Below are 57,671 nucleotides of genomic sequence, written 5' to 3' on the forward strand. Positions count from 1 at the left end.
CCGTACTCAAGGAGACCGACTTTCCTCCGGAGTGCCTCAAGCTGGAAATCACGGAAAGCGTGGTCATGGAAAACGCCGAGGCGGCCACGCGGATTCTGGCGCGCCTCAAGCGCCTGAACATCAAGATTGCCATCGACGACTTCGGCACCGGCTACTCGTCTCTCTCCTATCTGCACCGCTTTTCCGCGGACATTCTGAAGGTGGACCGCTCCTTTGTCAGCCGGATGCATCTGGGCGGCGAAAACCTGGAAATCATTCGGACCATCGTCACTCTGGCCCAGGCGTTGAAGATGGAAGTGGTCGCGGAAGGCGTGGAAACAGAAGATGAGATGAAAAAATTGGCCGCGTTGCGCTGCGACTACGCCCAGGGGTTTTATTTCGCCAAACCCATGCCGCTGGAGCAATTGCGCGAAGGGACGTTGGACGGCCTCTCTCAGGGGGATCAATCAGCGGCCAAGGACAGGCGGGACGGTCCGCTCGATCGGCGTGAAACCCCAGGACGCCGTGATACGGACGGGTGATCCCGTTTCTATTTCCGGCCATTATTTCGGCTTGCCCCAATGGGCTATGCGGGGTAAGGAAACCCCCTCATCATGATTGACCAGAAAAACATTCGCAACTTCAGCATCATCGCGCACATTGACCACGGAAAATCCACCCTGGCCGACCGCATTCTGCAGATCTCCGGCCTCGTGGACGCCCGCCAGATGAAAGAGCAGTACCTGGACCGGCTGGACCTGGAGCGGGAGCGGGGCATCACCATCAAGGCCCAGAGCGTGCGCATCCCCTATAAGGCCAAGGACGGACGCGAGTACATCCTGAACCTGATCGACACCCCCGGACACGTGGACTTCAGCTACGAAGTCTCCCGCAGCCTGGTGGCCTGCGAAGGCGCCCTGCTGGTGGTGGACGCCTCCCAGGGGGTCGAGGCCCAGAGCTTGGCCAACGCCTACTTGGCCCTGGAAAACAACCTGGAGATCATTCCGGTCCTGAACAAGATCGACCTGCCCAGCGCGGAACCGGAGCGGATAAAGACCGAGATCGAGGAAGTGATCGGCCTGGACTGCCGGGACGCGCTGATGATCAGCGCCAAGACCGGGCAGGGTGTTCCGGAAGTTCTGGAACGGATCATCACCGACCTGCCGCCGCCCAAGGGTGAAGAGAACGCCTCGCTCAAGGCCTTGATCTTCGACTCCTGGTACGACACCTACCTCGGGGTGGTGATTCTGTTTCGGGTCATGGACGGTCGGATTCGCAACGGTCAGTTCATCCTGCTGCATTCCAACAAGGCCAGGTTCGAGGTCACCAAGCTGGGAGTTTTTTCCCCCGAGCCCCTGGCCGTGGACGAACTCGGACCGGGCGAGGTCGGCTTCCTCTGCGCCGGGATCAAGAACCTGACCGACGCCCGGGTCGGTGACACCATCACGGACCCGGACAATCCGACCCTCACGCCCCTGCCCGGGTTCAAGAAAATCACGGCCATGGTCTTTTGCGGGATGTATCCGGTGGAGCCCAATGAATACGGCTCGCTCAAATATTCCCTGGAAAAGTTGCAGCTCAACGACGCGGCCTTCTCCTTTGAGCCGGAAACCTCTCATGCCCTGGGATTCGGCTTCCGCTGCGGCTTTCTTGGGCTGTTGCACATGGAGATCATCCAGGAACGATTGGAGCGGGAGTTCCAGGCCCGGCTGCTGGTCACCGCGCCCTCGGTGATCTACGAGGTCAAGACCTTGGAGGGCGAGACCCTCTCCGTGGACAATCCCAGCAAGCTGCCCCCGCTGAACAAGATCGAATTCATCGCCGAGCCCTACGTGCACATGGAGGTCCACGTTCCCAATGAGTATCTGGGCGCGGTGCTGGCCCTGTGCGAGGAGTGCCGGGGCAAGCAGAAGGATCTCCGCTTTCTGTCCTCCACCAGGGTCATCGTGACCTACGAACTGCCTTTCGCGGAAATCGTGTACGATTTTTTCGACCGGCTCAAGTCCGTAACCCGCGGCTACGCCTCCCTGGATTACGAGTTCATTGATTTCAGGCCCTCGGAACTGGTCAAGCTGGACATCCTGATCAACAACGAAGGCGTGGACGCCCTGTCCATCATCGTACACAAGGACAAGGCCTACGCTCAGGGACGGGAACTGGCCAGCCGCCTACGCCAGGTCATTCCCCGCCAGTTGTTCGAGGTGGTCATTCAGGCCGCCATCGGGCAGCGGGTCATCGCCAAGGAACGCATCGCGCCGATGCGCAAAAACGTCACGGCCAAGTGCTATGGCGGCGACATCACCCGCAAGCGCAAGCTTCTGGAAAAGCAGAAGGAAGGGAAGCGGCGCATGAAACGGATGGGCAACATCGACATTCCCCAGGAAGCCTTCCTGGCCGTGTTGCGCAAGGAATAGGACATTTAAGGAGTCTTCATGAACCCCCGCTGGCAAACCGCGCTCAAGGAATATTCCGAGGCCCTGATCATCGCACTGATCCTGGCTTTGATCATTCGCACGTTCATCATTCAAGCCTTCAAGATCCCCTCCGGCTCCATGCTGGAGACCCTGCAGATCGGAGACCGCCTGTTCGTGACCAAATTCGCCTACGACATCAAAGCACCCTTCACGGACTGGAGCATCCTCTCGACCCAGGACCCTGAACACGGTGACGTGATCGTCTTCCGCTACCCGGAGGATCCGTCCAAGGACTTTATCAAGCGCGTGACCGCGCTACCCGGGGACGAGGTGGAAGTGCGGGATCAGACCCTGTACATCAACGGCGAAGTGGTGGACGAGCCCTATCTGACCCTGCACCCCGGTCCGACACGGGTCCATTTCGGGCCGCGAACCGTGCCCGAGGATCACTACTTTGTCCTGGGCGACAACCGGTTTAATTCCCATGACTCCCGGTTCTGGGGGTTCGTGCCTAGGTCGCAGATCCGAGGCAAGGCGTGGCGGATATACTGGTCCGCCAATCCGCGCTGGTTTTTGAGCGACGTACGCTGGAACCGGGTTGGCCAGCGGATTGAGTAGAGCTGTTTCGCGCATGTCCAAATCCCTGGCTACCACCCTGGGGGAATACGCCAAGGCTATTCTCCTGGCCGTGGTCCTGGCCCTGCTGATCCGGTCCTTCGTGGTCCAGGCCTTCAAGATTCCCTCTGGCTCCATGCTGGATACCCTCCTGGTCGGCGACCATCTCCTGGTCACCAAGTTCGCCTACGACGTGAAGATTCCGCTGACCGGGGCCGTCATTGAGTTGGACGAACCGGAGCGCGGGGATATCGTGGTGTTTTTGTTCGGTCAGGACGTTCCCGTCTTTACCGAGGAGCCGGCCCGGTGGTTGCAATGCTCCCTGCCCGGTCTGGCCGACGAGGCCTGCCCCCAGGACTTCATCAAGCGTGTCGTCGGCCTGCCCGGCGACATCGTGGAAATCCGTCGGAAACGAGTTCTGGTCAATGGGCGCGAGCTGGACGAGCCCTACGTCCAGTTCCGGGACGCCACACTCCGCGACGTCCAACCCAGAGATCGTCTCGGCCCGCTCAAGGTTCCCGAGGGTAAATACTTCGTGCTGGGCGACAACCGTGACGAATCGTTGGATTCCCGGTTCTGGGGGTTCGTGGATCGGGAGCGGATCAAGGGCAAGGCTTGGCGGATCTACTGGTCCTGGGAGGCGGGGAAAGGACCCCGCTGGGAGCGGGTGGGCCGCATATTACAATAAGCCGACGACCTAAACGGGAGGACCATGCTGGCCAAAATCGCCACCACCGCGCTGATGGGCATTGAGGCCTTTCACGTGGAGTTGGAAGTGGATTTCGCCCGCCAGGGCATGCCTTCGTTCACCATGGTCGGCTTGGCCGAGGGCGCGGTACGGGAGAGCAAGGAGCGGGTTTTCGCGGCATTGAAGAACACCGGCTTCAAGCTGCCCCCGGCCCGGATCACCGTGAACCTGGCCCCGGCGGACATGCGCAAGGAAGGCAGCGCCTACGACCTGCCCCTGGCGGTGGGTCTGCTCACCGGGGTGGAAGTGCTGCGCCAGGAACAGGTTCAGGACTTTTTCCTGGCTGGCGAGCTGTCCCTCAACGGCGAACTCAAGCCCGTGTCCGGCATTCTTCCGCTGGCCTTGAAGGCCCGGGCCCAGGGAGCAAGAGGGCTGATCGTCCCCGCGGACAACGCCCAGGAAGCGGCGGTGGTCAAGGAATTGTCCGTGTACGGGGCGGAGAGTCTGGCCCAGGCCGTGCGCTTCCTGCTGGGCGAGGAAGCCATCCCCGAGGCGGTCTGCGATTTGGACGAACTCTGGAAAAATCGCACCAAGTCGATCCTGGACTTCAGCGAGGTCAAGGGCCAGGAGCACGCCAAGCGGGCCATTGAAATCGCCGCCGCGGGAAATCACAACCTCCTCTTCCTCGGCCCTCCGGGGAGCGGCAAGACCATGCTGGCCAAACGGCTGCCTTCGATATTGCCGGCCCTGGAGTTCGAGGAAGCCCTCGAAGTGACTAAGATCTACAGCGTGGCCGGGATGCTTTCCAAGGACCAGCCGCTGGTGGTGATTCGTCCGTTTCGCTCCCCGCACCACACCATTTCCGACGCCGGGTTGATCGGCGGGGGCCACTACCCCAGGCCGGGTGAGGTCTCTCTGGCCCATCGCGGCGTGCTCTTTCTGGATGAACTGCCGGAATTCAAGAAGCATGTCCTGGAAGTGCTGCGGCAACCTTTGGAAGACGGTTTGGTGACCATTTCCCGCGCCGCCATGTCCCTGACCTATCCAGCGGACCTGATGCTCGTGGCGGCCATGAATCCCTGCCCCTGCGGCTACCTCACCGATGAACAGCACCAGTGCACCTGCTCGCCGCAGCAGATCCAGCGCTACCGCTCCCGCCTCTCCGGGCCGCTTCTGGACCGGATCGATCTGCACGTGGAAGTCCCGGCAGTACCCTACAAAGAACTCCGCAGACAACGTGGCTCCCGCGATTCCGCGGCCATGCTCGAAAGCATCGAAAAGGCCAGGGCCTTGCAGTACCAACGCTTTCGCGACTCTCCCCTGCTGACCAACAGCGACCTGGATGGAAAGTGGCTGAATTCGTTCTGCCCGCTGGGCGACGCGGAGCATCATTTTCTGGGGGCCGCAGTGCAGCGATTGAGCCTCAGCGCCAGGGCCTACACCCGCGTCCTGCGCATCGCCCGGACCATCGCGGACCTCGAAGGGACGGAGACGCTGTCGTCCGACCACTTGGCCGAGGCCATCAATTACCGCACCCTGGACCGACAAGCCCAGACGTGGTCCTGATGGGGGCCTGATCCGGATAAAGCCAGGGATTGGCCTGGAGCTTGCGCTATAAATCGGTTCAAAATCTTCCCCATAACCAAGTGCCGCCCATGACCTCAGCCCTGAGCATCACCAATTTGAGCACCATCCAAAGCCTTTTGGGGGATGCCCAGGATTTGCGCGCCAAGTTGATCATCTCGCCGGATCGAGAGCACGGCGGCCGACTCGACGTCACCGGCGTCCTACGCGAAATAGGCGTCAATGATCTGATCATCGAGATATCCGGGCAAAGTGCCAACCCAGCCTGGGTCGGACACAAGGTTATCTGTTACTTCAAAGCTCGTGACCATGTCAGGAAGACGGACATCTTTTACAATTTCACTTCTCCGGTTCTGGATGTCGCCGGCTCCAGTTCCAACTCCATTCTGGTCTTGGAGAAACCCTCCGTACTGGACATCGGCCAACGCCGGTCAAATATTCGTCTGGATCCAGCCACGGGCGACATTCTGAACTTTTCGCTTTGGGAAGAAGGAAAGATGGTCTTTCGGTGCCCCAAGGCCGACCGAGCCAAACTGCGTCCGCCCATCGTCGGAGGGCAGCACTTCGAACAAGGCTTGGTAATCGTTCAAGACGTTTCCGCGGGTGGTCTTAGGATACGGCTGACCGCGAAGCTACTCAAAGACATTTCCAACGAAACCCTTTCGGAAAATAGGGGGGCCGCCGCGGAGGGCAAGTCGGAGAGCCCTGCCGCGTGGGCCAAAGGTGATAGACTGGTCATCTGGCTTGTCTTGAGCGAGCAGGCCGATAGCGGCCATCAGGTCGTTTGGCTGAAAGGGAGAATCACTTACGGACGAAAAGATTATTTGAACAAAGACATGGAAATCGGGGTGGAATTCACCCACCACGGGAAAAATGACCCGAGCGGCAAGATCGTCTGGAACCCGGTGCGTGAGAACGATATTCAGGAATTGGGAGCCTGGGTCTATCAGCGATACCTAGAACGATTTCGTCGAGGAATCGTTTAACGGACCTCTTTGAAGACGGAACCTATCCTTGCGATCTCATGAAAAAAGCCGCGCAAGAATGAGAACTTGCGTGGCTTTTTATGAGCAAAGAGGGGCGTCGTGCTGGGGGAACATTCGGTCGACTCCGGGGAGCGGGAAGGGTAGATTGAAAAGATGGCCTGGAAGCGAGGAAAAATCAGATTCGCAGGCCGGTGTTGCGAATGACTTCCAAAAGCAGGCTTTTGTCGATGGGTTTGACCAGATACGAGCTGGCGCCGCCCTTGTAGTAGGCATCCACGACATTTTTCGGATCACCCAGGGCCGTGAGCATGATCACCCGGGTTTCGTCCTTGGGGCTGATGTTTTGGGAGCGTTCGTATTCTCTGATTTCCATCAAGGCTTGTTGGCCGTCCTTGATGGGCATCATGATGTCCATCAAGACCAGATCGTAAGGCTGTCCTTCCTCGTAGGCCATTTTGAAAGCTTGAACCGCTTCTTCACCATTGACCGCCAAATCGCACTGCGCGTAGGGCTTGACGATCCGCTGAAGCATCAATCTGCTGGTAAAGTCGTCCTCCACGATCAGAAAGCGCATATACCCACCTCGTTGGTTTTCTCGTCAGTCGAGCATGTTGATGGAAAAGAGCCCTACCCCATGTCTTACCCTGCCGCAAGCTGGTAGGCATTTTTCGCATCTCGTCGGGAAAGCGTGGAACAGTTCGGACACAAAAAAACCCCGTCTGTTTCAGACGGGGTTTGATTGTCATGGCTCCCCGGGACGGACTTGAACCGCCAACCTAGTGGTTAACAGCCACCCGCTCTGCCGATTGAGCTACCAGGGAATGCGTTGAAGGAAAGGTGTTTATATCAGGCTCTTCCTCTCGTCAAGTGATGGAGACGGAGAAGGGAAATTTTTCATCTTTGGTGCATTCGGTCAAAACGACAAGAATCGTCGCCGCGAGGTGAAACAAAGGGGAGGCCTGGGCCTCGATCATCCGCCTTTGCAGTTCGCCGACCCAAGACGAAAGCATTTGGCGGGCGAATTCGGAGGGTGATTCGCCAGGTGACCCGCCAAGTGACTCCATGGGCGCGGAACTCGTGGCGCACAAGTCGTCCGTTGATGAGTCGGGCGATGAAGTCGGCGACAAAGCCCGTGGTGGATGATGTTCCGGGATAAGGGCCATCAGGTAGGCCAACTCAATGGCAATGTGATCCGGAGGCATGCCCAGCGACGCATCGACCTTCAGGCCGGCCCGGTCCAGTCGGGACTGCATGGCCACGGCCGGTTCGCCCATCATCAGGCCTTCGCCGGTGTAACACGACTGGCTCAAGGGGACGCCCGCGCCGCCGCGATGGTTCACGAACAGCCGGACGTACTCCGCTTCCAGGTTCTCGGGCGTCATGTCCGGGGCTTGCTTGTCGGCCAGGGCGAGCACGTGGTCGGCACGGTCGAGCAGGACGCCGTCGATCAGCCCTCGGGACTCCAGGAACAGGAGGATTCCGGCCAATTTAGGCAGGCAATCGGTTCGGACCTGGGACCACTGACCCCCGTCGGCTCCCCGGAAGACCCAGGCCACGGCCTCCAGTCCCCACAGCAATGTGCGGCGTGCATCCTCACTCATTTTGAAAATACCTCGTGAAGGTTTCTGGGTTCAGGGGGTCAACGATTGAAAGATGTACGGTACGGTGCTCCTGTCGCTGACCCCCTGAGCCGCTGTGATCACCCCCAACCTAAATCTTTCGATCAGGCAGAATCAGGTTCAAGACAATGCCCGCGATGGCCGCCAGGCCGATGCCCTTGAGCACGAACTCGCCGGTCTGAAAGGCCATGCCGCCCATGCCGAAGACCACGATCACGGAGATGATGATCAGGTTGCGGGGTTCCATCAGGTCTTCCTTGGCCCGGACCAGGGTGTTCAGTCCAACCACCATGATTGCCCCGAAAAGCAGGACCAGGATGCCGCCCATGACCGGGACCGGGATGGTTTGCAGCAACGCGCCGAGCTTGCCCACGAAGGCCAGAACGATGGCGGCGATGGCCGCCCAGGTCATGATCGCCGGGTTGAAGGCCTTGGTCAGGGCCACGCCGCCGGTGACTTCGGAATAGGTGGTGTTGGGCGGTCCGCCCAGGCAGGCGGCCACGGAGGTGGCCAGGCCGTCGCCGAACATGGTCCGGTGAATGCCCGGGTCCTTGACGTAGTTTTTGCCGGTCAGGCTGCTCACGGCCAGGATGTCCCCGAAGTGTTCGATGGCCGGGGCGATGGCGATGGGCACGATGAACAGTACGGCCTGCCAGTTCCATTCAGGAAGAACGAAATTGGGCAGGGCCAGCCAGGGGGCCTCCCGGACCGGCGTGAAATCGACCAGGCCGTACAGGAGACAGAGCACATATCCCACAATGATGCCGAACATGATCGGCACCAGGCGAAAGACGCCCTTGCCCAGCAGGGTGACCACGATGGTGGTGGCCAGGGAGGCCAGGGCAATGAACAATGCCAAGCCTTCGCTGATCAATTGGATGGAACCGTCCCCGGTCTTGCCCAAGGCCATGTTCACGGCCACCGGGGCCAGGATCAGCCCGATGACCATGATCACCGGTGCATAGACGATGGGCGGCAGGACGCGCATCAGGATGCCCGGCCCCTGCCATTTGATGAACAGTCCCAGGACAACGTACACGAGGCCGGCCGCGGCCAAGCCGGACATGGTAGCCGGAATGCCCCAGGTCTGGACGCCGAACATGATGGCCGGGATGAAGGCGAAGGAGGAAGCCAGAAACACAGGAACCTTGCCCTTGGTGATGATCTGAAACAGCAATGTCCCGACGCCGGCCGTGAACAAGGCCACATTGGGGTCCAGTCCGGTGAGCAGCGGAACCAGGACCAGGGCGCCGAAGGCGATGAACAGCATCTGGAGGCCCAGAAGGCTGTCTTTGAGTCGAAAATTGTATTCAGGCGTGGAAATCGTCGATGTCGTTTGTTCCGTCGTCATGATGGCTCCCTCAAGATTATTTGGTGCCGAAGATCTTGTCTCCGGCGTCTCCCAGTCCGGGCAGGATGTAGCCTCGCTCGTCAAGGCGTTCGTCCACGGCCGCCAGATAGATTTCCACGTCCGGATGGGCCGCTTCCACCCGGCGCAGACCTTCTGGCGCGGCCACCAGAAAGACGCCCTTGATCCGACGACAACCGGCTTCCTTGAGCAGATCGATGGTGGCCAGCAGCGTCCCGCCGGTGGCCAGCATCGGGTCCAGGATCAAGGCCATTCGTTGCTCGATGTTCCCCGCGGTTTTGACGTAGTAGCGCACCGGTTCCAGGGTTTCCTCGTTGCGGTAAATACCGATCACACTGACCTTGGCCCCAGGAATCATGTCCAGCACGCCGTCCAGCATGCCCAGGCCGGCCCGGAGAATGGGTACCACGGTGATTTTTTTGCCCTTGATCCGCTCCACTTGAACGGAGCCGCACCATCCCTTGACGGTCTTGGGTTCCGTAACGAGGTCCTTGGTTGCCTCGTAGGTCAACAGTCTGGCCAGTTCCGAGGCCAGTTCCCGAAAATTCTTGGTGCTGACGTCATGCTGACGCATGACGCCAAGTTTGTGCTGTACGAGCGGATGGCGAACCACATGGACGGACACGGGCACCTCCTAAGGAGTTGGTGGGATTCTGGACTGGATGGACGCGAAAATCTCCGACTCTTAATCCGTATTGAAAACCCTGGTCAAGCTGAACGTTGCGGAGCTGCTGGCCAGTGTCGTCGATTTCTTGACGAATCGGCGGACTTGGCATACGCAATCACGTTGCGTTTCGGCTGATCGCGGACCAAATGCGCCCAAACTCGCAACGACTCGTCGCATTCCGTGGATGGCTCCATTCCGGCGTTGGATACCCGCTCTTAATGAGCAGAGCTTCTCTTGTCATGCCGTTAAACGTCATCAGCCCCTTCTTCCGCTGTTCCCGAATCACCCCATCATGGTCCACGACCATGAACAACTGAGGAATGATCTTGACTACCGAGCAGAACCAAAACATGAGCCAGCTCCAAAAGCAGCGACTGGAGAAATTCACCCAGCTTCAGGCGTCCGGAGTGGCCCTGTATCCAAACGATTTTCGAAAGAACACCGAACTGGCGCGGATCAAGGCCGCGTACGGAGACCATGACGAGGCGGCCCTGGAGGCCTTGGAAAAGACCTTCGCCGTGGCCGGACGGGTAATGAGCCAGCGGTCCTTCGGCAAAGCCGCTTTTCTGCACCTTCAGGACGCCACGGACCAGATGCAGGTTTTTGTCCAGCGCGATGCCGTGGGTACGGAAAAATACGCGCTCTTCAAGAAATTCGACATCGGCGACATTGTCGGCGTACGGGGCCGTCTGTTCCGGACCAAGACCGGCGAGCTGACCATCAAGGCCGAAAGCGTGGATCTGGTCAGCAAGGCCTTGCGTCCTTTGCCCGAGAAGTATCACGGTTTGAAAGACGTGGAGGTCCGCTATCGCCAACGCTACGTGGATCTGATGGTCAACCCCCGGACCCGGGAAATTTTTCAACGCCGGACCCAGATCGTCCGCTTTCTGCGTTCCTACCTGGATAACGAGGGCTTCATGGAAGTGGAGACGCCGATGATGCAGCCCATCCCCGGCGGGGCCACGGCCCGACCCTTCACGACCCATCACAAGGCCCTGGACATGAAGCTCTATCTGCGCATCGCTCCTGAGCTGTACCTGAAACGGTTGCTGGTGGGCGGGTTTGAACGGGTCTATGAGATCAATCGTAATTTTCGCAACGAGGGCATTTCCACCCAGCACAACCCGGAATTCACCATGCTGGAGTTCTACTGGGCCTATGCCGACTACCAGGACTTGATGGACCTGACCGAACGGATGTTCGCGGATCTGGCCCGGACCGTCACGGGAAGCGAGGTGGTTCCGTATCAGGGCGAGATGATCAACCTGGGCGGCTCCTGGCAGCGGCTGACCTTTTTCCAGTCCCTGGAGACCCTTGGCGGGCTGCGGCCGGAGCAGTATATGGAGTACGACCAGGCCAGGAGCCTGGTGGTCAAGCTGGGAGAAAAGGCCCATGTGAATGAGAAGCTGGGCAAGCTCCAGGCCAAGCTGTTCGATCTATTGGTGGAGCCCAAGCTGATTCAGCCCCATTTCATCTATCACTATCCCACGGATATTTCTCCTCTCTCCCGGCGCAACGAGGACGACCCCCAGGTCACGGACCGCTTCGAGCTGTTCATCGCCGGCAGGGAGATGGCCAATGCCTTTTCCGAATTGAACGACCCCATGGACCAGCGCGGCCGCTTTGAGGAGCAGGTCAAGGAGAAGGAGGCCGGAGACGAGGAAGCCCACTTTATGGACGACGACTATGTCCGGGCCCTGGAGTACGGCATGCCACCGGCAGCGGGCGAGGGCGTGGGCATCGACCGTTTGGTGATGCTGCTTACGGACAGCCCTTCAATCCGTGAAGTCATCCTGTTTCCGTTGCTGCGTCCGGAGGTCGGCCCGACCCCATGAGATTCGAGCGCTTCATCGCCCTGCGCTACCTTCTGACCCGAGGCAACCATGCCTTCATCTCCGTCATTTCCTGGGTTTCCGTGCTTGGCGTGGCCCTGGGCGTGGCCGCCCTGATCGTGGTTCTGGGGGTGATGAACGGTTTCAGCAACGAACTGCGCGACAAGATCCTCGGGGTGAACGCCCATATAGTGGTCACCAGTTTGGAAGGCGTGATTCGGGACTATGATCATCTGACCGAAAAGGCAGCCGCGGTTTCAGGGGTCGTTGGGGCCATGCCCTTCGTCTATTCGGAAGTGATGTTGAGCACGAGTATGGGCGTCAAGGGCGTTGTGCTTCGCGGGATTGACCCCGCTGCCGCTCATGGCGTGATCACCTTGTCCCGTGACCTGATCATGGGCGATGTCCAGGATTTGGTGGACGACCCCGCCGGACGGGGAATCTTCGTCGGATCTGAACTGGCGGGGAGACTCGGGGTGCGGGTTGGTTCCGAAGTGAATCTGCTTTCCCCCGCGGGGCAGCGCTCCGCGGCCGGCTTTGCCCCCAGCGTGGAAACCTTCGTGGTCCGGGGGGTGTTTCGGACCGGGATGTACGAATATGACTCCTCCCTGGCCTACCTGACCATCCCCGCGGCCCAATCCGTATTGGGGTTTCGCGGCGATTTAGTCACCGGCCTGGAAGTCCGGTTGCGCGACGTGGACGCCGCGCCCCGGGTCGCCCAGGAGCTGGAACGAACCCTGGGCGGTTTTCCCTTGCAGGTCCGAACCTGGATGGAGATGAACCAGAACCTCTTTGCCGCGCTCAAGCTGGAAAAGGCGGCCATGTTCGTGATCCTGGTGATGATCGTCCTGGTCGGCTCCTTCAGCATCATCACCACGCTGGTGATGTTGGTCATGGAGAAGACCCGGGATATCGCCATCCTGGCCTCCATGGGCGCGGGGCCAAAGCGGATCGCCCGGATATTCATCTTCCTGGGCACGATCATCGGGGCCGTGGGCACGAGCCTGGGCTTCGCCATCGGTTTGCTGCTCTGTTTTCTGCTCCAGCGCTATCAGTTCATTCAACTGCCCATGGACGTCTATTATCTGGATCACCTGCCGGTGCTGCTCCAATGGACGGACATGGCCATCATCGCCCTGGCGGCGATGGGAATGTGTTTTTTGGCCACGCTCTATCCGGCCCGCCAGGCGTCCCGGTTGCAACCCGCCGAGGCTCTGCGGTATGAGTGACGCATTGTTGCTTGACGTGCGCGGACTGGGCAAGGAGGTACTCAGCGCGGCGGAGCGGTTGGCCATCCTCAAACGCGTGGACTTCACCCTGCGGACCGGGGAAACCGCGGCCGTGCTCGGTGCTTCGGGATCGGGGAAATCCACCTTGCTGCACATCCTGGGGACCCTTGACCAGGCCACCTCCGGGTCAGTTTATTTTGCCGGTCGGGACACGACCACGTTGACCCGGACTGAAAAGGATCGACTGCGTAACGAGAGCATCGGCTTCGTATTTCAGTTTCATCATCTGTTGCCGGAATTCTCCACCTTGGAGAATGTGGCCATGCCCGGGCTGATCGCTGGACGATCCCATGCATGGTCCCGACGCGAGGCCGAGACCATGCTGGACATGGTCGGCCTAGCGGACCGAGGTCAACACCGGGTGACCACCCTTTCCGGCGGCGAGCGTCAACGGGTGGCTATTGCCCGGGCGTTGCTGCTCAAGCCCAGGCTGGTCCTGGCGGACGAACCCACCGGGAACCTGGACGAAGAAGCCGGAGAAAGCGTGAAGCGCGTGCTTTTGGAACTGAATCAAACCCTGGGAACGAGCTTGGTCGTCGTGACCCATAATCACGATCTGGCTCAAGCCATGCGACATCGATACGAGTTGCGTGGCGGTGAGCTGTTTTCCTTGTAACCTTGGCGCCCCTGCGAGGCATATTATGATCCCCAAATTTCGTCTGTTTTCGCTCAAGTCGACTCGTCTGGGACCGATAGGCGGCGTTCTCCTCGCCATGGTCTTGTTTTCCGTGTTTTGGTTTGTCACGCCATATCAGGCCGCGGCCCAGACCGGTTCCGCCACAAAACTGATCGTCCTGCCCTTTGAAATCAACGCTGCTCCCGACCTCGACCATCTCCATGAAGGACTTCCGGAGCTGTTGCGGGACCAGCTGCGGGCCAACGGTTTCGAGGTTCACCCCGGAGACCAGACCTCGCTACTGTTGCGCGACCAGGAATTGACCGAGTTGGACTTGTCCGCGGCTCGGGACATGGCGCTGCTTTCCGCGTCCGCGCACGCCATCTACGGGAGTTTCAGCCAGATAGGCGAAAACATCAGCCTGGACGTGCGGTTGGTGGAGGCCTTTGGTCTGAAACCGGCCAAGTCGTTTTTCGTGGTCCGGGACGGGTTGATCAATCTGCTGCCCGCGGTGGAAGAGTTGGCCGAGTTGGTCACCCGCGAGTTGCGCCAAGTGGAGACCATCGCCGAGATTCTGGTGGAAGGGAACCAAACCCTGGGATCAGACGTGGTCCTGCTGCGTATTCGCAGCCAGAAGGGGGACATTTATGATCCTCAGGTGGTCAACGAGGATATCCGACGTCTTTTTGAACTGGGCTTTTTCGACGACATCACCATCCAGGTAGAGGACGGGCCCAGCGGCAAGATCCTGACCTTCGAAGTCACCGAGCGTCCTCGAATCCAGGCCATCAGCGTGGTCGGAGCCAAGGAAATCAAGGAAGGAGACATTCTCAAGGCCATCACCACCCGCTCGGGAAGCATCATCAACCCCAGGATATTGTCCGACGACCTGGGCAAGATCAGGGAATTGTACCGGCAAAAGGGGTACTATCTGGCCCAGGTGGACTACAACCTGGAACAGACCGATCCTCGTCAGGCCAGGCTGAACATCACCGTTGATGAAGGCAACCGGCTGTTTATCCGCGATATCGTCATCGAGGGGGCCGAGTCCCTGAGCCAGCGGGAGTTGCGTAAGGAATTGGTGCTTGGCGAGCGGGGGCTTTTTTCCTGGCTGACCGGTACGGGAATCTTGCGGGAGGAATTGTTGGAACGTGACGCTGCGGCTTTGGAAGCCTACTATGCCAATCGCGGTTTTCTGGACGCCCGGGTCGGCCAGCCGGAAGTGGAGTACCTGGAGGAGGGCATCCGGATCACCTTTAAAGTTGAAGAAGGCTCCAGGTACAAAGTCGGAACCATCGGCTTTCGCGGCGACCTGCTGGATCCTGAAGAAGAACTTTTGAAGTTGATTTCCCTGGACGACCTCCAGGCGCGAGGCACGTATTTCGACCGATCCGTCCTGCGCCAAGATCTGCAGAGCTTGGCTGACCACTATACCGAGTACGGATACGCCTTTGCCCAGAGCGACGCCCAGTTGGACATCCAGCGGGATGAACTGCTGGTCAACGTGGTCTACATCCTGGATAAGGGCTCTTTGGTCTACATCCGTCGCGTACTGATCGAGGGCAATACGAAAACACGGGACAACGTCATCCGTCGGGAGATGCGTCTCGGGGACGGGGATTTGTTCAGCGGCGCCAAATTGGCCCGCTCCAATGAACGGCTCGTGCGGCTGGATTTCTTCGAATTGGTGGACATTGAAACGCTGGCCACGCCTGATCCCAGCGAGTTGGATCTGAAGGTCACGGTCAAGGAAAAGCCCACTGGGATGCTCAGCGCCGGGCTTGGCTATTCCAGCCTGGACAAGGTTTTCGTTTCCGGCACGGTCCAAGAGCGCAATCTGTTCGGCAGGGCCTACAACCTGTCCTTTAGAGGCACCTTCAGCGGTCGCAGCACGATCTACGACCTCAGTCTGACCAATCCGGCCTGGCGGGATTCGCTTTTGGGGGTGGGGGCGGACCTCTATTACTGGACCCGGGATTACAAGGATTACGACCGGAAGGCCGTGGGCGGTCGGTTTCGGCTGTCCTACCCGCTCGGAGAGTACACCAGGCTGTTCTGGAACTACCGACTGGAGCGGTACACCATTTCCGACGTCAAGGAGAACGCGGCCCAGCGCATTCGGGACGCCGAAGGCACCAAATGGGCCAGTTCCACGTATGCCGCCGTCAGCAGAGACACTACGGACAGGATCTTCAATCCTTCCCGGGGCACTGTGAACACGCTTTCGGTCCAGTATGCCGGCGGCGCGTTGCAGGGCGACGACCACTTCATTAAATCCTCTTACGATTCACACTTCTACTATCCGCTTTTCTGGGGCACGGTCTTCCACTGGCGAGGTCAGATCGGCTTGCTGTTCGACAACGACGGCAAAGAGGCCCCGGTTTTTGAACGGTTCTATCTTGGCGGAATCGACAGTGTCCGCGGCTATCCGGGGATGGAGATCTCGCCTCGGGACCCGGAAACCAACGACCGAATCGGCGGTACGAAGCAGTTTTTCACCAATTTCGAGTACATGTTTCCTTTGAACCAGGAGATGGGCTTGGTCGGCCTGCTCTTTTTCGACGCGGGTAACGTCTGGGACCATGGCGAGAGCTTCGGGTCCGATCTGTATAAGAGCATCGGTGCCGGCATTCGCTGGTACTCGCCTCTGGGACCATTGCGTCTGGAATACGGTTATGGACTTGATCGCCTTGAAGGCGATCGCCAAAGTGGAATAGAGTTTACTATTGGCCAAATATTCTAGGATCATCACGAAAGGCTGTTTTTCGTCACTTAACCAATCAGACAACAATTCAAGGAGTCAGTATGCGTTTGTGTTTTCGTGCGTTGCTCGTCGCGGCGCTGTTTTTGGCGGTCGGAACGGCCACTCCGGCCTGGGCCCAGGTCAAGGTCGGCATCCTGGACATGCAGGCGATTATCGCGGAGTCGGTTCCCGGCCAGGAAGCCATGAACGAGTTGCGCACCCGGTTTGAATCCATGCGCACCGAATTGGACGCGCAGAACGAGGCTATCGGCAAGCTGCGTGACGAGTTGCAGCGCCAAAGCATGGTCCTCAGCCAGGAAGCCCAGCAGGACAAGGAACTGGAGTACCGCCGGAAGGTGCGTGACTTTCAAGACCAGTTTCAGTCCTTTCAGATGAAGATGAAGGGCGAGGAGGATCGTCTGAGTGAGCCAATTCTGGAGCTGCTGATCAATGTCATCAACACGTACGGCAGACAGAACAACTTTACCATGATCATCGACGGCAACGCCTCCGGTTTGGTGTATGCCGACGAAGCCGTGATCATTACCGACGCAGTGAAAGAAGAGTTGAACAAGGCTTGGCGGGCCAGGTAGCCGCCATGGCCTATACGCTCTCCGAATTGGCCGGTTTACTTGGGCTGTCCATGCAGGGAGCCGACCTAACCATTCACGGGCTGGCGGGCTTGGAAAGCGCGGGAGCCGAGGAGCTGAGCTTTCTTGCCGGATCGAAGCATTTGTCCCAACTCCGAACGACCAAGGCCGGGGCGGTGATCGTCCCGGCCGAGTTTGCGTCCGAGGTCGACTCGGGCCTGATCAGCGCCAATCCATACCTGGACTTCACGCGGGCTTTGCGCCTGTATGCCGTCCCACAAGGCCGACTTTCCGGCCTCAGCGAGGCGGCCTGGATTCATCCGGAGGCCCGTGTGGATTCCTCGACGACCCTCTACCCTCACGTCTTCGTGGGGCAGGGCGCGGAAATCGGAAAGGACTGTCGGCTGTTCAGCGGCGTGTATGTTGGCGAGGACTGTCGGATCGGCCAACGAGTGACCATCTACCCCAACGCCGTGCTCATGTCCGGGACGGTGGTGGGCGATGACGTGATCATTCACTCCGGTGCCGTTTTGGGCAGCGACGGGTTCGGCTACACTCCCGGCCCCCGAGGTCTGGAAAAGGTGCCCCAGATCGGCAACCTGGTGATCGAGAACCACGTGGAGATCGGGGCCAACACCACCATTGACCGGGCCACCTTGGGGACCACCCGAATCGGCGCCGGAACAAAAATCGACAACCTCGTGCAGATTGGACATAACGTGGAGATCGGACCTCATTGCATCCTGGTTTCCCAGGTGGGCATCGCCGGGAGTTCCAAGCTGGGCGAGCGGGTCACCCTCGCCGGCCAGGTTGGTGTGGCCGACCATCTGCATTTGGGCGATGGCTGCCGGGTCGGAGCCAAGTCCGGGGTGAACCGATCCCTTACCGGAGGCCAGGATTATCTCGGTTCTCCGGCGGTGGAAGCCAGGAAGTTCCTACGCGTCGCGGCCACCTGGAATCGCCTCCCGGACATGGCCAAGCGTCTGGCAGTACTGGAAAAAGAACTCGAAACCCTTAAAACGACCCTTTCCAAGGAAGAATCATGAGCAGTACCGACCCTTCGCGTATCGATATTCGGGGGATCATGGACCTGTTGCCCCATCGCTACCCACTGTTGCTGGTGGACCGGGTCCTGGAATACGAACCCAAGGCCTTCATTCGGGCGATCAAGAACGTTACGTTCAACGAGCCCTTTTTCCAGGGACATTTTCCCGGTTATCCCCTGATGCCCGGGGTGCTGATCATCGAGGCCCTGGCCCAGACTGCCGGGTTATTGCTGATGGTGAGCAAACCGAAAGATGAACTGCACAACAAACTTTTTCTGTTCACCGGGCTGGAGCGGGTCAAGTTTCGCCGACAGGTGGTGCCCGGAGACCAACTGGAACTCCACATGAGACACGTTAGAAACAAGATGAACGTCTGGAAAATGGAAGGAACGGCCCAGGTCAACGGACAGGTGGTGGCCGAGGCGATGCTCAGCGGAGCGTTCGTTGATCGGGAGCAGGCGTGATGGGTACCCGGATTCACCCTACCGCCGTCGTCGATCCTGGTGCTGATCTGGGCCAGGACGTCCAAATCGGACCAATGTGCGTCATCGACGCGGACGTGGTCGTCGGCGACCGGACCAAGATCGACGCCCAGGCCCGCATCCACGCCCACACCCGTCTCGGAACGGACAACCACGTGCATTCCTTCGCCTTCATCGGCGGCGATCCCCAGCATGTGAAATACAAAGGCGAACCGACCCTGCTGGAAATCGGCGACCGCAACCTGATCCGGGAATACGTCACCCTGCACCGGGGTACCGTTGGCGGCGAGGGAGTGACCCGCCTGGGCTCGGACTGTCTGCTGATGGCCTATGCCCACGTGGCCCACGACTGCGTGGTTGAGGACAAGGTGATCATGGCCAACGCGGCCACTCTGGGCGGACACGTACATGTCGGAACCAAGGCCGTGCTCGGCGGATTGTGCGCCGTGCATCAGTTCGCCCGGGTCGGAGCCTACGCCTTCATTGGGGGCAAGGCCGGGATCAGTCTGGACATCCCCCCGTACATGATCGCCACGGGCACCCCGGCCAAGCTTTACGGTCCCAACGTCATCGGACTGAAGCGTCAGGGATTCACCTCCGAAGCCGTGGCCGGGATCGAAAAAGCCTACAAGATCATCTGGCGTTCCGGAAAGAAGCGCCAGGACGCCATCGAAGAAGTCCGGCAGACCTGCCCCGATTCCTCCGAAGTCGCTTTCCTGCTCGAATTCCTCCAGGGCACGACCCGGGGCGTTTCCGCGGACAACCAGCTCGCGGTCAACGGCCAGGACATTCCGCTGTATTGAGACGGAATGGTGCAGGCAGGAGGCAGGAGAAAGAATTCAGGAGTCAGAATTCAGTATTCAGAATCCAGATTTTAGACTCCTGACTCCTGAATTCTGACTTCTGAATTCTATATTCAACTGCCTGGAACGGTCTGGGGCAGAAGCAGGCGGCGATGGATTTTCTTGACCAATCGAACACGGCGGACATTCGTTCCGGGACCCTGGCGATTATTGCCGGGGGGGGGCGTCTGCCGCGGTTGGTGCTGGACGGGGCGCGGGCCATGGGACTGCGCGTGGTGGGCGTGGGATTTGCCGGGGAGACCGAGGCGGATTTGGCCCAGGCCATGGACGCGTGGCAATGGCTGCATCTGGGCCAGTTGGGCAAGTTGATCGCCTTTTGCAAGCAGCAGGGCGTCGGACGGATCGTCATGGCCGGCAAGGTGCACAAGGCCCGGGCCGTGAATTTTCGGCCGGACTGGCGGGCGGCCAAACTGCTCTGGAAGATTCGGAATACGCAGGACGACGTGCTGTTGCGGGCCATCACCCAGGAACTGGAAAGCGAAGGCTTGACCGTGGTCGCGGCCCAGGATTTCCTTCCCCACCTGAAAACCCCGGAAGGGGAGCTGACCCGGCGCAGGCCCACGCCGGAAGAACAAGCGGACATTGAATTCGGCTGGCCCTTGGCCCGGCAAATGGGCTCCTTGGACGTGGGGCAGTGCGTGGTGGTTCGTAAGCGAAGCGCCGTGGCCGTGGAGGCCCTGGAAGGCACCGACGCCACGATTCTGCGGGCTGGCGAGTTGGTCGGGCCGGGGTGCGTGGTGATCAAGGTCTTCAAGCCGATCCAGGACCCGCGTCTGGACCTTCCGGCCATTGGTCCGCAAACCATTCGGACCATGATTCAAGCCCAGGCGTCCTGCCTGGCCGTGGAAGCGGGCCGCAGCCTGTTTCTGGACCTTCCGGAAAGCCTCAGCTTGGCCGAGTCGGCCGGAATCAGCATCGTCGGGCTGGCATCATGAGGCGGTCGTCGCGTCGGCGTCCGGCAACTGAGCGACGATTCGCCGGGGCGCGTTAAAGATATTCACCCGTCCCGGACGAGCGTAACCGCCCAAGGTCAGGTCGGCTCGCCTGGCGATGTCCAGACCCAAAGAGGACGGTGCGGATCGGGAGAGGACGATGGGGATGCCGATCCGGGCGCATTTCAAGACCATGTCCGAGGTCAGCCGACCAGTGGTGTAGACAGCGCCGCCCGTGGGAAAACGCCGCAGCAGGATCGCTCCGATGACCTTGTCCACGGCATTGTGCCGACCGACATCCTCGAAACATCCCAGAAAACGCCCCTCGGCCCAGTACCCGCAGGCATGTACGCAGTGGGTGTCCTGCTGCAAGGTGGACGCTCCCAGGGTCCCGCGGATCAGCTCGCCGACCTGAGCCAGGTCCATCCGGCTCTCCGCCGCGGGCGAAAATTCCTCCTCCAGCATTCTCCGACTGATCCGGCCGGTCCCCCCGCAACCCGAAGTGATGATGGTCTCCGGGTCCGCATCCCGGTCATCAGAGCGACCCTCGGTCCCCTCACCTCCTCGATCTTCCGTCCGCGCGTACACCGTGACCCGGCCCTGCTCGCAGAGCACAACCTCCACAATGTCTTCCGGCGTGGACACATACCCCTGCCCGAAAAGAAACCCGGCCCCGAACACGTCCAGGTCCTGGGCCAGCACCATAGCCGTCCCAATGACCCGTTCATTCAGGGCGACCTCCACGGGTTGTTCCACGAGAACCCGCTCCACTGCCGCTTCCTGACCGTCACGGGCGATGATCAGCGTGGAAACGGCGACATCCAAGGGTGAGGCGTGCATGACGAGGCATATCTCCTGTATTCGAAAATACCAACGCCTTTAGCAGGTTCCCAGCAAAAGCGAAAGGACGGAATCAGCTTATTGGCGATTGACGGGGGAAAGGTCAAAAGGATAAGTGGACGGGCAGTGCCCGGGTGGTGGAATTGGTAGACACAAGGGACTTAAAATCCCTCGCTCAGAGATGGGCGTGCCGGTTCGATTCCGGCCCTGGGCACCATTTTTCAGACTCCTCGATCCTTCGCGCAAGGACGCTTTCCGCCTATTGTCTTTTTGCGGCGCGGAACGCCATATTACCGCACATACCCCTGTTCCTCGAGATAGAGCAAGACTTCCTGAGCCGCTTCGTTGGGAGTGAGTTCCGTCGTATCGATGGTCAGTTCCGGGTTCACCGGCGGCTCGTAGGGATCATCCACGCCGGTTACGCCCGTGACAAGTCCAGCCCTGGCCTTGGCATAGAGGCCTTTGCGGTCGCGCAATTCGCAGGTCTTCAGCGGCGCGCTCATATACACCTCGACGTACCCGCCGTACTGACTGATCATGTCCCGGGCGATGCGCCGGGACTGCTCGTAGGGAGCGATGGGGGCGCAAATGGCGATCCCCCTGTTTTTCGTTATTTCAGAGGCCACGAAGCCGATGCGCTGCACGTTCAGGTCGCGGTGCTCTCGGGAGAAGTTCAACTCGCTGGACAGATTGCGGCGGACGATGTCTCCGTCCAGCAGGGTGACCGGGCGGTGGCGCATGGCCATGAACTTGACGAACAAAACCTTGGCCAGAGTTGATTTGCCCGAGCCGGACAGGCCGGTGAGCAGCACGCTGAACCCCTGGCTGTGCCGTGGAGGATAGGCCTTTTTCAGCTCGACCACGACCCCGGGGAGCGAGAACCAATCGGGAATTTCCAGGTCAAATTCAAGGCGTCGACGCAGTTCCGAGGAGGAAATGTCCTTCACGGTCATGTCCGCGGTAATTTCCTCCTTGACCACGTACTGGGCCTTGTCTTCAACATAGGCTACGGGCTTGAGGGGAATCATGCGCACTCCGGTTTCCGCCTCCAGGCCGCGAACCAAATCCTGGGCGGCTCCCAGGGGATAGAAGCGCTGTTCCAAATCGTGCGTTAAGGGGTCGCCGTGGTCATCGGCGACCATGAAATGATTGCAGCCGTAGTTCTTGCGGACCACGGCTTCCCACAGCGCCTCGCGCGGACCCGCTTGGCGTCCGGCCAGGGGGATGAGACCCAGGTGCGCCATGTTTCGGGGAAAGGCCTTGATGAACTCCTGGTAGCAGCTGACCATGGTGAAATGATCCAGGTCTCCGGGGCGAAGATGGCCGACCACGGGCTGAATGAACAGACTGGCCCCGGCTTCCCGTGCCGCTCGGAGGACCATTTCCTTGTGCGCGCAGTGCAGGGGCTGGTTGGTTTGGAATCCGGCCACGTTCCGCCAGCCGCGCTGGGCAAAGAAGCGGTGCGTTTCGGATGGGGAGAGGCGCAGCTCCGGGAAATCGTAGTGCTGGGGCAGGTGCAACCCTTCCAGGCGGCCGCCCACGTACCAGTCCCTGGTTTCGGAAAAAAGCCGCTGCACGCCCGGATGCGCCGCCGGATCATCCGTCCCGAAAATGGACAGGGCCTCGGCGCGCTTGTCCGCCTTCCACGTCCCGGAAACCGTGAGGACCGCCAGAAGAAACCCTTCCTGGTCGCTTAGGGCCAGTTGCCGCCCCGGGACCAACTGATCCGCCATGACGGCTTCCACGTCCAGAACGATGGGCATGGGCCAGACCGTGCCGTCGGCAAGGCGCATCTTCTCCAGGACGCATTGGTAGTCATCCTGGTTCATGAAGCCGCATAGCGGATAAAAAGCCCTATTCAAAAGCAGTTCCAGGTCGCAAAGTTGGCGCTGGTTCAGCCCCAGCGAGGGCAGCCGCAGGGCCTCCTGTTTCAGGAATTCAACCCGTCGGAAATGGACCAGCAGGCTTTCGGCATAGGGAGAAGTGGGAGGGTCGAGATGCATGAATTCGCCTATTGTTGTTGAAATAACGTCATCCGGGAGGCTAAACATACCCGGCTTCATGCCGAGCGGCAATGGTTTTCCTTGTTTGGCCAGGGGTCTGAGTGGCCATCCGGGCGATGCACCTTACGCTTCCTCAAGGTCGAACGGCAACGAGGGGGCAGTTAAAAAAACAAAGCACGTCACCCGTAAAGTGGATAAAAAGAGAGGTTTTTATCCAAAATGTAGCACACGCAGAATGGGGAGCATTTACTGCGAATGATCAGGATGGTTATTGCCACGCGTAAGGCGGCTGAAGACCCACAGCCCTAATACAGCCCCTATTGCGTCGAAAAAAACATCATTGACTGATCCGAATCTTCCTGGGACCAGCGATTGAACCCACTCCTGGAAGGCGCCGAAACACACCGTGATGAGCAAGGCAAGGATAAATGCCGCCCTGGACGACATGTGCCTGTCCAGGGTCCAGCGCCAGAGAAAGGCCAGGAGCCCGTAGACCGGGATGTGCAGCAAATTCTGGAAAGTAGGTGGAAGCAAGAGAAATTCGAGTAGATGCGGCTCGCTGTCGCTATCTGCTGGAACAGACGCGCCGATGAGGATAAGGACCATATAAATAAGAGGTACTATTGAGCTGAGCGGTTTATTGGGTAGTCTCTGCATATGAAGGTCATTCGTCTGGGTTTCTCATCCATCATGAACCCAAATACAACAAAGTGGCCGCTTAACCCGCCTGTTTTTGCGAAGCGCGACATCAAGCGGCAACATATTCAATTGAGATGGCCTTTCATTGAGGAACGATTCCCGAAAGGATCGATCAGCTCCAAGATCCAGTCCCCACCTGCCCTGCCCTCGCTTCTGGGGATGAGCACAAACGGCCTGGAGGAAAAGCGTTCAAAGACGTATGCTTCCCCCTCGTTCTCGCCCTGGCCTTGCCGGGACAGGCGCATCTGGGCCACGCGGGGCTCTTCGGGCGTTGATTCCAGGTCTGCCATGACCAGGTATCCGTTCCCAATCTCCGGGTTGCGGATGGATTTCACCGTCACATTTTGCTCCCAGTCCAGTTCCGGCAGATCTGGAGGCCGTGGCGAGTCATTGGGCAGCCGGTACAGCGGGTCGCCGACAAAGCTTGTCAGCCAGGCCATGTGGATCTGATTCATGAGCAGGATCTCGCCCACAGGGTAGCCCTGGCGCAGGAAGGGGTACAGCACCCCCTCGTCCCAGAAGCTGTGGTTGTGGATATGCGGAGCTCCCCCGCCGACTCTGGCCGCCCCGGCCGTGATGGTGACACCCTGCTGAAGGTATTCGTGAAACCGTGAATTCCTCATGTTCCAGCCCTGGCTGGATTGAACATGGGTGGCAATGCCTCCGGGCAGAAACACCACCCCGGAATTGAAGAAACCGGTCCCAGGTGCAAGCCTGAACAGCTCCAGGACGACCCATCCTCGGGAATGCTGCAGCAGGTGCCTGTAACCGGAGTTCCAGAATGCTTCGGCCTGCGAGCCTGAGGTGATTTCACCCGTTCGCTCGGGGTCCTCAAGCAGTTCAACGCCAGGCAGCACGCCCATCTCCGGCCCGGCAAAACTCGAGCCATAGACCGCCCTGTCCACCAGCTCCATGGCCTCCACGGCATTCACCCCGTCGATGCGCATGGAAAAATACAGATGGCGCTCCGGATGAAAGGCCCTTTGGTTTGCAGTGAACCTGGGCGGGCGGACCTCGGCCTTGTCCTTCTGGTAAAGTCGAGGGTGAACGAACGGGTTGGTCCCAGGCCCCCACAATGGCCGGGCCAAGGGAGTGCGGAAAAAGGTATCGCTGAACAGCGGTTCGCTCGAGGACCGTAACGGGGTGAAGCGCATGGGCTGGACCTGTTCGCTGTGCAGTCTGTCCACGTCGTAGTACATGATCTGCAGCCGTTGGCCCAGGTCAATGAAGGAGCCGTGGTCGCGCAGCTTGTCGTTGATCCCGCTGGCAATGCCGTACGGAGCTTGAACCGTCCTGGGCAGACCGTAGGCAACCACGAAATACAGGATGTGATCCTTCAGTAATGTTCCGTCGGGCCGGGCATTGGCCGGGTCTTCCAGAAAGGCCTTGACCGGTTCTTCCACGCAGTCCAGGTAGTTCTGGTCGTCACGCACCCCGTCCGGGCCGGTGGCACTGAAGAACGCATGCTCAAAATCGGAATATTTAGCGCTCCACTCGTGCAGCGAACCCTGCTCGTCTTGGCACTGGGCCCTGGCCGTGAATTGGCCATCGAGGAACACCCGGCCATGGGCACGCACCTGCCAGTCCCCCTGTTGCTGAAGCTGCTCCTGGACCTGCACCTGGCCGGGATGCAGGCTTCGCCCGTGTTCCACCAGGAGGACCTCGGATCGGCCCGTCCCGGATTCAGGCTCCAGCCACAACCGGAGCGTACCCAGGTCCCAGGGGATTTCCGAGTCGGGCAGGATCACTTCCACCAGCCGGCTGTCGCGCATCTCGCAGGCTGATGCCGGCCTTCTTGCGCCGGGCGGCTGGTACACCACGCCGCAACTGTTGTCGCTGCTTTTTTCCTCCAAGTGATCGCCGGCCAGAAGGCTTTCCAGTAAGCGCTTGCAGCTTAGCCCCAGCAGATACGGCTTTTCCCCGGAAGCCGGATCCGTGCGCATGCGCACGTAATGCTCGGCCACGGTCAGGGAGTCCTGGCCCGCCTCGATCAGCGGATGACTGGACCGCCAATCCGCATTGTACAGAACCAGGACTTGGGAGGGGCAGAGCTGTTCCTGATAATTAGCCCCGGACAGTCCGGGTGAACATAAAAACAGGCCTCCTGAAAAAAACAGCCAGGCGATCCAGCGCCTGTACCGCCCTCTATACCTGGACATTCTCCCTCCTCAACCCACTGTGCGATCTTGCTACTTCAAGCATTACGTGACAAAAATCACTGCCAAACTCTTCCCCAATGAGCAACCGGGACCCTTCACGCCATGACCCCTGAAACCAGCATCAAGCGGCTGTTCATTTTCCTGCTGTTCACCCACGCTTGCTTCATCATCTACGGCAGCCTGGTGCCGTTCAGGTTCGAGTACCTGCCCCTGTCCGAGGCGTGGGCGGGGTTACTAGCCGTCCTGATCTCGCCGCCGCGGCTCTATTCCAACACCAATCTGCTGGCCAACGTGCTGATCGGGATACCCGGCCCTTTCTTGTTTCTCGCTGCCTTCCACACCCGAAAAAGCCTTTTGCGCTCGCTGTTCCTGGTCCCAGCTGCCCTGGCCTACTGCGCGCTGCTGGCCGCCACGGCCGAATTTCTGCAGCTCTATTTCCCCGGCAGGATGACCCTGCTCAGTGACATCATGGCCCAGACCATGGGCGGGGCCATGGGCATTGCCTGCTGGCTGATCATCGGCTCATATACCAGGACCATGCTCCAGGCCCTGCTGTTCGAAGACAGCGGCAAAACGACCGGGACCTTTCTGCTCTTGTGCTACCTGGGCATGATCCTGCTGTTGCACGCCCTGCCCCTGGACCTGTCGGCGCGCATGGGAACGCTGTATCGACAGTTGGAGGACGGCAGGATCATTCTCGTCCCTTTCAGCACTTGGTCGTCCCCATCAGCGATCATCGCCAGTTTGCCCACGGTGCTGGCCTGGATGCCGGTGGGCTGGTTCCTGGTCAGGGTCAAGGCCTGGCCCCTGGCCGCGGCCATGCTTGTTGCGGCCCTAGGCGCCGCGTTTCTGGAATTCGTGCAGCTCTTTGTCCTCAGCCGGACCACGGACGCGACCAACATCCCTCTCGGATCGATGGGGGGGCTGGCCGGGGGCATCATTGGAAAGCTCAGCTCGGGCCCGACAGCATCCCCCGTGCCCAGGGGCACGTCCTGGCGCAACACGGCGTTGGGAAGCGCCCTTTTCCTGGCTTGGTTCGGCCTGACAATCCGCTCCTTCTGGTCGCCCTTCACCTTCCAGTTCAACAGGGCCTTTCTTACCCAGCGGGTCAACGACATCTCGCTCATCCCGCTGCATGCCTACATTGGAAAGCCGTATCTGCTCTCAGCCTTCAACATCCTGGAGGTGCTGGTTTACTTCATTCCATTGGGCGTGATCTTTTCCACCTTTGTGACCCGACATTTCCAGGGCCAGAGCGCACGGGCCGTGACCCTGCTGTTTTTCGTCATCTCGTGTCTGCTGGCCGGCCTGGTCGAGACCGGCCAGATCTTCCTCCCCCAGCGCTATCCGGATATCACGGACTGGATGCTCATGGTCGCCGGGGCCATGTTTGGTCATGTCGTGAGCAGCTTGGTCTGGAAAAAACAGATGACCTGATTCACCCTTCACAATGCGACATGCGCGGAACATGCATGAGTCGACAGCTGTTGCTATCCATCTGTACCTGGAGGCTGTTTTGGGCCGCAACAGTCCGCGGCCGAGAAGATTATTCGTCCCCTGTATTGTCCCAAGTGTCGAGCGCAGCGGGCGGTTGAAAAAAACTGTAACCTCCCTATTGGTTGGGGGCGGTTTCGAAGCCGCAAACTTCGGCCGCCCTGGCCACCCTACACGCCGACAACATCAACCAACATTTTTATCCTGGGTGCCCCCCTATCCCCATTGGCCAAGAAAAAGGGAAGCCCATGGCTTCCCTTTGTTTATAATCTCGAATTTTTGACGTGTGCGGCCTTCAGCTATCCTTGAACACCTCGTCAATGCTTTTGGCGTCCAGCAGTTTCTCGGCCCAGAGGTCGAGTTGTTCCGGCGTGGCCTTGCGGAGACGTTCCTGGAATTGGATGTCAAGGATATTTTGGCCAAAGCGTTTGGTGACCAAGCGTTGGATAATTGCTTGGCGGCCTAGAACTTCGCCTTCGACACGGCCTTCGACACGGCCTTTAATCGTTAGTCTTTCAGCTACTGTCATAAACATGCCTCCTTTTCCTTCTGAAAGGCTTTGTGTGAACATATCCTGCATTTCTTCGGGCTCGATGTCCATAACCGCAAGCACGTACCGAAAAATCTTTTCCAGCCAATGCATGGACGTGGCGTTCTCGTCCATTTGGATCACCAGGGAGATGATCTCCGCAAGTTTCTCCACGGCCTCCGGGGTATTCTTGGCTTGGAGGCAGAGCAGGACCAGTTGGAGAAGTAACTGGCCTTTGATGACCTCGTCGGTTTCCGGGGAGAAGTCGTGGAAGGCAAGGTCGAAGTTGGGAATGAAGGCGGACAGTTCTGGATCAGGAATATCTACGAGTTCGGAAAGCCGGACGGCTTGGCCTTTGGGTTTGCCGTGGTAGACCACGATCGGGATGACCAGGGGCAGGGTTTTGGCTTTTGGGTGTTGCTTGCGGTGGAGTTCCCAGATTTCGATAAGGTATCTGAGCAGTTGCAGAACCACGAACCGATCCGGGTAACTTTTGTGCTCGAAGAGGAAATAGACGAACCCAGGCAGGCCGGTGCTCAGTATAACCTGGTAGAGCAGGTCCGAATAATGTTCGGCCTGCTTTTCGTCCACGAAGCTGTCTTTGGTGATGGTCAACGTATCCAGATGGATATGATTCAAGATCTTTGCCGGAAGATAGTTGGCCAGAAAGTCCGCGGCCACCTCCTTGTGGCTCATGGTCTCCCGGAAAAACGTGTCGTGGGTGTTGTTGATCTCGCTCATGAGGGCGAATCCTAGGGCAGTGTCTTGGGCATGACAAGGGCGACAGGACTACCCGCCGACAGCACCAACCAACCGCTTCATGGAATACACCCCCCCCACCCCGCTAACCGGCGTAAACCTCCGCTCATTCTTGGAATCCAGCAGATGCTTCACTCCGTCGAACACCTCGGACACGAATTCCTTTGACCCGATGATCCCGGAGTCCGTGAAATATCGGCAGCGGTGGCGAAAGACATCGACGCGGCTGAGTCGATAGTTTCTCTTACGTTCCTTCTCCACGATCTTCATGTCGATGCCTCTTCGTTCCTTCTCCTGGCTCCTGACTCCTGACTTCTGACTCCTGTCTTCTAACTCCTGACTTCTTCCCCTAACCGCTCCGGTTTCATAGACGAACTGCCGGTATTTCCGAATAATCTCAGATGAATTGAACTCGTTCCACTCGTGCATGCCAAGGTTCAGATCGATCAGGCCGTCCCTGTTGCCGCGCTGGACCAGATAGCCCAGGGTGCTCCAGCGGTAGTCCTCGGGCTTATCCACGATTCCGGCCCGGACGGGATTCAAGTCCACATAGGCCAGAAGGTTGACCAGGGTTTCACCCTCCTGAACGATGACGCTTTTGAATCGCTCACCCCAGAAAGTCCCCCAGCGTCTCTTGCGCTTGTTATAGAACTTGGTGAAGCCCTGTTTGATGTCCTTCACAAAGGACCCGAGATTGGTCAGGCGGTTACTAAAGTCCTCGATCTGGCAAGGGATGATCCTGGCTTCCTGGCCGTAGAGCAGCTTGTAGCGCTCGGTGATTTCTTTCTCGGTCAGACCATCTGACGGGTTTACCCGGACAACCAAGTGGAAGTGGTTGCCCATCAGGCAAAAGCCAAGCAGGTCAACGAAATAGATTTTGCACAGCTTGGCAACGATGGCCATCAGGTGATCTTTCTCGGTGTCTTGGAGCGGGAAGCCGTCCAGGGCTGTTCGGGACATGATGTGGTAGACGGTCGGCTGGTCATGGCGGGTGAAGCGAGGGATGCGGGCCATCTTAGGACCTCCTGGGGCGTGGAGATTGATTGGTGAGGGTGAGAAGAGGGTTAGCGGGGAGGGCGATAAAAGTCAATTATAAACCTGTCCCCATTTATTTTTCTTCATCCCGGGTAAAGGCGGAATATTTTTCGTGGGCCTCAGCGAGTCGGGGATTGTCTTCCAGCAAGGTTTTCATGGTCGTGTCCTCCTCGTCAGAGCCTTCATGTTTAAGATAATACAACCATTTTTCCAGGGTCATATCCATATTGGCAGTCGTGAATTGAGGAAGTTCAAGGAAGTGGAGCGCAAGGTGATCCGTGAGGATGAGGCTTGGATCTCGCAGTTCCCGCGGCACGAAGCAGAGGTGGTATTTTCCCTTGAGATTGAAGAGTTCGAAATCCAGGATGTTGATGCAGCTTACAGGATACAGCTTTTTGTATTGGTCGCCTTTCATAAGCTGTGCCGCATACAATTTGGACCAGTAGTACAGGGACCTATGCTTGTAAACGCCCTTTCCTGAAGTCTGGACCTCGATGTTGTAGGTCTTGCCGTTTTCCTCAATGGCCTTGATATCAAGAATAGACTCTTTTTCCGCGGCAATGGTTTTGATGTTGAAAGGGTTCTTGATCTCAAGATCCATAATCAGTGGAAAGTCGCAGCTTTTCTGGACCGCGTTGATGAAATCCAGCAACAACGGCTTATGCTCTTCCTTGCCGAAAAGGTACTTGATGAAGATGTCGGAAGTGGGTTTTACATAGACCAATGGGTTTCTCCTTACACCTGAAAAACTCCTATATTATCATGGGAGACAGTGTTGGACGATACCCCGGCATCCACGGAAAAACAAGCGTCGGCCCACCGATTCACCGCCCACCACTACCCGCCGACAGCACCAACCAACCGCTTCATCGAGTACACCCCCTCCACCCCGCCAACCGGCGTAAACCTTCGCTCATCCTTTGAATCCAGCAGATGTTTCACTCCGTCGAACACCTCGGACACGAATTCCTTTGACCCGATGATCCCGGAGTCCGTGAAATACCGGCAGCGGTGGCGGAAGACATCGACGCGGCTGAGGCGGTAGTTTCTCTTACGTTCCTTCTCCAGGATCTTCATGTCGATGCCTCTTCGTTCCTTCTCCTGGCTCCTGACTCCTGACTCCTGACTTCTGAATCCTGAATCCTTACCTCCTCCCCCCACCGCTCCGGTTTCGTAAACGAACTGGCGGTATTTTCGAATAATCTCAGATGTATTGAACTCGTTCCACTCGTGCATGCCCAGGTTCAGATCGATCAGGCCGTCCTGGTTGCCGCGCTGGACCAGGTACCCCAGGGTGCTCCAGCGGTAGTCCTCGGGCTTGCTCACAATACCTGCCCGGATTGGGTTCAGGTCAACGTAGGCCAACAGGTTAACAAGGGTTTCGCCTTCCTGGACAATGACGCTCTTGAACCGCTCACCCCAGAAGGTACCCCAGCGTCTCTTGCGCTTGTTATAGAACTTGGTGAAGCCCTGTTTGATGTCCTTCACAAAGGCCCCGAGATTGGTCAGGCGGTTACTAAAGTCCTCGATCTGGCAAGGGATGATCCTGGCTTCCTGGCCGTAGAGCAGCTTGTAGCGCTCGGTGATTTCTTTCTCGGTCAGACCATCTGACGGGTTTACCCGGACAACCAAGTGGAAGTGGTTGCCCATCAGGCAAAAGCCAAGCAGGTCAACGAAATAGATTTTGCACAGCTTGGCAACGATGGCCATCAGGTGATCTTTCTCAGTGTCTTGGAGCGGGAAGCCGTCCAGGGCTGTTCGGGACATGACGTGGTAGACGGTCGGCTGGTCATGGCGGACGAAGCGAGGGATGCGGGCCATCTTTGATCCTCCTGGGACGTGGTGATTGGGTGGTGGAGAGAGGGTTAGCGGGAAGGGCGAGATATGTCAATTAAGAGACTGTCCCCGTTCCCTTTTGTCCCCGTTCCCTTTTCATGAAAAAAGTCAGCAAAGAGGCTAATCTGGTGAAAGTGTCTGAGTAGTATTAACTGTCTCTATTTATCCCTGAAATCAAAATGGCATTTTCTCAACGGACTGTTGACCAATAGTCAACACAGTTTTAGCGTGTGAAATGTTTTATGGCTAAATAAGCAAACTTGCTAGCAGGAATGTTAAAGTGCAAGATTTTGCTCATTAATAACCATCTTGTAAAATCAGAACCTTTGACCGCACTTAAACTGGCCGCTTGATATAATCGCTGCACTAATAGGTTTTTTAGGGTTTTATGGTCATAACTGCGTGATTGTGCGTTATTCTTGATCAATTTTTTGATCCAATTCTCAGCATTTATTAAATCATTCAAACTGAAATTGGGTTTTCGATCCACCAGCATGCCGTGGATTTCGATTTCTGATTCCGAAGGAGTCGCCTCAAGTAATTTAATGTGTCTTAGCCGAATCATATTTAAAAAATCATTTTTTTTGCTGTGAACTAGACTCTGGGTAGCACTTAACGAATGTATACGGTAAGATACTAAGGGTTTTTGGATATTGTAAAATTGGCAACCTTCCAAAAATGAAATACGTGACCAGAAATCAAAATCTTCTCCAAAAGATATATCTGTATTAAATAAACAGTTATTCATTCGAAGGAATGCAGTCCGTACACATGAAGTACTGTTCGATATGGCAGGATTTGACAAAAAAAATACTCTAATTTCATTGTCATTTTTTACCTGTAGAGGAATATTGCTTTTAACATTCTGAAAGCAACGTATTAAACCTCCACAAACTGTTATTTGTGAATTTTTTTCCATGAATTTATATTGAGTAGATAAACGATATGGGTAGCAAATGTCATCAGCATCGATCCTGAATAAATATTTTCCTCTAGCGTTATTGATCGCTACATTTGCTGCAGAAGATACTCCATGATTCTGCTGAGAAATCACTCTGATTCTTGAATCCTTATTAGCATATATAGCTATTACTTCTTCAGTTCTATCTGTAGAGCCATCGTTGATAATCAGATATTCGAAATTAGAAAAACTTTGTCCTAAAACGCTCTCTATCGTTTCTGCAATATATCCATCCATATTATATACGGGAGTATATACAGTAATTGGAATATCATTCATAATTTAGTCCATACCTAATGGTAGATAACCTTCTTCGTGCATCTTCTCACCTGTCTTGACATGTTGCCCAAATAATTCCAGGGTGAAATAGTCACTGGCGGGCTTAACGGGTCTTTCTGTCCGCTGAATCAAACCTACCAGATTGCATCTGGTAAATGTTGATTCGAAAAATTACCATCATGATGTACTCCGCCTAATGAATGGAACAATTTTTAATAAAAGTATTATCTTTTCGCGATCAATTGCCAACAAAAACAGAATGTATACAGCGCAACCAGAAGCTGTTTTCACGACAAGAGTTTGCCAATGTGGGCCGACCACCATCAAGCTCAAACTGTAAACTGTAACAATAAGTGCAATATGTGCGAGCAAAGTCGTTCTAAGATGCTTGATGATCGTTCCAAGCCCAAGATCTATGGCCTTCAGAAGAATCCTGCAAAACACTAAACACAGGACTGGGTAGATGGTGACCCACACATATATTGAAACTTCCGCGTTTACCCATAATGCTAATCCAAACATGGTCCCGCCGATAACAACTAGCTGAACAAGAACGAAACGAACCTGTTCCACGATTAGCCCCAAAGCTGTAAGGACGAGCATTGCATAGCTTTCGGCAAGTTTGAAAATGTTGGCAACGCAGAAAATCTGAAGGGGCAGGACCGCAGCGCTCCAATGTGGTCCAAGCAGGATAAGGACTGTTTCCTCGGCACAAAAAAACAGCAGGTAGAAAAAAGGAGCCAGAAGAAGCGCCTGGAGGTCGGCAACCTTTAGCGTCCAGTCGCGCATGGAGTCCATGTCACCCTTTTCGCTGGACAAATAAGGCAATAGCACCCGGTTAATTATTGCGACGATTTTTTCAAAAGGCATGTTGGCTAATTGCTTGCTAAACGCGTATGCTCCCAGGAAACTGGTAGTGGCGAGCTTGCCGAAGATGAAGACATCCACACTGGCATAGAGTTGACCGATGCTGTTTCTGAGGAAAATTTGAACCCCAAAGATCAGCAAATCACGGATTTCCCCCCACCGGATAATAAGCGTTGGTGTTATGCGACGATGGAAGCTGAAGCCTATGAGTTGAAACAGTTCAATGAGAACCCATTGGGAGGCCAGGGCCCATACGCCAAAACCTGATGCAGCCATGGCCAACACACAGCACGATGTCAGGATACGTGAACCCGTCTCTACTTTTGCAATGACGTCAAAACGCGTTTCACGGGCGAGCATGCTCCACTGAAGAGACTTGGGAGCCCCGAACAAGAAAACCAGATTCTGAAATGAGACAAGAGCAGTAAGTCGAGGATCATTGAATATCCAGGCCATACCCGGCGCTGCCAACAACCCCAGGCAAAACATGGACACGCCCATCAGAATGGAAAGCCCATAGAGTGCACGAATTTGATAGTCGGAAACGCTCTCGGCCTGGATTACTGCGGAGCTGATGCCCATCAGACTTATGGAGTGCGCAAAAACCGTGAACAGGCCGGATATGGCGACAAGTCCATAATCTTCGGGGTTTAGGAGCCTAGCTACGACAATGGTCACGCTCCAGGTAATGATCTGCCCGAAAACGCTTGTACCGCCCATCCATGCGAGGCTCCGCAAGACGGACTGTTTGCTCATCGATCAGGCCTTGAGTCGACTTGAGCAAACCCGTTGAAACATATTCCGCGACAGGGTGAAGAATCGTCCAGAAGGATGTCCATCATCTTTTGAAAATTGAGCACATACTGCCTATCAGAGAGCGTTGTCTCGGCGATGTGCCTGCCTACTTTGCCCATACGCTGACGAAGACTCTTGTCGGCAAGAAGGATGCGAAGCTTGTCCGCCAAGTCCTGCGGATCTTCGGGGTTCACGAGAAACCCGCTTCTACCGTCGGCAATGACATTGGGTATGCCTCCGACACGGGTTCCGACGCAGGGCTTTCCCGAGGCCATGGCCTCGATGAACACGCGGCCCATGCCTTCAGAGCGTGACGGCACCGCAAGAACCGTACATGTACCCAGATAGTCGGCCACTTCATCGTACGGCACGGGTTTGTGGAATTCGACATTGGCAATACCTCGCGCCCTGGCCTTCCAGCGACTCAGTTCCGGCTCCCGGCAATGCCCCATGATGACCAGCCTGATATCAGGAAATTCCTGCTGGATGATTGCAAATGCTTCTAAAAGGATATCTACTCCTTTCCGATAGAACGGATATCCCAGACAATACAAATAACAATCATCCCGCTCGGACAAGACAAATTGACTTGTCGGCACGTAGTCATGAAACATGACGACTTTTTTTCGCGACAGGATGGTCTGCCATTCCTCATACTGCCGCCGGTTCAGAATCTTCACACAATCGGCCATATGCAGTGATAGGGACCCGACCAGATTAAACAGTTTGCGCCGCAAAAATCCGACCTTGCCGCCCGCCAAGCTTAAGTCCTTAGCATCACGAATGTGCCCGTTCACCTCCACTACCAGCTTGGCACCAGAAAACAATTTCACCAGCACTCCGATGAACCCGAGGGTCAAAGGGTCATAGCTGATGACCACATCAATCCCCTCCTTTCTGGCCATGCGTATCCCACGCACAATCATGACCCATGTACGACGGAGCATCGTTAAGCGTGTCCAGGGGGCAGCAAATTGCTGGACATTCAGCGTTACACCAGCGAATTGTTCACCGTCATGAGCGATATCCCCGGTTACCAAAACGTGAAACACATAGTTTTCAGGCATTCCCTGATACCGGGAACGAAAGTGTGATGCATGCAGGCATCCGTTTGGTGGCAGTATATCAAGTATCTTCACTGTTCATTCTCCGACAAGCGAAGGACATGGAATATTCTGACAGTCTTTGGAACGGTCATGGCGCACCCAGCAACGTCAACAAATGCTCACGCAGACATTCAACATGGATTTTAAGAGAACTATGCTTCCACACTGCCGCATGTGCTGCCATGCCAACCTCGTGACGAAGCTGAGGGTTTTGAATCAAGCGCAGAAGTATATATTCAAACTCAGCTACTGAATTCGCAAAAAAACCGGTTTTGCCATCTTCCACGATCAATCGCTCAGAAGCCGTGGGATGGATGACGACAGGTAGACCAGCCGCCATGTACCCCTGTACCTTGTTTGGGTCCTTGAATTCCTGAAGATTGGAGGTATCGCGCCATCGAAAAGCAACGTCCGCATCAAGAATGTCCTTGGCCCATGTCTTGTTATCGAACATTCTATACTCAATCCAATTGTACTCACCTATCTGATCGGTGTCGTATAAAATGCGGCATCCATGGCATTCATGCATTCGCTTGAGAACCGGCACGATAGGTTCATTCTGCTTCTGATTGAGGGAAACTCCTGTCCAATACAGAACAACACCTTCTGTCTTCATAGGGAAAGGTTTGTAAACATTCTCATTTTCATCGTTGTAAATCTGTCTGGGTAGTTCAAGTGGCTTCATTCCTGCCCTGATTACAACATTACGTAGCAGCGGCGTGCAGATCATACAGCCGTCGAGCATGGCGTAGGCTCGCGACAAATAGCTTTCTGTTTTGCAATAATAGAGCCACTTGAGTATCCGCCGGACAACGTTTTTCTCATACACCGATGGATAAAGAAAGGTATCTTGATAATCCAGGATCAAGACCTTGCCTCTAACTTTGAGAGCTTTCAACATGTTCATGTCCGGAATGTATTTGATGAAAATGAGCACATCGAAGTTCATAAGTTCGTCAAGATCGAACGGTTCCCAAGAAAAAAAACCACTTTTGAACTCAGGGAAGCGATCCAGTGCAGCCGCGACTTTCACCCCAGATTGCGCAAAAGAATTCGCCCCGGTTTTTGGCCCAAAACCAACCTTGTAAACGTTTCTACTGTTCAGCATCAGCGCATCTTCCTGTTTCAAAAGATTGGTAACAGTTTCACGCATTCGCCGATCACCGCAACCACTAATACGTTGCAAGAGCCACATTCTGTCCCTAACGATGTTGGCTGCCTTTTTCGGTCATGACGTCGCACATTGCCTCAGTGATGCGAGCAACACAATTTTTCGGTCTGAAACGTTCCCGTTCGACCAGACAGCGCTCCCGCATACCCTGCAACCGCTCTGGGTCATCAAGCAGGTCACTCACAGTCTCGACGATCGACGGAACATCGTTACGCTTCAACACCATGCCGGTCTCGCCGTTGGCAACAATCTCGGGGATGCCACAGGAATCCGAAGTCACGGCAGGCAAACCGCAGGCTAGCGCCTCCTTCAGGACATTGGGGTATGCGTCATGTCTGGCAGGGTGCAGAATAAGGGATGCTGAGAGATACTCTGCCATCAATTTATCGAAGGGGACCATGCCTAGATGACGAGCGCCATCCGGAAGGGGCTCGGGTGCCTTTACACCTACGAGAATAAGTTCAAGTTCTTGCCGCTGTAAACGAAGCTCCTTGAAGGCTTTTAAGACTAAATCCCCGCCTTTCCGGAAAAAATCCGTAGCGGCGAAAATGAGTTTAGGAACTCTTTCCGTCAAGACTTGATTGGCAGCTGGGTAAGGAATTTTGCATGCAGTCGGCGCTACAATGACCTTGTGAGCTGGGAGGGCGTAATCATCAAGCATGGATTTACGTGTACGCTCACTGTAGGTAAAGACGAGGTCCTTGGCCTGAAGGGAGGCTCTCTCAAGCTCAAAAAACTGCTCCCTGAATCTTGGAAAATTTCTGGGCAACCATTCCGGCCACATTTGTTCAACCATGGCCACTGTCTGGTCATGATAAGAAAACGATGATTTTCCCCTTGAAATTATAGGCCCGAAGAGGCTACCAACCTGAAAGGTTGCATCATGCTCGGATAACCGGTTTATGGCTCTTTGAAAGCGACTTGACCTCGCTCTGAAGGATGCAGGTTTTTTTGCCTCCCATTCCAGTTGGCGATAATACTCACACCGAAGGTCTGCCGGGTGCGAAAGGAGCGCCTGAAAAAGGCAGGAGGCACCGACCAGTCGCTTCAGGAAAGGGGTATCTGCATTAATAACGCGGGTGTCAAAAATCTCTGCAAACCCTTTGTATAACCAATTCTTGCTGGTCCCGGCTTGATAGTCCTGACTGGCCCATTGATCTAGGACAAGTAGGGTGGGTTTCATGAAAAAACCTCAATCGAGAAACCTGGGCCCTGCCACAATTGCGCGCAGTTCAACCGGCTCATTTTGCAACGCTCATTGTTTGGCGGTATTTCCTGAAAGGAGTCGCGACAGGCTCGGAGTGTCGCTCCCTTGTCGGAGCCTCTTGGGCGGCTAAATCCCCAAGAGCTAAAAGTCTCTCACGGATCATGGCGATACACAACACGAAATACAAGACAATGTGATACCCCCAGGACAAAAACATGCCACCTGCAAGAAAGCTGACCAATGAAAGCCTGATCCCCCTGCCAAGCCAATCAGTGTCATCCCGCGGCTTTGCCAGCCTGAATGCGGAAAACAGCATGCCCATGAAAACGAATAAACCTGGAAGTCCCAACTCAACAGCAACCTGGAGGAAGGAATTGTGCGCAGAGCTCCACTTCCCTCCTTCGTTGATTTGCCCTTCGGCAGTAGCGAAAGTAGAGACTCCTGTTCCGGTTATCCAATTGTCCTTGAACAAAATAATTCCGTTATTCCATATATCCAAGCGTCCGTGTTTCTCTGTTAAATTGTAATCTTCTTTGAGATTGAAAAGAGAATAAAAACGCTCCAACTTATCAGCCGGAACTGTCCACGTTACAAGCGCAAAGCCAACCCCAAGAACTACAAAAAAACGGAGTACCCCTTTGACACCGCGTGACATGCCCCATGCGGCCAAGGTGACAACGCATGCAATTAATCCTCCACGGGACTGGGTTAAAATGACAACGCCCCCCCCCATGAGAGCAAGTGCATAGAGGCACAACTTGTAAAAACGTGGAATGTAATTCATCGCTGGCAGAATGAGAGCTAAGATCATGACGAAAAACAACGCTGTATCGTTGGGGTCATAAGACCAATTCGCGGCTACCTGTCCACCAACATCGCGCGGGGCAGTATAACTAATAACAATCATGACAAAAAGAGTTAGCGAAATTCCAGTAAGACTGAATCTCAAATCTTCTTTTCGATTAATCTGGCAATTGAGTGCAAGCAAAAGAATTCCAAAATAAAGAATGAAATCAGTAGTATAGAAGAATGATTGTGATTTAAATATGCTAAAAAAAACACTAAAAAACATGATTCCCAGGAAAGCTGTGAACCAGCGAAATGTTCTGGAATGCCAAAACAGCGCCAGGCGCGATCTTCCAAGGCCTCCATTGAACAACACGGTTAAAAGCAATAAGAGGGTGGTCACGAGGACAAGCCGGAGGGGCCACAAAGCCGGAAATACTTCATGAACACGCCCGAGCATAAACAGGGGGGCAATAACAATAAGCTTATCAAGGAAGCCAGATCTACGTGTTGAGAGAGGGGCGTACACAGGCATTGGGCGGCCTTACGTAATTACAGGTTTTCACAAAAATTAATATACAGCAGCGAGCAACATATTTGCAAAATTCATTCCCACCTCATGCCAAGCTTATTCTTGCCGGAATTGGTGCTAGCGTTCACGGTTGATGTTGATTTTTTTTACTTATTCCGATGCGATGGCAAAATGTAGGCACTGGAATACCTTTAGGTCAAGGGGGGGGGCCTCACTGATTTTCAATCTGTTTACAGTTAATTGCCATGTTCAGGCATATAAAACGAGTTCTGGTTTTTGGTGCAAATTTTGCTAAAGAATATAGCATTTGGCACCAGTTGATCGAGCGAACGTAGCGCTTTTCTTTTTCTTTTCGTGTCATCTGGTGAGAATATCGAGGTATTCTGGCAAGTTTTACTTGAATGTAAAAAGTAAAGATGTATTCACCCCGCGTAGGACCATATGCTTCGCAAATTTTTACTGCGCTAGCAGGGCGACGGTGTTTCAATAGCTCGCTCATAGATGCGGAAGTTGATGTCCTAGGGTCAGGTTCAAGGTCATGAACATTATTATGCGTTAAGGTTCTTTTTTGTTGGAAATAGGATTGACACGTAAACTATAGTAATGCCCTGTGTCTCGCTTCACTCCTTTTATAGTAGAATATTTGCTAAACCCGACAAGGCAGGTCCAAATGAGGATAGCTATCTCAATGCCTTGACGAACTTAGCTTTTCGTGCTCCTTTTTAAATGTGGGTGACGGACGGGGATGCACCGGCGGGGAATCCGAACTGGGGTTGCGCATGATGACATACTGTTGTGTAAATCCCGCATCAAACGTCGTTGACCCGTATTTCAAGACAGCTTAACAATAATTTTAGAAGAAATGAATACAACTACACGTGCTAGTTGTTGAAAGGGTATACGCAAAATGTCTAAAATTAACATTCTTTTTATGTTGCCAAATTTTGATACTGGTGGCTCTGAGAAATTAGTCTTTGACATTATTTCAAATTTAGATAAATCACTGTTTAATCCCGTATTGTGTGTTTTTTTTTCAGGGACATATGAAAATCTAATCAGAAACACAAGTACTCCATTTTATATAATACATGATAAATTTGTTCGCTCAAAAATATCAACGATTGCATTTCTTCACAAAATTCTTAAAAATCATAGCATCGATATTGTCAACACTCATCATAGTAGTCCCATGATCCAAGGTTTGATCCCTTTTAAAATTTTCAATTCTGTTAAGTGGATACATACGGAACATTCTCGCTTAGATCGTATCCATAGCACGACGCCTATTGTTATTTTCCTCACTAAAATATTTTTGAAATACACTGACCATTTTGTTGGGATATCTAAAGGAGTTTGTGATTACTTCCAATATGAGTTAAAACAACCGCCGGAGCACATTTCATTGATTTTCAATGGTGTTCAAATCGAGCAATTTACTCCAAACGGGGATAGTCGATTAATGTATCGAAATTCTTTCGGTATTTGTGCCAACGATATTGTGCTAGGTCTGTTTGGGAATTTCAGAGAAGAGAAGAACCACCAATGTCTTATCAAGGCTTTAGATATATTAAAAAAAATGGGTCGCAAGGACATTAACGTCATATTTGCTGGAAATGGCCCTGAGTTTGACAAGATGAAGATGCTCACAAAATCTTTGGGTTTGGAGTCCAATATATATTTCCTTGGAACTCGCATGGACATCCCAGAACTTATGAACAGTATTGATATTTACTGTTTGCCATCATTGTTTGAAGGGTTGCCTTTCAGCGCGCTGGAAGCAATGGCTGCTCAAAAGCCAGTTATTGCATCAGATGTCGAGGGAAATAATGAACTTATTACGCACAATTTAAATGGATTTCTTTTTAAACCAAATGATTCAAATGCATTAGCAAGGGGGATACTTCAACTTGTGAATGATCATGAACTATGCAATCGTCTTGCACATGCAGGAAAGCAAAAAGCGTTTGAGTTCTCTTTTGAAACAATGATTGCAAAATATGAAAAACTTTTTATCAGTATATCAAAACAATAAAATGAGGTTTTTATGAAATATATAGTTTCATCAGTATCAATATTGTTAATTTTATTTTTTATGCATTTTGCTATTAGTTCTGAATCGTATACAGTCAGCAATGAATTAAACAAAATTCATAAAACCGAAAGCTATTATATTTGGGCGAACAATGGCGAAGATAAAGTAACCAAGGATGAATTAAGGCGCGCAAAAGGTTTGGACATCGTTAATTCAATCTGGGATGGGGAAAATGTATCGTTGTTTGGCGCAAAGAATGAAATTTTAGGTTTCAACCTTGTCATCGAAGCGCCTTTGTCTGATATTAAAAATGTCGATATACATTTTGATCGTTTGGACGGTCCTGCAGGACATGTAATCACCACAAAGCGTGTCGGGAAAGAAGACGTGTTCAATTTCACTGATCGGAATATTGAACTTTTTTATATCCGCTACCTCCAAATCAATGGTGTAGGACGTCTTCTTTACGAACCATCCTATGATGAGCGGCATGTTCCGGAAAGGCTTCGCTTGCCTTTCACCCTGCCCAAGGGAAGATCCTCTGGCCTTTTTGAAGAACGTCCTGATGCTTTCAAATTTTATCCTGATATAGCCGTCCCCATTGAGGCCATCGGCAATTTCAACATATCTGCCGGCACCAATCAAAGTATTTGGATTGATATTTATATTCCCAAAAATGCAGAACCAGGAATGTACACAGGACACCTAAAACTGACAGCAAATCTTCAGTCCCCCGGGGATGTTCAAAAGATACAGGCTGTTATTCCTGTTCAGCTAGTTGTATTGCCTTTTTCCTTGCCCGATGAACCCTCTGCAAAGACCATGGTTTACTACAGCGATGAAGACATCAATGATCGCTATATGGGGAAAAAATGGCCAGAATGGCACAAAGAAAATCCTGCAATTGTGGATTTTATGGAGAACGTCTGGTATAACCATCATAAAGTTGCCCAGCGTCACAAGGTATCCCTGATAGACGATGGAATGAAGCTCGATTACAAACAATTCAGTAACTGGAAGGACCCATATACGAAACGCTGGGTGGATGTCTTGAGCGGTAATGCCTTTTCATCAGAGAAAAACTATGACGGTCCAGGTAGTGACGTATCAAGTGGAGTATATTCCGTCGGGACATACGGTTCCTGGCGAGCGCGTATTTATTGGGACCAGAACGACCGAGAGGATATGTGGAAACGCAGTGACCAGGTTGTGAAATGGTTTGAGACTGTTTTACCAGAAGTTGAATTTTTCCTCTATCTCCTGGATGAGCCTCGAAGGGAGGCCTACGCGGATGTTGAGCGCTGGGCGCAGTGGATCAAGGAGAATCCTGGCCCAGGCAACAGATTGCAGACTATGACGACAACATCTCTTCCCAGGCTAGAGGAACACATGCCTTCCGTCGACATTGGATATACCATGTGGGGCGATGCGGCCGTGTGGCAGCCAATCATTGAACGGTACCAGAGACAAGGTAAGAAATATTGGGCCTATAATGGTTGGCGACCATCGACTGGCTCTTTTGCCACGGAGGATGACGGTGTTGCATTGCGTGTTGTTGGCTGGACACATTTCAAGCATAAGGTTGACCGTTGGTTTTTTTGGCAATCTACTCATTACAAAAACTCTTCGCACGTTGCACACGAAACCAATGTGTTCCAGTCCGCATGGACTTTTGGACGCCGAAATGGACATCAACTGCCAGGAAGTGAAGAATGGCACCCAACCTTGCATCCGAAATATGGAGAGACAGGACCCGGGTACAGCAATGGTGACGGCGTACTGTTCTATCCTGGAACTGAAACCCGGTTTCCAGGGGAAAGCTACGATCTTGATGGACCTATTGCCAGTTTACGCCTCAAGCACTGGCGAAGGGGATTGCAAGACTTCGAATACCTGACCATGGCCCGCCTGGTTGATCCACAGGCGGTTGATGCTTTAGTTGAAAGTATGATCCCAAAAGTCTTGTGGGAAATCGGGGTCACGGACCCGAAAGACCCTTCTTATGTGCATACGGACATCAGTTGGTCTACAAACCCAGATGATTGGGAGGCCGCACGGCGGAAACTCGCTGATATTATCCTTGATAACAGGCCTGAAATACTTTCTATTAAAGTTTTGCAATAATATGTTGATATCTTAATTAATTTATGAATTTTTTTTTCGTTGTAATATCACAGAAAGACTTTTTATGCCTTTTAACCTGTCCATGTGAGCAACATATTACTTTGATTCAATTGCACTTAATATTTGATTTTGTTTAGGCGAATCGTGGGTACCAGCTCAACATTTCTATTATTTGGATAAAGGATGAAAATTCTTCACCTTCGAAGCAGCAATGGCATATACGGTGCAGAGGGAGTCATTCTCACGCTTGTGCGTATGCAATCAAACTTAGGAATTGATTCAATAGTTTTGGGTATTCGGAACGCCAAAAACCCTCATGTTGAGTTCATTGAAAAGGGTGTAGACGAGGGACTCGATGGACGCAGTGTTGACTGCAAGTTTGCCCTAGATTTGAATGCCATTCATTCGATTCGGAATATTCTTCAACGTGAATCAGTTGATATTCTGCATTGCCACGACTACAAAGCTAACGTATTTGGTTTGTTGGCAAGTATAGGGCTTAAAATCAAGCGTGTAACCACCAACCACCTCTGGACAGGTGAAACATTTTCGCTTCGTCTATATGAGTTTTTTGATGGATTTTTTGCTAATTTTTTCAACAAGGTGGTTGCGGTTTCTGACGCGATTGCTGCTGATGCAGCCCGGTTTTGCATTTCACAACAGAAGGTTACAACTATCTATAACGGAATTGACACCGACGTATACCATCCGTGTACTGTACCTTGTTCCTCATTGCGGAATAAATTCAGTTTTTTGCCGGAATATTTCATTCTTGGAATGGTTGGGAGATTGGCGAGGCAAAAGGGTCATGTCTACCTTTTCCAGGCCTTGCAAGAGATCATCCCAATTCATCCTAATCTTCGCTTGGTGATCGCAGGAGATGGTCCACTCAGAGGAGAGCTTGAACAACAGATAACCGCAGCAGGCCTAGAAACCACGGTTATTTTCTGTGGTATTCAGACATCCATGCCGGAATTCTACACAATGCTCGATATTTTTGTGCTTCCCTCCATTGACGAGGGGTTGCCGCTTGTCCTTCTTGAGGCTATGTCCATGCAAAAACCGGTTATCGCTACTGATGTTGGTGCGGTGTCCCGGGTTATCGCAACTGACTCAAATGGCCTGCTTGTACCGTCCAAGGATACCAAAGCGCTTGTGTCGGCAATTCTTCAGCTTATGAATAACCCTAAAAAGTCTAAAATGCTCGCACAAAATGCCCGTCTAACAGTCGAAGAAAGATTTTCTTCAAGGGCCATGGCCCGCAACTACGAAAAACTCTATCACGAGGTTCTTGGTACATAGTTCGCTACAAATGGCCAGGTCAGACATGAACATTCTTTTTTATACAAGGGACATCCCCTACCCCATAACCAGCGGACATCACATCAGGACGTTTCATTATGTCAATGCACTGTTGCAAAATCATCACGTAGTTCTCGCAGCATACGGTGATAGAAAAGAAGAGCATGCTGGTATCTTATATTTTGAAAGTTCCGGCTGTGTGGTGTACCTCATAGGACCAAGAAAAAATTTCAACAGATGTCAGCGTATTCTTTCAATTTTTGGCACACTCCTCACAACCCTGCCTTATGCTGTCAAGATGCGAGAAGATACGTCAACTCGAGAAGCCTTGGCAGAGCTTGTTAAAAAAGAAAAATTTGACTTAGTAATCTGTGACGGTATTCACCTTGCCCCAAATCTCCCTGCGAATATTGGCTGTAAGACAATACTCGATGAGCATAACATTGAATCCATGCTTGTAAAGCGCTACGCGCTAACAGTAAACAACCCCATCAAGAAATTTGCAGCCTTTGCCGAACACCGTAAATTTGTACGTTTTGAACGCCGTACCTGGGACCAATTTAACGAGATCCATGTCTGCTCTGAAGTTGACCGTGATCATGTTCTACAGAGGGTGTCAAAACCTGCTGTTCGTGTTGTCCCCAATCCTGTGGACACAGAAAAACTTCAACCCCTCGAGATCACAAAGAAGCCTTTTTCGCTCATTTATACCGGTTTGATGGGCTGGAAGCCCAATGTAGACGCTGTAATATACTTCGTGAATTCCATTTATCCTCTAATCAAGCATGCAGTGCCTGAGGTTAACTTTACGATTGTCGGAAAAAATCCAACTCCTGCTGTGCAAAAATTGGGAAAAAAAGATCGTTCAATTTCTATTATTGGATATGTTGAGGATATATCAACTTACATACTTGAACATTCTGTATTTATTGTACCTCTGCGCATTGGGAGCGGAACACGACTTAAAATATTGGAAGCGATGGCCTTGGGGAAGGCAATTGTATCAACTACTGTAGGGTGTGAAGGGCTTGACGTTCACCACGGTAAGAACATTCTAATAGCAGATGATCCCAGGGATTTTTCTTCTGCTGTGGTTCATTTACTGCTTAACCATTTATTAAACGACCTTTTGGGGAAAAACGGAAGGTTACTCGTTGAGGGAAAATATAGTGTAAAAATAATGAAAGAGTCTCTCAACAACTATGTAGATACTTTTTCTACATCGTAGCTTGTTGTGATATTATAATTTTTTATATTAATGTTGTTAATTTATTTAATATTTACACTTACTGATGTGCACAAAATTATCTGAAGTGTCGAACTGCAAGCCAGTTTTTACACTTAGTTTATTACGTATAGTTGCTGCTGGATTAATTTTTTTATTTCATTTCCTTGGATTAAGTAATTTACCCACTTATAAACTTGATTATGTTGCCTTGACACTTTTCTTGTTTATATCTGGTTGGTTTTCTTTGGGAATTTTTAAAATACCATCTCATACTTGGTTATTTAAACGTCTAAAAAGAATTATGATACCTTACTGGGGTGTCATTGTGCCTGTTCTAATAGCTAACCGTATTGTTGATTATAAAGAAACAAGTATTTTTAGCGATTTGCTTGTATTTCTTGGATTAGGTCTCTTTGTTGACAATCCTGTGTATGTAATCAGTTGGTTTATAACGTTAATAGTTTATTACTATATCTTATTATTTATAATAGTTAATGCTAAATATGTTACATTGAGGTTGTCTATTATCATTTTGGGCTATTTTGCTGCGATTCTCATTTTTAATAGCCATTGGGCTTATTATTTTGGTTTTTTTATTGGATTAGCATCTCATATTATTATTAATAAATTTTCATTTAAATTCACAAATATATCATCAAGATTTTACGAAAGTGCGAATAGTTTCGTATTTAGCATTCAGAACTATTCTTATTCTTTTTTTCTTACACAAGGTGCTGCATTAATATTTACATTTAAAGTTCTCAATTTGGGAGGGGTTTCTTCGCTACTCGCATCCCTTACCTTAACTGGTATATTGACTTATATCCACCATAACTTATTAAAAAAAATTAGTTGAATTAAGCAAATGACACTTGCAGTATTTTTGTTGTCTTTTTTTCTTATTATCTACTGCTATTTTGCCTATCCGGTCCTGCTCTGGGTTTTCACCCGTGTTTATGCACGTCCCGTAATAAAATCACCCCTGCGGGCCGGAGTTTCCGTGGTCATTGCCGCATGGAATGAGCAGGACGTCATTGAGCGCAAACTGAACAACCTGTTTTCCCTGGAATATCCGTCGGAAGACTGCGAGATCCTGATCGGTTCGGACGGGTCAACGGACCAGACCAATGCGATGATTGAGCGGTTTGCGGCCAGTCCTGAAAACATGGACTCCGGGCAAGGCCGTAATCCCGTAATCCGGTTTTTCCCGTTTCAAGAGCGACGGGGCAAGATGGCCGTGCTGAATGAACTGGTGGGGGCAGCCCGCAACGACATACTTGTCTTCACCGACGCCCGGCAGGTTTTTGAACCGGATGCGGTGCGGCAACTGGTGGACAACTTCAGCGACCCGGCAGTGGGCTGCGTCAGCGGGGAGCTTGTGTTCAGGACCAAGGACGGGGCCACGGCCAGGGGCATCAACCTGTACTGGAACTATGAAAAATTCATGCGCCGCCTGGAGAGTGCCATCCATTCCATGCTCGGGGCCACCGGGGCCATCTATGCCATCCGGCGCAACCTCTTCACCCCGCTGCCCGCCAGCGCCGTGCTTGACGACATGATCACCCCGCTACGGATCATTGCCAGGGGCTATCGGGCCGTGTTCGACGGCACAGCCAGGGCGTACGACGAAGTCGCGGACAATCCCCGGGAAGAGTCCCGCAGAAAGGGCCGGACCCTGTACGGCAACTATCAGATCTTCTGGATGATGCCCCAGGTCTTCAACCCGTTCACCAGCCCCATTGCCCTGCAGATGTTCTCGCATAAGCTCTTGCGGGTCCTTGCGCCGCTCCTGCTGATAGCCGTCTTTGTCAGCAACATCCTCCTGGCCGGCGCACCCTTTTACGCAGTCCTGCTGATCCTGCAAGGCATTTTCTACGCCCTGGCCCTGCTCGGAGCCCTTACCCGTTCCCAAACCAGCGGCTGGGGCAAAGCCCTCTCCCGTATCGCGTACATCCCCTATGTATTCTGCCTGCTGAACTTCTCCGCCCTGGGCGGACTGGCCAAATTCCTCTCGTCCGGACAGAGCGTGCTTTGGGATAAGGCGAGGGATTGAAAGATTGGAGCGGAAAACATTTATGTTGGGATGCTGGGATGCTGGAATGCTGGGATGCTGGCCCCGGTTGAATCCTGCTTTGCAGGGATGCTTCTGCGTCATTCAACGGGGTAAAGATGCTGGGGGGCTGTGGGGTGTTTCGCGGGGGTTGGGGTGTCAAGGAAAGAGTCTGTAGATATCTTTGCGATGAAGAAAACGGATCAAATCAAGGCTCTCCTCAGTTTTCTTGAATCCCAGGCGATAGTCTCCGACTTTTATCCTGAAATACTGTGAATAACCTTTGAGTGGCTTTATATTAGGAATTCCGGCGAGATTTTCTGCATTTTTGAGAGTAGTGATGATATTCAAGATTTCCCTCTTTACGACCTGCTCTTCCTTCAGCTTGTCGATATCCTTGAGAAACCTCTTTGCGTACCGAACGTTCATAGTCAAAAACGGAGTTTTTCAAAAACGGCTTTTTCGGAAACATATTCTCCAGAATCGCCATCTTCAATGGCCAAACCGAATTTCATGTCCAAAATGGCTTCCTCAACCGCTTCCTCCAATAAATCCCGTCGTTCGCTCAGGACGCTGGCAAATGCCTCTTTCATCATGGCCGTCATTTCATGCCGGGAAATGTTGGTCAATTCCATGGTCTCTCCTCTTCTTTTCAGGACAATGAACCGCAATACTCGCCAACTGCCCCTCCATGTCCGCAATATGCTCCTTGTTCCCACGGAGTCAAGGCGCTGCTCGCCGGGATGGCGACAGCCATACTCGACCGGGTGCTGCACCACAGCCATGTGGTTACCATCCGCGGTGAGAGCTATCGGCTGCGAGAGAAACGACGTTCCGGCATGAAAACGGTGATGACTGCGCCACCATCAACCCAAAACCAGGGGGGTCAATTCTAACTGTCGCCAAGGGGTCAGTTTCTGATGTCGCTTGACACGGCGGACGGTTGCCGGGGTAAGGGGGCAGTGCTCTGCGGGCAATTTATCCAGCGTCAGCTGGGGGGCTGTTTCTGGGTCGCAATGGCCTGTGGCAGGCAGGTTGGCAGGTTCAGGAGCAGGATGGAGGGGGGGCGGATGGCGCAGGCAGTGGCCAGGGCAGGAATTTGGCCGATGGGCAAGCGGGAACATCACCTTGGTGAGGAAGTCGCCTTCTGAGCGACAAAGCTGGCGGACCAGTTCTGCAACGGTGGCACCTGGTCCCTTTGGAGCATCTCCCGCCACTGTTCGTTTGTCAGACGGCCGGCCATGGGCTGCTTGAACTCGTAATAGGAATAGACCGGGCCAGCCGCGATCCGCTCCCGGCCGTCGCGGACCATGCTGACGTACATCACGAAAGGCCGACCCACCCCCACCTGGAGCACCTGGCCCGAATTCGGGTCCGTGTGCACGTCGGCCACGACCGCGGCACCGTTGGCGGCCCGCGAGCTTTCATACTCCGCCTCGGGGGCCGGGAAGCTCGCGGCTGACTCCAGCAGGGACCCGATCATCCAGATGGTCTCGTATTCGTCGGGACTCAGCGCTTCCCCGGCAAGCTCCTTTTCGGCTGCGGCGGTCAGCACGGCCAGCAGTCCTGCGAACTCATCAAGCTTGCCGTGAACCTCCCGGGAGATTGCCCCGTGCCGGGCCGAATTGGTCCGGACCTTGTCCACCAGGGCGCGCACCCGTGCATAAAATTCCGGATAGGGCTCCACGTGGCTGAAAGTTCGCTCAACGGGTCGGGGCCGGCCCGTGCCCATTTCCGTGTAGCTCTGCTTGGCGTAGAGGATGGAGTCGTGCCGCAGCTCGGCCCAGGCACCCAGGGCCGTGTTCAGGGATTTTTTGGCCCACGCTTCGGATTGCATGAACCCGGGAGCGTTGCCGGGCACAGGCCCCAACAGGGGCGTCACGCAGCGCAGCCGGTCCCAGTACAGGGCGAACGGCCACCCGCTCCCCTGCCGGCTGAAGGCATTTTGCAGCATGCGCAATTGCTCGTCAAAGCCCACATAGTCGCCGTCGCCCTCGGCCCGGATGATCCGGGCGGCCAGGTCCGAGCCAAGGGCCGCCATGACGTCCAGGCCGCGCGGCAAACCCCTGATCGGCCCGCGCTGCGACATGACCAGGGTGAACGGCCGGGAAGCGCCCGTGTAGTCCATGACCCGGGGATAGACCAGCTGTTGCAGGATCCAGGCGTCCGGCGTGAAACGTTGCCCCAGAAAGCGCAAGGCCCGGACCCGCCCGGGGCCGCGGTTTGGCTCCTGTTCCGCATCAAGGCCAAGGGTCGAGAGGATCCCGGGCGGTCGCCCCCGCCGGATCTCCTCCATGTACGTCTCCAGTCTGGAGTCGTCGGCAAGATCGTCGTCGTCCGGAAGCCCGCCGAACACCGTGACCGCGGCCTTTCGATAGTCATGGACGTCCAGGTCGTCCGCCGGTCCGATGAGCAACACTATGGCCGCGTTGATTCTCTCCCAGGCCGCCAAGCCCGGGTCGGTTTCCGCGTCCGGCTGGTGCAGGGCCCTGACCATGAGCAGGGCCTGCCTGGTCAAGCGCCGGGCAAGGTCGTCCGTCACCCTAAGGGAACCTATGGGGCCGACGTAAAACCCAATCCGGCCGTACCACGTCATGGCCAGGAAATAGGAGCGGAGCGCTTTGCTTTGCGTGTAGCGCCCCCGGGGCGCGTACTGGCTGTAGTCCTCGAGGTAACCCAGGACCGGGGACGGCGCGAATCCCCGGCCGGCCAGGATAAGCTCGATCTCCTGCTCGACTAGGGATTCCAAGGCGGGCACAAGTTCCGAGGGAACCGCGGGCCGCAGGCCCAGCAGGCGCGCGGCCACGGAAAAGAACAGGACATTGGACCGCAGGGCCTGTCTGATCTTGTCATTCTCCGCGGCCTCATAATTCTGGATGGATCGCCGCAGCATAATTCCCGTCAGTTCCTTGAGATCGCCGATGACCTGGTCCGTCTCGACCAGATGCAGGAGCTGGTCAAAAATCCTGTGGGTGAAGTGGAGGATCGAGTCCGTGGTCGCCAGGATCGGGATGTTCTCCGTGCGCAGGGTTGCGTAGACCTCCTCCATGCTCTGTAAGGCCGCACCCGGCACAACCGCGAAACCGTTGGCATGCAGCATGGATGCGGTTCTATCTTTCAGGGGGTAAAACGGGTGACCGGACGTGGTATCGGACATGTTCGTTTCCGTCCTTCCTTCAAGGGTGTCTGCGGGGCTTGCCTGGAAAACTAACCAAGGACAGAAAAGTACTCGCAGGATATTTTAATGACATCGTCCTTATCCCGCCTCTCGGCGCAATGGCTTTCTGATGCAATACTTTAGGGAAGCAGGTTGAAAGGGCAATAAAAAAGGGGGCCACGGCCCCCCCCCCCCCCCNNTTCCGTACGGCGGGCGAAACCCTTTCCCCCCCCCCCCCCCCCCTTCCCCTTCCCCCCAAACCCCCGCTCCTAAGACGCGGCCTGAAACAGATCTCCCTCATCTACCTGGTGGGCGCCCCCCCCCCTCACCCCCCCCCGCCCCCCCCCCCGGGGGGGCCCGCACCCCCGCCCCCCCCCCCCCCCCTTTTTTTTTTTGTCCAACGAATTCAAGATGTTTCGTGGCTAATAATTCCGCCTGCCCGCCCTCACCCGCCATGCGACTGCAATAAGGCCGAAAGCCAGCAGAAGCATGGTGGACGGTTCCGGAATCGGTTGGCTCCAGTCAGGGTTGCGGTTGAGGCCGTAGATGTTTGTGATACTCCAATCGGAATAGCCAGAAAATACATTATATCCTTGCAACTGGCCGTTGGTAACACTGTAAGACTGGATCAGGTCTCCTCCTCTGACGTCAGAATCAGTTACCCAAATTTTGTTCATATCTGCATCCCAACCCCATACTGTTAGGAAGTGCCCAACGTTACCGGATTCAATACGAATGGAAATTCCTAAATTTGCGCGAATGAAATCTATGAGCCAATCGCTGGACCATTGATATGCAGCGTAGAAAGTATTGTTCGAGAGAGAATCATTCGATGAAGCATATGTTCCGAAGCTATACTGACCTTGATAAAAACCAGCATGTATATTCGATGAATCCAACTGTGACCAACCTGAAAAACCTTGCGGAGTATAAACTCCAGTGAACCACCACTCTACGGCATATCTTGGATTACCGGGGGCATTTGAAAAGTAGTCAATATAATGATCGAAAATTTGGTCAGCCGTGGTCATGCCACCCCACCAACCGGTCCAGGCCAGCAGGTTCGAGGCGGAAGCGGCCCAGCACATTAAACTATCGCCAGATGACGTCTTGTCGGCGTCGACCCAGCCTGAATTTTGGTTGACACCTGGCAGCCAGTACTGCGTCGCCCCGGAAAAGCCGGCCGAGCCGAGTAAAAGTAATAGTGCGCAGAAAAGGGTCAGGAGTCTCTTTCTCATAATATCCTCACTGGTAGGCAAGAGGTGTTGCTTGAGTCGTATGATGGTGCTGTTGAGCGTCAAATTTAGGCTCACAACGGTTCGGTTTAGCAGTCCGTTGAAAAACTCCCAATTGCTGCGTCGCTGCAAAAAGTTCAAACTCTCACGTATGAATAAATGCGCTTCGACCTTGAACTTTTTTTGCTCCTTGCACTTAGGGTTTTTGAACGGACTGCCGAATAAGGATTTTTCAACACTCAGTTAAATATGATTTCGATGCTCTCGCGCCCTCATGCCTAGGTGTTTTTTCTGCGACGGACGTATGCACCCAGGCCGAGCAGGCCCGCGCCGAGGAGCACGATGGTTCCTGGTTCAGGAACGGGAGTCGGCCCGCCGCCGGGCGCCTCAAAGGGATCACCAACCAGCTTCAGGCTGCCCTGGGCATTAAGTCCCACCCGCTGGAACCTGACGTACGTTGTTCCCGTCAATCCGCTGCCAATATCCTTCGGCTCAGCCAGGAAAGGGGCCTCGTCAAAGGTCATGGTCAGCACGGCCCTGGTCAGAAATGCGTTGGGGCCACTGTAGGAGAAACCAGCGGTACGCCAAAGGTCGGGGTTGTACAGGGCGTTATAATCGCCATTATTATTATGTGCCAAGTAGTCCAACGTTACGCCATTCTGGGATGTTCCCAGCTTCCAAATATCGCTCGGACTTCCACCGATGGTTTCCGACACGTAGTCCGTGGTAAACGCGGTCAAGGACCAGCTCTCAAGTGTCGGCAATGGGACGTTGCCCAGGTTGAAACCAAAACGCGTGATGGCTGAGATATTCAGTTCGTTGTTATTCGTTGTTGTCGGGGAGGTGTTGTCCAATGTCATGATCAGGGTGGTCCCGTTGATGGCAATGCCCATAACGGCGGAGCCTACACCGCCCTTGTCTTGGCCCCAAAAGTTGTACGTCAGGGCATGGGCGTTCAACGCCATGGCCATGATGAGGGAAACAGTAAGTATGGTTTTTCTGAGCATGATGAAAAGTCCTTATGATGGAAGGATATGCTGGGGCATTGCCAGGAGACAAGAATAGATAGAGTCTTATTGCAAGAATAAGACCAGAAAGTACATCGTCAGGTGGTGTATGCTGAAGAAATAAGCTCAGTTATTTTAAGTGCTAAGCCAGCTTTTTTTAGGTGTGGGCGTTTTTTTGCTTAGGAATTGAAAGCCGGAGATGTAAAAAAATACGACAAATCTGTGGCAAGATGTAAAGATATGCGACGAGATGCTGTTGTGGGCATGGCCCATTTGTCGGGCTTGGCTGGCGGTGAGTGCACCTGCCGCACCGGTTGGCCTTGGCGCTTCTCAGGGGGCGCAATGCAGGCAATGGCATTTGACGCCAAGGATAATGTCAGTGATCGGTTTGTCGGGAAGCTTTGCACTTTTGTCTGTTTCCAGTGCGGGATGAAAGGGTGTGCTTGGCAAGGGTGTGCTTGGCAATATTATTTAATTTCAATGTCTTGAGCCTGTATTTTTCGCGCGCATTTTCTTGGAGGCTGTTGGCCTTTTTTTTGCTAAGCACCTATAAGTTTGATTCGGAACGGTATAACATCTCGAATATCGAGAGTTCGCTGGGCTCACCCCGGAATCGTGGGGTGATAATATGATGAGGGAATAAGGATTATGCGCAAAAAAAACGTTTTGATGGTCATGGCCCTGGGCCTTTTCTTCATGGCTACGACGGCGCATGCGTCGTTGGTGACATTGGAGCTCTTTACAGATGCCAAGGTGCAGGCCGCCCTGGTCAATACAGGTTCATTCGATGGCTATTCTGAGGGAAGTTGGCATACAACCATAGGGCCATTTAATACTTTTGGGTTCATCACTCCATTTATGGAAATGAATATTCAAAGAAATTCATTTGATATTAAAATAACTACAAATTTTGCAGAAGGCGATCCCAATACATATCGAACTGAGCTTGGTGACATGTTTTTTGTCACGGAGTCTAGCGTCTTTGCTATTGCTATGAATTCTAATGGTGGTTTTTACTCTAACGTCACCCCACGCCACTCAACTGATGTATTTCCTGCCCAAGCAACAGCAGCTAACATTTCCAGCTATGCGTACGGGAACTTGTTTGGTTATGGAACTCTTGGTTCAGGGGAGACAATGGCTCCATACGTTCGAATCGATGAAGATGCCGATCTCATGAATAATACAAACTTTACAATGACTTCCCCAAAGCCATACACCTACACCATCTCAGGTGATTTCAATCTGCTTGCCGCCCTTGGCATGACTTCCATGGCCCAAACCTTTGACGTGGTTTTGGCCCCCACCTGCGCCAACTCCGTACTTTGGGCCAGGGCAAGCCTTACGTCCGATCCTCCTGGCGGAGGCGTCGTGCCTGAGCCCGGCACCATCGCGCTGCTTGGTCTTGGGCTGATCGGATTGTTCTTCGGCAGGAAGCGGTTCTTGAAAAAAATAGGCTGATCCGATTTTCCGGGAAAGCTGGACCGGGCTAAGAGTACGTTTCAGCACCCTAAAAAACGCCGTTGCACGGGTCGCCCGCCCATGCAGCGGCGTTTTTTTGTTGCGGATCGAAAGTTTGGCTTCGCCGCCCGCTTCACTCGACAGGCGGGACAAAAGCAAAGACGGGAAGTCTTTTGGGACGCGGACCGTTGCGGCCTAAAAACAGCCTCCAGCTGTCGCTGGTTTTTGCATGCCCGCAGGGTAAATGTTCCCATATGTCGAGTGAGCGCAGCAAACGGGCGGTTAAAGCCTCTTCTTTTTCAACCGAAGGGTACGGGCGGGTTGTAAACCCGGTATTGATGTCCTTTTTAAGACTGGATACCTTCGCAGCAGACTTTTTAACCGCGACCTTTTTCCCCGCCGGGCGAGACACGATGAATAAACTGCTTATTGTCGACGACAACCAGGATATCCGCAAACAGCTCAAATGGGGGCTGGGGCGGGATTACGAATTGGAACTGGCTGAAAACGCGGACCATGCCTTGGAGCTGTTCGGCCGGAGCAAGCCCGGCGTGGTCACCCTGGATCTGGGCCTGCCGCCTCATGAGGACAGTTCCGAGGAGGGCTTTCGCTGTTTAACGGAGATCCTCAAGTTGGCCCCGACGGCCAAAGTGATCGTGATCACGGGCAACGACGGTCAGGAGAACGCCCTCAAGGCCATCCAGTTGGGGGCTTACGACTTTTACCGCAAGCCCATTGACCTTGAAGAACTGCGGATCATCATCAAGCGGGCCTTTCACCTTGCCTCCCTGGAGGAGGAGAATCGCCGCCTGTTCAACGCTTCTTTGCCCGGCCTGGACGAGACTCTCGGCATTATCGGCCAGTGCCCGAAGATGCAGGAGGTCTTCTCCTCCATCCGCAAGGTGGCCGCATCCGACGTCTCGATCCTGATCACGGGAGAATCCGGGACCGGAAAGGAACTGGCGGCCAGGGCCATCCACGCCAAAAGCCCGCGCAGGACCGGCGCTTTTGTGGCCATCAATTGCGGGGCCATCCCTGAAAATCTTTTGGAAGCGGAGTTATTCGGTCATGAGAAAGGGGCGTTCACCGGCGCGCACGCCCGCAACCAGGGCAAGGTTGAATACGCTCACCAGGGGACTTTGTTCTTGGATGAAATCGGGGAGTTGCCCCTGAGCCTGCAAGTCAAGCTGTTGCGCTTTCTGCAGGAAAAAACGATCCAGCGCGTGGGTGGTCGCCAGGACATTCAGGTGGATGCCCGCATCCTTGCCGCAACGAACATCGACATCCACAAGGCCATGGCAACCGGCGCTTTCCGGGAAGATCTGTTCTATCGCATCGGCGTGGTAACCATCGACCTGCCGCCGCTCAGGGACCGGGATGAAGACGTCCTGATCCTGGCCAACCTTTTTTTGCGCAGGAGTTGCCGGGAGCAGAACCGCAAGACCGGCGGCTTCAGCCGGAACGCCATTGCCTCCTTGCGCGGCTATGAATGGCCGGGCAATGTCCGGGAGCTGGAAAACAAGGTCCAGCGGGCCGTGATCATGACCAATACCCCGCTGATCGAGCCGCAGGACCTGGGGTTTGAAAGCACGCCCACAACCAACGGCGGCTGGTCGCCTCCCCAGGCGGCCACTTTGCGGGAGGGACGCGAATTGGTGGAACGGCAAATGGTCCAAGCCGCCCTCGCGGAGCAGGCCGGGAACATCGCCCAGGCCGCCAAGGCCCTGGGTATTGCCAGGCCCACGATGTACGACCTGATGAAAAAGTACGACATTCAGGCCTGATCGGGGGGGCTGAAATCAGCACGCTTGCCGCGTGCTCCGAGAGAGCTGAGGAAACCGCATCCCTTCAGGAGGCCCTGATGCAAACTGTGCAAAAAAGACGATGGCTACGCTTTCTCCTGGACCTGGTTCAGGACAAGGTGGTCTGCTGTCTTCAGGTCAACAATGGCCCATGTATCGAGGCCGGGTTGCGCGATGTGAGCAGAAGGGGGGCCGGAATGCGTATTTTGAGCGACTACGATCAATTGACCAGGGGGGACATGGTTCTGTTCAAAACCATCTCCAAGAACGGCGATTTTTCGATCCTGCGTTGGCGCAGCGGCTGTGTCAGATGGGTCAAGCCGGACACCGGAGACTTCGGGTTGGAGTTTGACGAACCTTTGCCCTACTCAAAAATGAGCCGCAGGCTGCTCGACGCCCTGACCGAAGAATTGCGAGGCAAACTCGTCCTGGCGTGAGCGAGCGTTTCAAATCTTCAAGCGACGGCAGGTTCTGAACCATCCCGGATACTCCACGCATGATCCGCGTTCTTAGCATTTTCACCCTTCTCTTGTCGTTCTGCCTTGTGTCCCCCGCACCGACGGTCTGGTCCCAAGAGACTGACGGGCCCACGGAAAGACGTCGGGGCTTGGCCTTGTTCCGAGCCGGCGACTACCAACAGTCCGTGGAAGCCTTTTCCGCGGCTTTGAAGGCGGATCCCGAGAATGCCCAAATCTTGAACAACAGAGGGCTTGCGTATTACCGGCTGGGCAAGATGCGCGAGGCCGTGGCTGACTTCGCGCGTGCCGTGGAGATCAATCCGGATTACTACCAGGCGTGGACCAACAAGGGCATGGTCCACTATCGCCGTGGAGAATCGGCTCCGGCTCTGGAAGACTCCAGCCGAGCCATTGCCCTGCGGCCCGGATTCGGCATGCCCTAC

At 54.3% G+C, this 57,671-nt stretch carries 51 protein-coding genes, 2 tRNA genes and 1 pseudogene (2 of these 54 cut by a window edge); 28 read left to right on the forward strand and 26 right to left on the reverse strand.

Going from position 1 to position 57,671, the window contains the following annotated elements:
- The 6 genes from GY33_RS19615 to GY33_RS0103845 all read left to right on the forward strand — a co-directional run.
- Positions 1–521, forward strand: the 3' end of a protein-coding gene (locus GY33_RS19615) for an EAL domain-containing protein (RefSeq protein WP_051822264.1). It extends 1,864 nt beyond the left edge of the window; 521 of the gene's 2,385 nt are visible here — the last part of the coding sequence; the start codon falls outside the window, past its left edge; the stop codon is at positions 519–521.
- 72 nt (positions 522–593) lie between these two features.
- A complete protein-coding gene (gene lepA / locus GY33_RS0103825; protein ID WP_031386069.1) occupies positions 594–2,393 on the forward strand; it encodes a translation elongation factor 4 in 1,800 nt (599 codons plus the stop codon).
- An 18-nt stretch (positions 2,394–2,411) separates the two neighbouring features.
- A complete protein-coding gene (lepB, locus tag GY33_RS0103830; protein WP_031386070.1) occupies positions 2,412–3,011 on the forward strand; it encodes a signal peptidase I in 600 nt (199 codons plus the stop codon).
- Between the two features lie 13 nt (positions 3,012–3,024).
- The gene (gene lepB, locus GY33_RS0103835) at positions 3,025–3,696 is read left to right on the forward strand and encodes a signal peptidase I (RefSeq protein WP_031386071.1); all 672 of its coding nucleotides are present in this window, start codon (positions 3,025–3,027) and stop codon (positions 3,694–3,696) included.
- 24 nt (positions 3,697–3,720) lie between these two features.
- On the forward strand, positions 3,721–5,262 hold the full coding sequence (locus GY33_RS0103840) for a YifB family Mg chelatase-like AAA ATPase (protein WP_031386072.1): 1,542 nt from the start codon (positions 3,721–3,723) through the stop codon (positions 5,260–5,262).
- Positions 5,263–5,351: 89 nt separating this feature from the next.
- Positions 5,352–6,266, forward strand: coding sequence for a PilZ domain-containing protein (locus GY33_RS0103845; protein WP_152555065.1), 915 nt, complete (start codon positions 5,352–5,354; stop codon positions 6,264–6,266).
- 175 nt (positions 6,267–6,441) lie between these two features.
- Here the strand turns inward: GY33_RS0103845 and GY33_RS0103850 are convergent, their stop codons facing one another.
- The 5 genes from GY33_RS0103850 to upp form a co-directional block, all read right to left on the reverse strand.
- Positions 6,442–6,840, reverse strand: coding sequence for a response regulator (locus GY33_RS0103850; protein WP_031386074.1), 399 nt, complete (start codon positions 6,838–6,840; stop codon positions 6,442–6,444).
- Positions 6,841–7,011: 171 nt separating this feature from the next.
- Positions 7,012–7,087: transfer RNA gene (locus GY33_RS0103855), tRNA-Asn, on the reverse strand.
- A gap of 42 nt (positions 7,088–7,129) precedes the next feature.
- The gene (locus GY33_RS0103860; protein WP_084184760.1) at positions 7,130–7,867 is read right to left on the reverse strand and encodes a molecular chaperone TorD family protein; all 738 of its coding nucleotides are present in this window, start codon (positions 7,865–7,867) and stop codon (positions 7,130–7,132) included.
- Positions 7,868–7,976: 109 nt separating this feature from the next.
- On the reverse strand, positions 7,977–9,236 hold the full coding sequence (locus tag GY33_RS0103865) for a uracil-xanthine permease family protein (protein WP_031386076.1): 1,260 nt from the start codon (positions 9,234–9,236) through the stop codon (positions 7,977–7,979).
- Between the two features lie 16 nt (positions 9,237–9,252).
- Complete coding sequence (gene upp / locus GY33_RS0103870) at positions 9,253–9,879, reverse strand: uracil phosphoribosyltransferase (RefSeq protein ID WP_031386077.1); 627 nt, start codon at positions 9,877–9,879, stop codon at positions 9,253–9,255.
- 362 nt (positions 9,880–10,241) lie between these two features.
- Here upp and lysS point away from each other — a divergent pair, with 362 nt between their 5' ends.
- From lysS to GY33_RS0103915, 9 genes are all read left to right on the forward strand, one after another.
- Positions 10,242–11,756 (forward strand): lysine--tRNA ligase, encoded by a 1,515-nt coding sequence (gene lysS, locus GY33_RS0103875; protein ID WP_031386078.1) that lies wholly within the window; start codon positions 10,242–10,244, stop codon positions 11,754–11,756.
- On the forward strand, positions 11,753–12,982 hold the full coding sequence (locus GY33_RS0103880; protein ID WP_031386079.1) for a lipoprotein-releasing ABC transporter permease subunit: 1,230 nt from the start codon (positions 11,753–11,755) through the stop codon (positions 12,980–12,982). Before lysS ends, GY33_RS0103880 begins: the two co-directional genes overlap by 4 nt.
- A complete protein-coding gene (locus GY33_RS0103885; RefSeq protein ID WP_031386080.1) occupies positions 12,975–13,658 on the forward strand; it encodes an ABC transporter ATP-binding protein in 684 nt (227 codons plus the stop codon). The genes GY33_RS0103880 and GY33_RS0103885 overlap by 8 nt, the downstream gene beginning before the upstream one ends.
- Positions 13,659–13,683: 25 nt before the next feature.
- Positions 13,684–16,401, forward strand: coding sequence for an outer membrane protein assembly factor BamA (gene bamA, locus GY33_RS0103890; protein WP_084184761.1), 2,718 nt, complete (start codon positions 13,684–13,686; stop codon positions 16,399–16,401).
- Between the two features lie 62 nt (positions 16,402–16,463).
- The gene (locus tag GY33_RS0103895) at positions 16,464–16,994 is read left to right on the forward strand and encodes an OmpH family outer membrane protein (RefSeq protein ID WP_031386082.1); all 531 of its coding nucleotides are present in this window, start codon (positions 16,464–16,466) and stop codon (positions 16,992–16,994) included.
- A gap of 5 nt (positions 16,995–16,999) precedes the next feature.
- The gene (lpxD, locus tag GY33_RS0103900) at positions 17,000–18,037 is read left to right on the forward strand and encodes a UDP-3-O-(3-hydroxymyristoyl)glucosamine N-acyltransferase (protein WP_031386083.1); all 1,038 of its coding nucleotides are present in this window, start codon (positions 17,000–17,002) and stop codon (positions 18,035–18,037) included.
- Positions 18,034–18,501 (forward strand): 3-hydroxyacyl-ACP dehydratase FabZ, encoded by a 468-nt coding sequence (fabZ, locus tag GY33_RS0103905; protein ID WP_031386084.1) that lies wholly within the window; start codon positions 18,034–18,036, stop codon positions 18,499–18,501. The genes lpxD and fabZ overlap by 4 nt, the downstream gene beginning before the upstream one ends.
- A complete protein-coding gene (gene lpxA / locus GY33_RS0103910; RefSeq protein ID WP_031386085.1) occupies positions 18,501–19,322 on the forward strand; it encodes an acyl-ACP--UDP-N-acetylglucosamine O-acyltransferase in 822 nt (273 codons plus the stop codon). The genes fabZ and lpxA overlap by 1 nt, the downstream gene beginning before the upstream one ends.
- 152 nt (positions 19,323–19,474) lie before the next feature.
- Complete coding sequence (locus GY33_RS0103915; RefSeq protein WP_035271216.1) at positions 19,475–20,317, forward strand: LpxI family protein; 843 nt, start codon at positions 19,475–19,477, stop codon at positions 20,315–20,317.
- Here the strand turns inward: GY33_RS0103915 and fdhD are convergent.
- Entirely contained in the window at positions 20,312–21,154 is an 843-nt protein-coding gene (gene fdhD / locus GY33_RS0103920; protein WP_051822265.1) for a formate dehydrogenase accessory sulfurtransferase FdhD, read from the reverse strand. The genes GY33_RS0103915 and fdhD overlap by 6 nt on opposite strands.
- Positions 21,155–21,282: 128 nt before the next feature.
- On the opposite strand from fdhD, the gene GY33_RS0103925 reads away from it, so the two are divergent.
- Positions 21,283–21,371, forward strand: a tRNA-Leu gene (locus tag GY33_RS0103925).
- A gap of 73 nt (positions 21,372–21,444) precedes the next feature.
- Here GY33_RS0103925 and GY33_RS0103930 read toward each other — a convergent pair.
- From GY33_RS0103930 to GY33_RS0103940, 3 genes are all read right to left on the reverse strand, one after another.
- Positions 21,445–23,157: a bifunctional sulfate adenylyltransferase/adenylylsulfate kinase gene (locus tag GY33_RS0103930; protein ID WP_031386088.1), complete on the reverse strand. Its 1,713-nt coding sequence runs from the start codon at positions 23,155–23,157 to the stop codon at positions 21,445–21,447.
- 246 nt (positions 23,158–23,403) lie between these two features.
- Positions 23,404–23,814, reverse strand: a complete 411-nt coding sequence (locus GY33_RS0103935; RefSeq protein WP_031386089.1) for a VanZ family protein — start codon at positions 23,812–23,814, stop codon at positions 23,404–23,406.
- A 107-nt stretch (positions 23,815–23,921) separates the two neighbouring features.
- Positions 23,922–26,015 carry a hypothetical protein gene (locus tag GY33_RS0103940; RefSeq protein ID WP_031386090.1) on the reverse strand — a complete coding sequence of 698 codons (2,094 nt, stop codon included), beginning with the start codon at positions 26,013–26,015 and terminating at the stop codon, positions 23,922–23,924.
- Between the two features lie 102 nt (positions 26,016–26,117).
- Between GY33_RS0103940 and GY33_RS0103945 the strand changes: the two genes are divergently transcribed.
- Positions 26,118–27,452, forward strand: coding sequence for a VanZ family protein (locus GY33_RS0103945; protein WP_031386091.1), 1,335 nt, complete (start codon positions 26,118–26,120; stop codon positions 27,450–27,452).
- A 352-nt stretch (positions 27,453–27,804) separates the two neighbouring features.
- On the opposite strand, the gene GY33_RS0103950 is transcribed toward GY33_RS0103945, so the two are convergent.
- The 10 genes from GY33_RS0103950 to GY33_RS0103995 form a co-directional block, all read right to left on the reverse strand.
- A complete protein-coding gene (locus tag GY33_RS0103950) occupies positions 27,805–28,779 on the reverse strand; it encodes an Rpn family recombination-promoting nuclease/putative transposase (RefSeq protein ID WP_051822266.1) in 975 nt (324 codons plus the stop codon).
- A gap of 48 nt (positions 28,780–28,827) precedes the next feature.
- Positions 28,828–29,811: a transposase gene (locus GY33_RS0103955; RefSeq protein ID WP_031386093.1), complete on the reverse strand. Its 984-nt coding sequence runs from the start codon at positions 29,809–29,811 to the stop codon at positions 28,828–28,830.
- Positions 29,812–29,905: 94 nt separating this feature from the next.
- Positions 29,906–30,556 (reverse strand): Rpn family recombination-promoting nuclease/putative transposase, encoded by a 651-nt coding sequence (locus tag GY33_RS0103960; protein WP_051822267.1) that lies wholly within the window; start codon positions 30,554–30,556, stop codon positions 29,906–29,908.
- 113 nt (positions 30,557–30,669) lie between these two features.
- The gene (locus GY33_RS0103965; protein ID WP_031386095.1) at positions 30,670–31,653 is read right to left on the reverse strand and encodes a transposase; all 984 of its coding nucleotides are present in this window, start codon (positions 31,651–31,653) and stop codon (positions 30,670–30,672) included.
- 238 nt (positions 31,654–31,891) lie between these two features.
- A complete protein-coding gene (locus tag GY33_RS20265) occupies positions 31,892–32,908 on the reverse strand; it encodes a glycosyltransferase family 2 protein (protein WP_084184762.1) in 1,017 nt (338 codons plus the stop codon).
- A 177-nt stretch (positions 32,909–33,085) separates the two neighbouring features.
- A complete protein-coding gene (locus GY33_RS0103975; RefSeq protein ID WP_031386097.1) occupies positions 33,086–34,531 on the reverse strand; it encodes a lipopolysaccharide biosynthesis protein in 1,446 nt (481 codons plus the stop codon).
- Positions 34,528–35,637: a glycosyltransferase family 4 protein gene (locus GY33_RS0103980; RefSeq protein WP_084184763.1), complete on the reverse strand. Its 1,110-nt coding sequence runs from the start codon at positions 35,635–35,637 to the stop codon at positions 34,528–34,530. Before GY33_RS0103980 ends, GY33_RS0103975 begins: the two co-directional genes overlap by 4 nt.
- 127 nt (positions 35,638–35,764) lie before the next feature.
- Positions 35,765–36,829, reverse strand: a complete 1,065-nt coding sequence (locus tag GY33_RS0103985) for a glycosyltransferase family protein (RefSeq protein ID WP_235185457.1) — start codon at positions 36,827–36,829, stop codon at positions 35,765–35,767.
- A 49-nt stretch (positions 36,830–36,878) separates the two neighbouring features.
- Positions 36,879–38,030 (reverse strand): glycosyltransferase family 4 protein, encoded by a 1,152-nt coding sequence (locus GY33_RS0103990; RefSeq protein WP_031386100.1) that lies wholly within the window; start codon positions 38,028–38,030, stop codon positions 36,879–36,881.
- A gap of 58 nt (positions 38,031–38,088) precedes the next feature.
- Entirely contained in the window at positions 38,089–39,375 is a 1,287-nt protein-coding gene (locus tag GY33_RS0103995; RefSeq protein WP_035271221.1) for an O-antigen ligase family protein, read from the reverse strand.
- 904 nt (positions 39,376–40,279) lie between these two features.
- Here GY33_RS0103995 and GY33_RS0104000 point away from each other — a divergent pair.
- The 6 genes from GY33_RS0104000 (at position 40,280) to GY33_RS0104025 (ending at position 48,111) form a co-directional block, all read left to right on the forward strand.
- Positions 40,280–41,404, forward strand: a complete 1,125-nt coding sequence (locus tag GY33_RS0104000; RefSeq protein ID WP_084184764.1) for a glycosyltransferase — start codon at positions 40,280–40,282, stop codon at positions 41,402–41,404.
- Between the two features lie 12 nt (positions 41,405–41,416).
- Positions 41,417–43,528, forward strand: a complete 2,112-nt coding sequence (locus GY33_RS0104010; protein ID WP_084184765.1) for a glycoside hydrolase domain-containing protein — start codon at positions 41,417–41,419, stop codon at positions 43,526–43,528.
- Positions 43,529–43,711: 183 nt separating this feature from the next.
- A complete protein-coding gene (locus tag GY33_RS0104015) occupies positions 43,712–44,830 on the forward strand; it encodes a glycosyltransferase family 4 protein (RefSeq protein WP_031386105.1) in 1,119 nt (372 codons plus the stop codon).
- 25 nt (positions 44,831–44,855) lie between these two features.
- Positions 44,856–46,058, forward strand: coding sequence for a glycosyltransferase family 4 protein (locus GY33_RS0104020; protein ID WP_161788437.1), 1,203 nt, complete (start codon positions 44,856–44,858; stop codon positions 46,056–46,058).
- 85 nt (positions 46,059–46,143) lie between these two features.
- Positions 46,144–46,914 (forward strand): acyltransferase family protein, encoded by a 771-nt coding sequence (locus GY33_RS20870; RefSeq protein ID WP_161788438.1) that lies wholly within the window; start codon positions 46,144–46,146, stop codon positions 46,912–46,914.
- A gap of 30 nt (positions 46,915–46,944) precedes the next feature.
- Complete coding sequence (locus GY33_RS0104025) at positions 46,945–48,111, forward strand: glycosyltransferase family 2 protein (protein ID WP_161788439.1); 1,167 nt, start codon at positions 46,945–46,947, stop codon at positions 48,109–48,111.
- Positions 48,112–48,267: 156 nt separating this feature from the next.
- Here the strand turns inward: GY33_RS0104025 and GY33_RS21930 are convergent, their stop codons facing one another.
- Positions 48,268–48,537, reverse strand: coding sequence for a type II toxin-antitoxin system RelE family toxin (locus GY33_RS21930; RefSeq protein WP_031386108.1), 270 nt, complete (start codon positions 48,535–48,537; stop codon positions 48,268–48,270).
- A 2-nt stretch (positions 48,538–48,539) separates the two neighbouring features.
- The gene (locus GY33_RS0104035; protein WP_031386109.1) at positions 48,540–48,743 is read right to left on the reverse strand and encodes a hypothetical protein; all 204 of its coding nucleotides are present in this window, start codon (positions 48,741–48,743) and stop codon (positions 48,540–48,542) included.
- A 117-nt stretch (positions 48,744–48,860) separates the two neighbouring features.
- Here GY33_RS0104035 and GY33_RS21505 point away from each other — a divergent pair.
- Positions 48,861–49,004 (forward strand): annotated as a pseudogene (locus GY33_RS21505) (ATP-binding protein); the annotation flags it as partial.
- A 92-nt stretch (positions 49,005–49,096) separates the two neighbouring features.
- Here the strand turns inward: GY33_RS21505 and GY33_RS21780 are convergent.
- The 4 genes from GY33_RS21780 to GY33_RS21510 form a co-directional block, all read right to left on the reverse strand.
- A complete protein-coding gene (locus tag GY33_RS21780; protein ID WP_268746622.1) occupies positions 49,097–49,222 on the reverse strand; it encodes a hypothetical protein in 126 nt (41 codons plus the stop codon).
- A gap of 9 nt (positions 49,223–49,231) precedes the next feature.
- Positions 49,232–51,265 carry a DUF3160 domain-containing protein gene (locus tag GY33_RS0104045; RefSeq protein WP_031386110.1) on the reverse strand — a complete coding sequence of 678 codons (2,034 nt, stop codon included), beginning with the start codon at positions 51,263–51,265 and terminating at the stop codon, positions 49,232–49,234.
- 422 nt (positions 51,266–51,687) lie between these two features.
- Entirely contained in the window at positions 51,688–52,641 is a 954-nt protein-coding gene (locus tag GY33_RS0104050; protein ID WP_152555067.1) for a PEP-CTERM sorting domain-containing protein, read from the reverse strand.
- 137 nt (positions 52,642–52,778) lie between these two features.
- The gene (locus GY33_RS21510) at positions 52,779–53,507 is read right to left on the reverse strand and encodes a PEP-CTERM sorting domain-containing protein (protein ID WP_031386112.1); all 729 of its coding nucleotides are present in this window, start codon (positions 53,505–53,507) and stop codon (positions 52,779–52,781) included.
- A 648-nt stretch (positions 53,508–54,155) separates the two neighbouring features.
- Here GY33_RS21510 and GY33_RS0104060 point away from each other — a divergent pair.
- Positions 54,156–54,968: a PEP-CTERM sorting domain-containing protein gene (locus tag GY33_RS0104060; protein WP_031386113.1), complete on the forward strand. Its 813-nt coding sequence runs from the start codon at positions 54,156–54,158 to the stop codon at positions 54,966–54,968.
- Positions 54,969–55,101: 133 nt separating this feature from the next.
- Here the strand turns inward: GY33_RS0104060 and GY33_RS20880 are convergent, their stop codons facing one another.
- Positions 55,102–55,380, reverse strand: coding sequence for a hypothetical protein (locus GY33_RS20880; RefSeq protein ID WP_152555068.1), 279 nt, complete (start codon positions 55,378–55,380; stop codon positions 55,102–55,104).
- A 1-nt stretch (position 55,381) separates the two neighbouring features.
- On the opposite strand from GY33_RS20880, the gene prsR reads away from it, so the two are divergent.
- The 3 genes from prsR to GY33_RS0104075 all read left to right on the forward strand — a co-directional run.
- Positions 55,382–56,752 carry a PEP-CTERM-box response regulator transcription factor gene (prsR, locus tag GY33_RS0104065; protein WP_031386114.1) on the forward strand — a complete coding sequence of 457 codons (1,371 nt, stop codon included), beginning with the start codon at positions 55,382–55,384 and terminating at the stop codon, positions 56,750–56,752.
- Positions 56,753–56,829: 77 nt separating this feature from the next.
- A complete protein-coding gene (locus tag GY33_RS0104070) occupies positions 56,830–57,207 on the forward strand; it encodes a PilZ domain-containing protein (RefSeq protein ID WP_031386115.1) in 378 nt (125 codons plus the stop codon).
- A gap of 59 nt (positions 57,208–57,266) precedes the next feature.
- Positions 57,267–57,671: the 5' end (the start) of a tetratricopeptide repeat protein gene (locus GY33_RS0104075; protein WP_084184767.1), read on the forward strand. The gene runs 945 nt beyond the window's last position; only the first 405 of its 1,350 coding nucleotides appear in the window; its start codon is at positions 57,267–57,269; its stop codon lies off the right edge, out of view.

This window comes from Desulfonatronum thiodismutans, from assembly GCF_000717475.1.
Taxonomy (GTDB): Bacteria; Desulfobacterota; Desulfovibrionia; order Desulfovibrionales; family Desulfonatronaceae; genus Desulfonatronum; species Desulfonatronum thiodismutans.

Excerpts from the sequence above, each read along its gene's own strand:
- GY33_RS0104020 (WP_161788437.1), top strand. The coding sequence starts at position 44,856 with ATGAACATTCTTTTTTATACAAGGGACATCCCCTACCCCATAACCAGC.
- GY33_RS0104035 (WP_031386109.1), bottom strand. The coding sequence starts at position 48,743 with ATGGAATTGACCAACATTTCCCGGCATGAAATGACGGCCATGATGAAA.
- GY33_RS0103975 (WP_031386097.1), bottom strand. The coding sequence starts at position 34,531 with ATGAGCAAACAGTCCGTCTTGCGGAGCCTCGCATGGATGGGCGGTACA.
- GY33_RS20265 (WP_084184762.1), bottom strand. The coding sequence starts at position 32,908 with ATGAATGATATTCCAATTACTGTATATACTCCCGTATATAATATGGAT.
- lepA (WP_031386069.1), top strand. The coding sequence starts at position 594 with ATGATTGACCAGAAAAACATTCGCAACTTCAGCATCATCGCGCACATT.
- GY33_RS0103955 (WP_031386093.1), bottom strand. The coding sequence starts at position 29,811 with ATGGCCCGCATCCCTCGCTTCACCCGCCATGACCAGCCGACCGTCTAC.
- GY33_RS0103895 (WP_031386082.1), top strand. The coding sequence starts at position 16,464 with ATGCGTTTGTGTTTTCGTGCGTTGCTCGTCGCGGCGCTGTTTTTGGCG.
- GY33_RS0104010 (WP_084184765.1), top strand. The coding sequence starts at position 41,417 with ATGAAATATATAGTTTCATCAGTATCAATATTGTTAATTTTATTTTTT.
- GY33_RS0104015 (WP_031386105.1), top strand. The coding sequence starts at position 43,712 with ATGAAAATTCTTCACCTTCGAAGCAGCAATGGCATATACGGTGCAGAG.
- GY33_RS21510 (WP_031386112.1), bottom strand. The coding sequence starts at position 53,507 with ATGCTCAGAAAAACCATACTTACTGTTTCCCTCATCATGGCCATGGCG.
- lysS (WP_031386078.1), top strand. The coding sequence starts at position 10,242 with ATGATCTTGACTACCGAGCAGAACCAAAACATGAGCCAGCTCCAAAAG.
- GY33_RS0103915 (WP_035271216.1), top strand. The coding sequence starts at position 19,475 with ATGGATTTTCTTGACCAATCGAACACGGCGGACATTCGTTCCGGGACC.
- fabZ (WP_031386084.1), top strand. The coding sequence starts at position 18,034 with ATGAGCAGTACCGACCCTTCGCGTATCGATATTCGGGGGATCATGGAC.
- GY33_RS0103990 (WP_031386100.1), bottom strand. The coding sequence starts at position 38,030 with ATGAAACCCACCCTACTTGTCCTAGATCAATGGGCCAGTCAGGACTAT.
- GY33_RS0104000 (WP_084184764.1), top strand. The coding sequence starts at position 40,280 with ATGTCTAAAATTAACATTCTTTTTATGTTGCCAAATTTTGATACTGGT.
- prsR (WP_031386114.1), top strand. The coding sequence starts at position 55,382 with ATGAATAAACTGCTTATTGTCGACGACAACCAGGATATCCGCAAACAG.
- GY33_RS0104070 (WP_031386115.1), top strand. The coding sequence starts at position 56,830 with ATGCAAACTGTGCAAAAAAGACGATGGCTACGCTTTCTCCTGGACCTG.
- GY33_RS0103985 (WP_235185457.1), bottom strand. The coding sequence starts at position 36,829 with ATGCGTGAAACTGTTACCAATCTTTTGAAACAGGAAGATGCGCTGATG.
- GY33_RS0103965 (WP_031386095.1), bottom strand. The coding sequence starts at position 31,653 with ATGGCCCGCATCCCTCGCTTCGTCCGCCATGACCAGCCGACCGTCTAC.
- lepB (WP_031386071.1), top strand. The coding sequence starts at position 3,025 with ATGTCCAAATCCCTGGCTACCACCCTGGGGGAATACGCCAAGGCTATT.
- lepB (WP_031386070.1), top strand. The coding sequence starts at position 2,412 with ATGAACCCCCGCTGGCAAACCGCGCTCAAGGAATATTCCGAGGCCCTG.
- GY33_RS0103930 (WP_031386088.1), bottom strand. The coding sequence starts at position 23,157 with ATGCATCTCGACCCTCCCACTTCTCCCTATGCCGAAAGCCTGCTGGTC.
- GY33_RS0103845 (WP_152555065.1), top strand. The coding sequence starts at position 5,352 with ATGACCTCAGCCCTGAGCATCACCAATTTGAGCACCATCCAAAGCCTT.
- GY33_RS0103840 (WP_031386072.1), top strand. The coding sequence starts at position 3,721 with ATGCTGGCCAAAATCGCCACCACCGCGCTGATGGGCATTGAGGCCTTT.
- GY33_RS0103935 (WP_031386089.1), bottom strand. The coding sequence starts at position 23,814 with ATGCAGAGACTACCCAATAAACCGCTCAGCTCAATAGTACCTCTTATT.
- GY33_RS0103945 (WP_031386091.1), top strand. The coding sequence starts at position 26,118 with ATGACCCCTGAAACCAGCATCAAGCGGCTGTTCATTTTCCTGCTGTTC.
- GY33_RS21930 (WP_031386108.1), bottom strand. The coding sequence starts at position 48,537 with ATGAACGTTCGGTACGCAAAGAGGTTTCTCAAGGATATCGACAAGCTG.
- GY33_RS0103865 (WP_031386076.1), bottom strand. The coding sequence starts at position 9,236 with ATGACGACGGAACAAACGACATCGACGATTTCCACGCCTGAATACAAT.
- GY33_RS0103995 (WP_035271221.1), bottom strand. The coding sequence starts at position 39,375 with ATGCCTGTGTACGCCCCTCTCTCAACACGTAGATCTGGCTTCCTTGAT.
- GY33_RS0103880 (WP_031386079.1), top strand. The coding sequence starts at position 11,753 with ATGAGATTCGAGCGCTTCATCGCCCTGCGCTACCTTCTGACCCGAGGC.
- GY33_RS0103885 (WP_031386080.1), top strand. The coding sequence starts at position 12,975 with ATGAGTGACGCATTGTTGCTTGACGTGCGCGGACTGGGCAAGGAGGTA.
- lpxD (WP_031386083.1), top strand. The coding sequence starts at position 17,000 with ATGGCCTATACGCTCTCCGAATTGGCCGGTTTACTTGGGCTGTCCATG.
- bamA (WP_084184761.1), top strand. The coding sequence starts at position 13,684 with ATGATCCCCAAATTTCGTCTGTTTTCGCTCAAGTCGACTCGTCTGGGA.
- GY33_RS0103860 (WP_084184760.1), bottom strand. The coding sequence starts at position 7,867 with ATGAGTGAGGATGCACGCCGCACATTGCTGTGGGGACTGGAGGCCGTG.
- GY33_RS0103940 (WP_031386090.1), bottom strand. The coding sequence starts at position 26,015 with ATGTCCAGGTATAGAGGGCGGTACAGGCGCTGGATCGCCTGGCTGTTT.
- lpxA (WP_031386085.1), top strand. The coding sequence starts at position 18,501 with ATGGGTACCCGGATTCACCCTACCGCCGTCGTCGATCCTGGTGCTGAT.
- GY33_RS0103980 (WP_084184763.1), bottom strand. The coding sequence starts at position 35,637 with ATGCCTGAAAACTATGTGTTTCACGTTTTGGTAACCGGGGATATCGCT.
- GY33_RS0104045 (WP_031386110.1), bottom strand. The coding sequence starts at position 51,265 with ATGTCCGATACCACGTCCGGTCACCCGTTTTACCCCCTGAAAGATAGA.
- GY33_RS0103850 (WP_031386074.1), bottom strand. The coding sequence starts at position 6,840 with ATGCGCTTTCTGATCGTGGAGGACGACTTTACCAGCAGATTGATGCTT.
- GY33_RS0104060 (WP_031386113.1), top strand. The coding sequence starts at position 54,156 with ATGCGCAAAAAAAACGTTTTGATGGTCATGGCCCTGGGCCTTTTCTTC.
- fdhD (WP_051822265.1), bottom strand. The coding sequence starts at position 21,154 with ATGCACGCCTCACCCTTGGATGTCGCCGTTTCCACGCTGATCATCGCC.
- GY33_RS0103950 (WP_051822266.1), bottom strand. The coding sequence starts at position 28,779 with ATGAGCGAGATCAACAACACCCACGACACGTTTTTCCGGGAGACCATG.